Source organism: Sediminibacterium soli (assembly GCF_009939225.1).
Taxonomy (GTDB): domain Bacteria; phylum Bacteroidota; class Bacteroidia; order Chitinophagales; family Chitinophagaceae; genus Sediminibacterium; species Sediminibacterium soli.
On sequence record NZ_JAACJR010000006.1, the window covers coordinates 401,939 to 459,609 of the forward strand.

The 57,671-nt window shown below is 49.4% G+C and carries 53 protein-coding genes, 1 tRNA gene and 1 other RNA gene (2 of these 55 running past the window's edge); 32 read left to right on the plus strand and 23 right to left on the minus strand.

All coding sequences use genetic code 11. From position 1 onward, the window contains the following. From GWC94_RS05730 to GWC94_RS05740, 3 genes are all read left to right on the plus strand, one after another. On the plus strand, positions 1–54 hold the end of the coding sequence (locus GWC94_RS05730) for a carboxylesterase/lipase family protein (RefSeq protein WP_202628647.1). Its footprint begins 1,551 nt before the window's first position; only the last 54 of its 1,605 coding nucleotides appear in the window; the start codon falls outside the window, past its left edge; it ends in the stop codon at positions 52–54. A 137-nt stretch (positions 55–191) separates the two neighbouring features. After that, positions 192–1,148, plus strand: a complete 957-nt coding sequence (locus tag GWC94_RS05735) for a YihY/virulence factor BrkB family protein (protein WP_161834072.1) — start codon at positions 192–194, stop codon at positions 1,146–1,148. 177 nt (positions 1,149–1,325) lie between these two features. Next, positions 1,326–1,409 (plus strand) — tRNA-Leu (locus GWC94_RS05740). 579 nt (positions 1,410–1,988) lie between these two features. Here GWC94_RS05740 and GWC94_RS05745 read toward each other — a convergent pair. The 8 genes from GWC94_RS05745 to GWC94_RS05780 all read right to left on the minus strand — a co-directional run bounded on the left by GWC94_RS05745 (position 1,989) and on the right by GWC94_RS05780 (position 8,917). Then, positions 1,989–2,168 (minus strand): hypothetical protein, encoded by a 180-nt coding sequence (locus tag GWC94_RS05745; protein ID WP_161834073.1) that lies wholly within the window; start codon positions 2,166–2,168, stop codon positions 1,989–1,991. A gap of 84 nt (positions 2,169–2,252) precedes the next feature. Then, entirely contained in the window at positions 2,253–3,122 is an 870-nt protein-coding gene (locus GWC94_RS05750; protein ID WP_161834074.1) for a DNA adenine methylase, read from the minus strand. Then, on the minus strand, positions 3,103–4,509 hold the full coding sequence (locus GWC94_RS05755) for a hypothetical protein (RefSeq protein ID WP_161834075.1): 1,407 nt from the start codon (positions 4,507–4,509) through the stop codon (positions 3,103–3,105). The genes GWC94_RS05750 and GWC94_RS05755 overlap by 20 nt, the downstream gene beginning before the upstream one ends. A 28-nt stretch (positions 4,510–4,537) precedes the next feature. Continuing rightward, positions 4,538–5,473: a hypothetical protein gene (locus tag GWC94_RS05760; RefSeq protein ID WP_161834076.1), complete on the minus strand. Its 936-nt coding sequence runs from the start codon at positions 5,471–5,473 to the stop codon at positions 4,538–4,540. 3 nt (positions 5,474–5,476) lie between these two features. Continuing rightward, positions 5,477–6,589: a ParB N-terminal domain-containing protein gene (locus tag GWC94_RS05765; protein WP_161834077.1), complete on the minus strand. Its 1,113-nt coding sequence runs from the start codon at positions 6,587–6,589 to the stop codon at positions 5,477–5,479. Positions 6,590–7,250: 661 nt separating this feature from the next. After that, positions 7,251–7,553 (minus strand): HigA family addiction module antitoxin, encoded by a 303-nt coding sequence (locus GWC94_RS05770; protein ID WP_161834078.1) that lies wholly within the window; start codon positions 7,551–7,553, stop codon positions 7,251–7,253. A 65-nt stretch (positions 7,554–7,618) separates the two neighbouring features. Continuing rightward, positions 7,619–7,933: a type II toxin-antitoxin system RelE/ParE family toxin gene (locus GWC94_RS05775; RefSeq protein WP_161834079.1), complete on the minus strand. Its 315-nt coding sequence runs from the start codon at positions 7,931–7,933 to the stop codon at positions 7,619–7,621. A 477-nt stretch (positions 7,934–8,410) separates the two neighbouring features. Then, positions 8,411–8,917 carry an iron-sulfur cluster co-chaperone HscB C-terminal domain-containing protein gene (locus GWC94_RS05780; RefSeq protein WP_161834080.1) on the minus strand — a complete coding sequence of 169 codons (507 nt, stop codon included), beginning with the start codon at positions 8,915–8,917 and terminating at the stop codon, positions 8,411–8,413. Positions 8,918–9,274: 357 nt separating this feature from the next. On the opposite strand from GWC94_RS05780, the gene GWC94_RS05785 reads away from it, so the two are divergent. After that, positions 9,275–10,252: a c-type cytochrome gene (locus GWC94_RS05785; protein WP_161834081.1), complete on the plus strand. Its 978-nt coding sequence runs from the start codon at positions 9,275–9,277 to the stop codon at positions 10,250–10,252. Between the two features lie 108 nt (positions 10,253–10,360). Further along, positions 10,361–11,557, plus strand: coding sequence for an NAD(P)-dependent oxidoreductase (locus tag GWC94_RS05790; protein ID WP_161834082.1), 1,197 nt, complete (start codon positions 10,361–10,363; stop codon positions 11,555–11,557). 9 nt (positions 11,558–11,566) lie between these two features. On the opposite strand, the gene GWC94_RS05795 is transcribed toward GWC94_RS05790, so the two are convergent. From GWC94_RS05795 to GWC94_RS05820, 6 genes are all read right to left on the minus strand, one after another. Beyond that, a complete protein-coding gene (locus GWC94_RS05795; protein ID WP_317163440.1) occupies positions 11,567–12,274 on the minus strand; it encodes a tRNA1(Val) (adenine(37)-N6)-methyltransferase in 708 nt (235 codons plus the stop codon). A 138-nt stretch (positions 12,275–12,412) separates the two neighbouring features. After that, the gene (locus GWC94_RS05800) at positions 12,413–12,901 is read right to left on the minus strand and encodes a VOC family protein (protein WP_161834084.1); all 489 of its coding nucleotides are present in this window, start codon (positions 12,899–12,901) and stop codon (positions 12,413–12,415) included. Positions 12,902–12,970: 69 nt separating this feature from the next. Then, complete coding sequence (locus GWC94_RS05805) at positions 12,971–13,735, minus strand: succinate dehydrogenase/fumarate reductase iron-sulfur subunit (protein ID WP_161834085.1); 765 nt, start codon at positions 13,733–13,735, stop codon at positions 12,971–12,973. Between the two features lie 44 nt (positions 13,736–13,779). Next, on the minus strand, positions 13,780–14,136 hold the full coding sequence (locus GWC94_RS05810) for a four helix bundle protein (protein WP_161834086.1): 357 nt from the start codon (positions 14,134–14,136) through the stop codon (positions 13,780–13,782). Between the two features lie 81 nt (positions 14,137–14,217). Continuing rightward, complete coding sequence (locus GWC94_RS05815; RefSeq protein WP_161834087.1) at positions 14,218–16,191, minus strand: fumarate reductase/succinate dehydrogenase flavoprotein subunit; 1,974 nt, start codon at positions 16,189–16,191, stop codon at positions 14,218–14,220. 99 nt (positions 16,192–16,290) lie between these two features. Continuing rightward, positions 16,291–16,962, minus strand: coding sequence for a succinate dehydrogenase cytochrome b subunit (locus tag GWC94_RS05820; RefSeq protein ID WP_161834088.1), 672 nt, complete (start codon positions 16,960–16,962; stop codon positions 16,291–16,293). Between the two features lie 301 nt (positions 16,963–17,263). Here GWC94_RS05820 and GWC94_RS05825 point away from each other — a divergent pair, with 301 nt between their 5' ends. The 3 genes from GWC94_RS05825 to GWC94_RS16665 all read left to right on the plus strand — a co-directional run bounded on the left by GWC94_RS05825 (position 17,264) and on the right by GWC94_RS16665 (position 20,231). Next, complete coding sequence (locus tag GWC94_RS05825) at positions 17,264–18,517, plus strand: ABC transporter permease (protein ID WP_161834089.1); 1,254 nt, start codon at positions 17,264–17,266, stop codon at positions 18,515–18,517. 189 nt (positions 18,518–18,706) lie between these two features. Then, positions 18,707–19,720: a tRNA (adenosine(37)-N6)-threonylcarbamoyltransferase complex transferase subunit TsaD gene (tsaD, locus tag GWC94_RS05830; protein ID WP_161834090.1), complete on the plus strand. Its 1,014-nt coding sequence runs from the start codon at positions 18,707–18,709 to the stop codon at positions 19,718–19,720. Between the two features lie 43 nt (positions 19,721–19,763). Continuing rightward, a complete protein-coding gene (locus GWC94_RS16665) occupies positions 19,764–20,231 on the plus strand; it encodes a hypothetical protein (protein ID WP_202628648.1) in 468 nt (155 codons plus the stop codon). 101 nt (positions 20,232–20,332) lie between these two features. Here GWC94_RS16665 and GWC94_RS05835 read toward each other — a convergent pair whose 3' ends face one another. Further along, on the minus strand, positions 20,333–21,172 hold the full coding sequence (locus GWC94_RS05835) for a metallophosphoesterase family protein (protein ID WP_161834091.1): 840 nt from the start codon (positions 21,170–21,172) through the stop codon (positions 20,333–20,335). 249 nt (positions 21,173–21,421) lie between these two features. On the opposite strand from GWC94_RS05835, the gene GWC94_RS05840 reads away from it, so the two are divergent. The 6 genes from GWC94_RS05840 (at position 21,422) to ftsY (ending at position 25,658) form a co-directional block, all read left to right on the plus strand. Further along, positions 21,422–23,047 (plus strand): ABC-F family ATP-binding cassette domain-containing protein, encoded by a 1,626-nt coding sequence (locus tag GWC94_RS05840; RefSeq protein WP_161834092.1) that lies wholly within the window; start codon positions 21,422–21,424, stop codon positions 23,045–23,047. Between the two features lie 165 nt (positions 23,048–23,212). Continuing rightward, a complete protein-coding gene (locus GWC94_RS05845; protein WP_161834093.1) occupies positions 23,213–23,590 on the plus strand; it encodes a pepsin/retropepsin-like aspartic protease family protein in 378 nt (125 codons plus the stop codon). Between the two features lie 288 nt (positions 23,591–23,878). Next, a complete protein-coding gene (rpmB, locus tag GWC94_RS05850; protein WP_161834094.1) occupies positions 23,879–24,115 on the plus strand; it encodes a 50S ribosomal protein L28 in 237 nt (78 codons plus the stop codon). 24 nt (positions 24,116–24,139) lie between these two features. Then, positions 24,140–24,322 (plus strand): 50S ribosomal protein L33, encoded by a 183-nt coding sequence (gene rpmG / locus GWC94_RS05855; RefSeq protein ID WP_026763708.1) that lies wholly within the window; start codon positions 24,140–24,142, stop codon positions 24,320–24,322. Between the two features lie 2 nt (positions 24,323–24,324). After that, on the plus strand, positions 24,325–24,498 hold the full coding sequence (locus GWC94_RS05860) for a DUF4295 family protein (RefSeq protein ID WP_161834095.1): 174 nt from the start codon (positions 24,325–24,327) through the stop codon (positions 24,496–24,498). 197 nt (positions 24,499–24,695) lie between these two features. Further along, positions 24,696–25,658 (plus strand): signal recognition particle-docking protein FtsY, encoded by a 963-nt coding sequence (ftsY, locus tag GWC94_RS05865; RefSeq protein WP_161834096.1) that lies wholly within the window; start codon positions 24,696–24,698, stop codon positions 25,656–25,658. Positions 25,659–25,836: 178 nt separating this feature from the next. Here the strand turns inward: ftsY and GWC94_RS05870 are convergent, their stop codons facing one another. Further along, entirely contained in the window at positions 25,837–26,316 is a 480-nt protein-coding gene (locus GWC94_RS05870; protein ID WP_161834097.1) for a hypothetical protein, read from the minus strand. Positions 26,317–26,423: 107 nt separating this feature from the next. On the opposite strand from GWC94_RS05870, the gene GWC94_RS05875 reads away from it, so the two are divergent. The 5 genes from GWC94_RS05875 (at position 26,424) to prfB (ending at position 32,077) form a co-directional block, all read left to right on the plus strand. Further along, positions 26,424–27,389, plus strand: a complete 966-nt coding sequence (locus tag GWC94_RS05875; protein ID WP_161834098.1) for a polyprenyl synthetase family protein — start codon at positions 26,424–26,426, stop codon at positions 27,387–27,389. A gap of 88 nt (positions 27,390–27,477) precedes the next feature. Beyond that, the gene (locus tag GWC94_RS05880) at positions 27,478–29,172 is read left to right on the plus strand and encodes an amino acid permease (RefSeq protein ID WP_161834099.1); all 1,695 of its coding nucleotides are present in this window, start codon (positions 27,478–27,480) and stop codon (positions 29,170–29,172) included. A gap of 153 nt (positions 29,173–29,325) precedes the next feature. Continuing rightward, positions 29,326–30,360, plus strand: a complete 1,035-nt coding sequence (locus tag GWC94_RS05885) for a Smr/MutS family protein (RefSeq protein ID WP_161834100.1) — start codon at positions 29,326–29,328, stop codon at positions 30,358–30,360. A 179-nt stretch (positions 30,361–30,539) separates the two neighbouring features. Then, an RNA gene (rnpB, locus tag GWC94_RS05890) (RNase P RNA component class A) lies at positions 30,540–30,894 on the plus strand. 93 nt (positions 30,895–30,987) lie between these two features. Continuing rightward, positions 30,988–32,077 (plus strand): peptide chain release factor 2 gene (prfB, locus tag GWC94_RS05895; RefSeq protein WP_394367110.1). Its coding sequence is split into 2 segments (ribosomal slippage): positions 30,988–31,047 and positions 31,049–32,077, totalling 1,089 coding nucleotides; the frame shifts between segments, so codons are not numbered across the junction. A gap of 159 nt (positions 32,078–32,236) precedes the next feature. Here prfB and GWC94_RS05900 read toward each other — a convergent pair. The 3 genes from GWC94_RS05900 to GWC94_RS05910 all read right to left on the minus strand — a co-directional run bounded on the left by GWC94_RS05900 (position 32,237) and on the right by GWC94_RS05910 (position 35,998). Then, positions 32,237–32,956, minus strand: a complete 720-nt coding sequence (locus tag GWC94_RS05900; protein ID WP_161834102.1) for a hypothetical protein — start codon at positions 32,954–32,956, stop codon at positions 32,237–32,239. A gap of 149 nt (positions 32,957–33,105) precedes the next feature. Further along, on the minus strand, positions 33,106–34,605 hold the full coding sequence (locus tag GWC94_RS05905) for a dihydrolipoamide acetyltransferase family protein (protein ID WP_161834103.1): 1,500 nt from the start codon (positions 34,603–34,605) through the stop codon (positions 33,106–33,108). A gap of 118 nt (positions 34,606–34,723) precedes the next feature. Further along, the gene (locus GWC94_RS05910) at positions 34,724–35,998 is read right to left on the minus strand and encodes a competence/damage-inducible protein A (RefSeq protein ID WP_161834104.1); all 1,275 of its coding nucleotides are present in this window, start codon (positions 35,996–35,998) and stop codon (positions 34,724–34,726) included. Between the two features lie 162 nt (positions 35,999–36,160). Between GWC94_RS05910 and dacB the strand changes: the two genes are divergently transcribed. After that, complete coding sequence (gene dacB / locus GWC94_RS05915; protein WP_161834105.1) at positions 36,161–37,552, plus strand: D-alanyl-D-alanine carboxypeptidase/D-alanyl-D-alanine endopeptidase; 1,392 nt, start codon at positions 36,161–36,163, stop codon at positions 37,550–37,552. 87 nt (positions 37,553–37,639) lie between these two features. Here the strand turns inward: dacB and GWC94_RS05920 are convergent, their stop codons facing one another. Next, entirely contained in the window at positions 37,640–38,050 is a 411-nt protein-coding gene (locus tag GWC94_RS05920; protein WP_161834106.1) for an acyl-CoA thioesterase, read from the minus strand. Positions 38,051–38,210: 160 nt separating this feature from the next. Here GWC94_RS05920 and GWC94_RS05925 point away from each other — a divergent pair, with 160 nt between their 5' ends. Genes GWC94_RS05925 through GWC94_RS05940 form a run of 4 tightly spaced genes read left to right on the plus strand, consistent with a single transcriptional unit; the run spans position 38,211 to position 44,544 of the window. After that, positions 38,211–41,252 carry a tetratricopeptide repeat protein gene (locus GWC94_RS05925; protein WP_161834107.1) on the plus strand — a complete coding sequence of 1,014 codons (3,042 nt, stop codon included), beginning with the start codon at positions 38,211–38,213 and terminating at the stop codon, positions 41,250–41,252. Between the two features lie 13 nt (positions 41,253–41,265). Further along, positions 41,266–42,984, plus strand: coding sequence for a TonB-dependent receptor (locus GWC94_RS05930; protein ID WP_161834108.1), 1,719 nt, complete (start codon positions 41,266–41,268; stop codon positions 42,982–42,984). Positions 42,985–42,994: 10 nt separating this feature from the next. Further along, positions 42,995–43,624 carry a hypothetical protein gene (locus tag GWC94_RS05935; protein ID WP_161834109.1) on the plus strand — a complete coding sequence of 210 codons (630 nt, stop codon included), beginning with the start codon at positions 42,995–42,997 and terminating at the stop codon, positions 43,622–43,624. 14 nt (positions 43,625–43,638) lie between these two features. Then, positions 43,639–44,544, plus strand: coding sequence for a class I SAM-dependent methyltransferase (locus tag GWC94_RS05940; RefSeq protein WP_161834110.1), 906 nt, complete (start codon positions 43,639–43,641; stop codon positions 44,542–44,544). Between the two features lie 18 nt (positions 44,545–44,562). On the opposite strand, the gene GWC94_RS05945 is transcribed toward GWC94_RS05940, so the two are convergent. After that, positions 44,563–45,369 (minus strand): glutaminyl-peptide cyclotransferase, encoded by an 807-nt coding sequence (locus GWC94_RS05945; protein ID WP_161834111.1) that lies wholly within the window; start codon positions 45,367–45,369, stop codon positions 44,563–44,565. A 168-nt stretch (positions 45,370–45,537) separates the two neighbouring features. Continuing rightward, positions 45,538–46,641: a redox-regulated ATPase YchF gene (gene ychF / locus GWC94_RS05950; RefSeq protein WP_161834112.1), complete on the minus strand. Its 1,104-nt coding sequence runs from the start codon at positions 46,639–46,641 to the stop codon at positions 45,538–45,540. Positions 46,642–46,807: 166 nt separating this feature from the next. Between ychF and GWC94_RS05955 the strand changes: the two genes are divergently transcribed. Next, the gene (locus tag GWC94_RS05955; RefSeq protein WP_161834113.1) at positions 46,808–47,929 is read left to right on the plus strand and encodes a formylglycine-generating enzyme family protein; all 1,122 of its coding nucleotides are present in this window, start codon (positions 46,808–46,810) and stop codon (positions 47,927–47,929) included. Positions 47,930–48,012: 83 nt separating this feature from the next. Here the strand turns inward: GWC94_RS05955 and GWC94_RS05960 are convergent, their stop codons facing one another. After that, complete coding sequence (locus tag GWC94_RS05960; RefSeq protein WP_161834114.1) at positions 48,013–48,627, minus strand: bactofilin family protein; 615 nt, start codon at positions 48,625–48,627, stop codon at positions 48,013–48,015. Positions 48,628–48,809: 182 nt separating this feature from the next. On the opposite strand from GWC94_RS05960, the gene GWC94_RS05965 reads away from it, so the two are divergent. The 7 genes from GWC94_RS05965 to GWC94_RS05995 form a co-directional block, all read left to right on the plus strand. After that, a complete protein-coding gene (locus GWC94_RS05965) occupies positions 48,810–49,274 on the plus strand; it encodes a bactofilin family protein (RefSeq protein WP_161834115.1) in 465 nt (154 codons plus the stop codon). Between the two features lie 73 nt (positions 49,275–49,347). Then, positions 49,348–51,015, plus strand: a complete 1,668-nt coding sequence (locus tag GWC94_RS05970) for a gliding motility-associated C-terminal domain-containing protein (RefSeq protein WP_161834116.1) — start codon at positions 49,348–49,350, stop codon at positions 51,013–51,015. Between the two features lie 59 nt (positions 51,016–51,074). Beyond that, the gene (locus tag GWC94_RS05975; RefSeq protein WP_161834117.1) at positions 51,075–53,987 is read left to right on the plus strand and encodes an FAD-binding and (Fe-S)-binding domain-containing protein; all 2,913 of its coding nucleotides are present in this window, start codon (positions 51,075–51,077) and stop codon (positions 53,985–53,987) included. A gap of 121 nt (positions 53,988–54,108) precedes the next feature. Then, positions 54,109–54,681, plus strand: a complete 573-nt coding sequence (locus GWC94_RS05980; RefSeq protein WP_161834118.1) for a TetR/AcrR family transcriptional regulator — start codon at positions 54,109–54,111, stop codon at positions 54,679–54,681. Between the two features lie 20 nt (positions 54,682–54,701). Next, positions 54,702–56,030 (plus strand): TolC family protein, encoded by a 1,329-nt coding sequence (locus GWC94_RS05985; RefSeq protein ID WP_235918468.1) that lies wholly within the window; start codon positions 54,702–54,704, stop codon positions 56,028–56,030. A 21-nt stretch (positions 56,031–56,051) separates the two neighbouring features. After that, on the plus strand, positions 56,052–57,176 hold the full coding sequence (locus tag GWC94_RS05990; protein WP_161834119.1) for an efflux RND transporter periplasmic adaptor subunit: 1,125 nt from the start codon (positions 56,052–56,054) through the stop codon (positions 57,174–57,176). A 9-nt stretch (positions 57,177–57,185) separates the two neighbouring features. Then, a protein-coding gene (locus tag GWC94_RS05995) for an efflux RND transporter permease subunit (protein ID WP_161834120.1) crosses the window boundary here: on the plus strand, positions 57,186–57,671 show its 5' portion. 2,682 nt of this gene lie beyond the right edge of the window; only the first 486 of its 3,168 coding nucleotides appear in the window; it begins with the start codon at positions 57,186–57,188; its stop codon lies beyond the right edge, outside the window.

Sequence of the window (57,671 nt, forward strand, 5' to 3'; positions counted from 1 at the left end):
GAGATCAGGCATAACCCCGACCTGGAACTGATGAAGATCGCCGGTTCTTTGTAAACGAGGCAAACCTAAGCGAGGCCCCGCGCTTTCCTTAGGTCTGTTTGCCTACAGACCGGACCTTTTGTTTTCCCGGAATTCTTTCCGTGTAAAAATCTTTGCGGCGGAACAGAAAAACCGTGTTTATTTTACACCGGATGACGAAACCCAATAACAACAGGCTGCAAGCTTTCGGCCGCTCCCTGCGCGGCGCGCTGCAGGTACTGGTGTCGAACGACCCGCTGCGTTTGGCGGGGGCCACGGCTTTTTTTACCACGTTTGCCCTGCCTTTTATACTGATCATACTGATACAATTGCTCAGCCTGCTGTTTAACAGGGGAGACATCAGCACGGAAATGTTTGACCGGATGTCTTCGGTGCTGGGAGAGGAGAGTATGCGCCAGGTGGTGGTTACCATCAGGGGTTTTCGCGGCCTGGTGGAGAGCTGGTGGGCCGTTACGGCGGGATCGCTGTTCATGCTGTTCGTGGTCACCACTTTGTTCCGTGTTATCCGCAATTCCGTGAACCAGTTGTGGATGATACGGGTAGACCCCGACCATGCCTTCCGTATTTCAATGATAGGGAGGCTCTATTCCCTGCTGCTGGTGCTGGTGATAGCGGTACTGTTTCTTGCGGGCGGTGTGCTGGAAGGGCTGCAGGTGGTGCTGGGTAAGTACATCAATGAGTTGTTGCCGGGCTCGGGTATTTTCCTGAGCGGGCTGCTCTCTTACCTGATATCGGTGTTTATAACGGCAATATGGTTTGCGCTGCTGTTCCGTTTTGTGCCCGATGGCCGTGTTTCCTGGCCGGCTTGCATCACGGGCGCGCTGCTGACCAGTTTTCTTTTTTCGATAGGGAAGCTATTGCTCAAGCACCTGCTGGTGGACAGTCATCTCGAGATCGTATTCGGCAGGTCGGCGCCCTATGTGCTGGTGCTGCTGTTTGTGTTCTATTCGGCGATGATATTGTATTTCGGCGCCTCGTTCACCAAGGTATGGGCGACTGAAACCCGCAGTCACATCGGTCTGCTGCCGCATTCGGAATTCTATATATACGGCAAAAAAGTGGCCGAGATCGAAACCGAAAATTTCGGCGACGAGGCAATGGCCAATTAAGCGTCAGTTGCTCCAGCAGTAATCAGTCTATTCCCGGCAAACGGTTTCCCATGCCGGCAGCTACAGTTTTTTTGGCCGGTATACCGTCATACAGTAATATTGCAGCCCGGCGTGTGTAAGGCTGTATGAGCATGCAGCGGCAGGCGCGCGAGGACCCAAACCAACGGCATTTTTCAGGCCCAGATGGCGGAACTGGTAGACGCGCTAGACTCAAAATCTGGTTATCGCAAGGTAGTGCAGGTTCGATTCCTGTTCTGGGCACAAAAGCTGAAAAACAGCTTTTATAAACCGTTTAAAATCAATGTTTAAGCGGTTTTTTTGTTTGGAAGAGGTGTCAAAAAAGGTGTCAAAATGTTCCTCCCACAAGGTAAAGAATATTTGGTAGCATTCAATTTAGTTGTGCAGGGTAGGCGATTAAAAAGCCTTAACCACTCGATGTAATCCCATATTTCTTATCATAGTACGCCTTTATATCAGCTTTACGAGTATGATAGTCGAAGAGACAAATCAACTGTGAGTTATCCTCCCTAAGACCTCTCGAATGCATACAATTGTGGCAATCACGATTTATATCTGCATAAAATCGCCCTTAAAGTTAATTGAGGTTTAATGTCATTCATTCTCGAAGAAACCGATTACACCCAAAGCATTTGTCTTTATCCCTCGAATCTCCAGTTTTCTTCTCTATCAGTGACTCTGCTGTTAGCCAACTTTGTAAAAATGCTAATTCCAGATATTGTCATGCCGTGTGAAATATTCTTTGAAAAACGGGTTCAAGTGCCGCTCCCAAAACATATCCCAAAATGCCTGCAATCAATAATAACCATGGAGTTTCTTTGACTATTCCTCTTCATCCAGATGGCCTTCCAGTTCGCCTTCAAGCATAGAATTGAGCAACTCCTCCAGCAAGGGGGCAAAGGCGCCGCCTTTACTGAACAATGATTTACCCGTCCGGAACTGCTCTTTGAGCTTTTGCTTCATTGCCTCATAATCGAGGCTTCCAGGATTGTTCTTTTCCATTTTCTGTGTTTTAAAGTTAATTACTTAACTCCTGACACAGTTTATTTTACACTCTCGGCAGGTAAGAAATCAAAATGAATTTGGTTAGTTTAGATTATCTGGATATGTAAGTGGCATTGTAAGATTGTCTGATAATACAAGTAGTTCTTCGCCCTTTTTTGCTTTGTTAGCATGATAATTTAACGAAAACTCGTAACACGATCGATCAGCATATAACGATGAAATTTCAGATACATTATCATAAGTCAATATCCAATTCATGTCAGCATTTTCGTTTAAGATTTTTGCCAGCTTTTGATGATCGTTGTGCCTATAATGGTTAAGATATAGTGAACTTCCTTTAACGTAATATGGAGGATCTAAATAAGCGAAAATTTTCGACTTGTTTTTTAACTGCTTAATCAGACTGATCCCGTCTTTGTTAGTTACTTTAATTCGGTTTCGGTATTGTCCTATTTTTTCGATTCGTTCAACAAGATGCTCTCTGTGAAATCTTGCATCAATTCCCCACTGACCCAATTGTTCGTTACCCCCGATCACACCGCCTTCTATGATACCAGATCGGTTTGTTCTGTTTAAATAGAATGTAGCAAACCCCAACTTAAATGAGTCTGTTGTTTTGCTTGAATATATTTTTTTTTGTTTACTCCACTCGTCCATTGTAAGCGGAACAGTCTTTATTTTTTTAATAAATCGATCCGTTTCATCAACCACAGATTTCCAAAAAGAATATATCGCAGGGTCAAAATCATTAATAATTATCTGCTCTATTTTTTCAAGCATTAACAGCGTGAGGGCAGCTCCAGCGCCTCCCGCGTAAGGCTCGACATAAGTACAATCAGATAAATCGTTTTCTACAATCAGATCAGCCAAAAACTCAGATAGGCAAGCTTTTCCGCCTGGATACCTCAAAGGGCTGTAAAATTTTTTCGATTTATTTGCTATGGACACCATTGGTTATTGGATTTAAAATGATTTTAAAAAGGCCTTCGATTTTACCCCAGGCCACCCGTACATCTTTTTCTGACGAATTCCAGTTCTCATTATGATTACTCATATTCATCCGTTCAAGTGAATAAGGACTATCGTAATCCGATTTTATTTGTTTTACGACTTCTATGATGTTACTATCAATGATGAACTTACTTTTTCGATTAATTATATGTGTCAGCATTTCACCTAATTTGGGATTGTGCTGATCGGTTTTTGCGATGGCACTATATTCTCCCACTTGTTTAAAAAATACTATCAAAGCGCATTCCAGAAAACTTCTCAAAAGATCATGAGCTGCGTTGGGGAATTTTTTTACATTAATATCTTTAAGTTCGTCATAAAGGAAGCGCAGCGCTGTACTCTTTAATTTATAAGGCAGATGGGAAGAAAGAAACAAGCCATCTGGCAAAGGCGTACTTCGATAATTCCCAGATTCTTTACTATGCTTATTTTCCTTAAAGTCTTTAGCGCTAAATTTTCCTTTCTTTTTAAGATTGGGTTTACAATCATCGGGTAGCGCCTCAACATATTTTTGTATTTGCGTGGCTGTGTTTGTTTTACGGGAGTCAACAGCCCCGGTAGCAACATCTTCCACAAGTCTTGTATAACCCTTATTAAACTCTTTTTGATCAATGTGACCTTTCAGTTTACCATTGGCATCGAATTCATAGCCGAATGCTTCCTGCACATGTGGACTATCATACAATCTTTCTAGATTGGTGATTGGAAATTTTCGTTCATCGTGAATTTTATCCAAAACACGAACGTCAGAAAATGGCAAAGATTTAGCCAAATGATGCATTTCAATCATCTTAATAAACTTGGGTATATCGTGCTCTGGATAATCCTCTTTGAGCATTTGAATTGTCCTTCCGTTATCTATCTGGCTTTTGTAAAAATAGGCTTGGCGCAAAGGCTTCCAAGGGCGTCTATAATTGATTGTATGCTTATTGGCAATATGCTTTAAAGCCGATTCACGGTTTGGAGCAATAACTACCTTTATCGTTGTGATATTTGGATTGGTAAGTGATTTTATTTTGTCCTTAAACGCGGGAACCAGGTCAGGTTGATTCATGGCTTTGAGTGCGGCCAATCTTCTGTTGCCTTCAATAATTACAAGCTTCCCTTTTTCTTTAACGGCAATGGGAAACTCATCGGGGAAGAGTCTATTCTGAACAAAACTTTTTACTAAATCAAAAGCATCTTCATTGGAAAATAAATCCTGTATTAATGCGTTTTGTGTATTTGCGGAAATTGGAAGTCGTATATTTTTCTGATCGAGAAAAAGGTCAATAACAGAATGATCCTCTTGTGGCCAATAATAGTTTATTTGTTTTTTTGTCGGCATGTTAGTTTTGTTGCGCCAAATTCTGGCCTTAATTAAGTTTGTCGGTTGTTACCTTCACAGCTTCTAAGGTCCAGGTAATTATATTCGACATCAGTTCTTCAGAGAATAGTTTGGGGGCCTTATCCACAATTCTCAACCGGTCAAACAAAATTCCTGACAACACAACTTTTTTATACCATCTTTCATCAACGAGTATATCTGAAATGAAAAACATTTTAATCGGCGTAAAAGCAGGTTGTCGGTACAACCATGATTTACAGAAGGCAGTAGGATCTAAATCAGATAGTTTGTCTTCCCATGTTGTACCAGTTTTACATTGACCGAAGGCTACCAATTTAGCCGCTTTTTTATCACTAAAATTGATCCATGCTAAAACGTCAAGCCCCCCATCATTTTCATCAACAGGTCCACCAGAGTGGTTTACGAACTCTATTCCCTCGCCGGTCAACTCACAAAGGTTATTTACTTTCGACTCGAAGCTTCCTGGTACAGCAGTACCAAACACGATTGCTTCACTAAGTGGGCCAAGATAATTTCTTGTCACTTCTGCAGAAATGAACTCTAGAAGTCCTGCGCCATTCACCTCCTTAAAAATTCTATTGTCATTCATATTGAGTCGTGTGGACATCAATAGATAAACGTAGGTATATGCTGATGGGTCAGCAAACCCGTTAAACTTCAGTAATTCTCCCTCGAACTGCAACTCAAAAGGATACTGTCCACCACAGGCTAATTTCCTGCGATCACATTCACCGGAAACCATTTCAATCTTTTCACGCATTTTATCTGCATAGTCGTCGATGCCATCATCACTTTCTTCATCAGCCGGTCCTAAAAATTCTTTAAGAATGTCATTCAATGACGCTTCATAGTCTTTTGAGATTAGCGTTTTTACTTCTAGGTAGTCACATATTTCAACGATATGATCCTCACCGGTCGGACTTTGGGTAAATAGCTTAAACATGGATTATTTTTCGGTGAGTCTTTGTTTTTTTGAATTACCTGCTTGGGTGCTATAAATACTCTCCATCGTAGAGTATAACTGATCGCTCATATCAGCTATAGTTCCAGACATTCTTAGTTTTTCTTCATCACCCTTATAACCAGTAGCAACATATTGCAATGCTTTATACAACGCTAATTTGGAGTCATTCAGGCTTTGGAAAAATTTGCTATCATCAGGTTGGCTGTTCTCATATGCAACCGACAAGTCACCTTTGCTTCTTAATGTTTCGATTGCAGCAGGCACCTTTAACACACTATCAAGATTACGTAAATCTGGGTTTTGTGATTGGATGATCGGTTTGGTATCTTCCATTTTATTTCCATACATCCAGGTAAGCAATTCGCCAAGCTCATTTACTTTTTGAACAGGATCTTTCACCTCTTCGGAAACGTCTTTCAACCCGATGAAATCTTTTACACCTTCATATTGAAGTCCTGTATATAAATGTGAAAAATATAGACGTGTTGGATAAATATTTGCTCTATTGAATACTTTAGTGTCTTCTGCCTGGGTTAAAACCATAAGTGCCTGATACAATCTTTGCGCAATTTTATTTGAATCGCCAATCTGCAAAGCAATTGCGTTGAGTGGCACACCAAAGTCATTATGCACATGGGCAATATATTGAGCTTTGGCAAAACTCGTCCACTTCAGTGCTCCATTAACATGCTTGAATCCTATAAATTGCCAAGATTTTTCCCTGGATTCTTCCACCATTACTGGCAAAAGTTGCAGGCTTTTTATTAGCGCTTCTGAAGGAGGGGGTATTTGTGAAGGATAATATTCTGTATACTTAGCATACTCAGTAATTACCTTAATCGCCGCTAATCTTCGGTTCCCTTCTATAACCGTAAAGCTATCTTCATTATCATTTTTTACGGCGACCAATGGCTCATTTTCAAAAAAGCCGGAGTTATAAATAGACAAAACAATCTCTTTCACAGACATTATTTTACATAATACCCCAATCATGTCTTCTTCACTAGATGCCTCATTAATACCAAATTCAAATAAACGCGGGTTTTTGGTATCAAACCGAAGCTTTGCGAGTTCTATTTGTTCTATTTTGGTCATGTCTAAAATTTAAACACCGGCATAATACCGGTGGGTAACAAACAAATTGTCTGAAACAGGGCGAACTTACGCCTCTATATTAAGCATTTTGGCTTAAATCTGCAAATATAGATACTTTATAGTACGTTTTAGATATTGAATTTTAGCGGATTAACTCTTAAAATATATAGACCGTCTAGGGTTAATTAGTCTAATATCATTAACCCTGAACCGATGTGGTAAGTATTTCCGGTTGCCATTTTACGATTCGGTGGAGTCATAATCAAAGCGGTATTCGAATGATAATATTTAGCTATAAAATCGAATGACAATCTAACATCATTGCCTAACTTTGAGCTGTATTTAGAAAGTTCTTTATTCATTAACCAAGTCCGAAAAAGTGACCTGATTTTGTGCAGGTTCGATTCCGTGTTACGGAACATCTGGAAAATCCGGCGCGTACTTGGCACACAATACCTATAAGGTATTGAATATCATAAGAGATCGTGTTCCTGTTCTGGGCACAAATTTAAATGAAGCAATTACACATGGGGTAATTGCTTTTTTTGTGCCTGGAATTCGAACCTTGCACTGAAAGTTGCAAAAATCGACAAACAGCAATAATTTTTAATGCTCCGTATTCTATCTACCCCCAGGAAATTCTAAGAGGCGTTTCAATGCGTCAAGCTGCATTCTCCTGCCGGTTTCTTTCTTCAACAAGATCATAATATACCTGTAGCCGCATCCAGTATTCAGCCGATATCTTCAGCAGTTTCTCCAATTTCAGGGCGAGCGCAGCACCCACATGACGCCTGCCATGCAGCAAATCGCTGAAATGACTGGGTCTCATATCGAGCTGGCAGGCAAAATCCTGTTTACTGATATTGCGGGCGGTTAGCTCGTCGGCGAGAACTTCGCCGGGGTGCAGTGAAATATCTGTAAATATCTCTTTCCCGTTCTTTCCTATGATTTTATAATCGGACATACTTTCTTTTTGTAAGGGTAGCGGCTCCTCTCCGCTACCCTGATAAACCTGACAATTCTATACAATTACCGGTAATGATTGGTCAGTTCCTCAATTACCAGAATTTCGCTGATCCCGATAGTGCCTCCGGCCTCAACACTCAGTATGAGACGGTACTTCTGATCAACGCGGACCGAATAAAACCCTTTGTAATCTCCTTTCAGGGCTTCCAGGTTCAGTTCTTTCAGATTATATAATTCTTTGAGGCTGCCTGCAGACCTGAGTTTCAGTATAGTCTTCTTGAAAGCAAGAATGACCTCCGTATTGAATCTCGGTTTGCCAGGGAGTCTCTGACTTCTGAATACCTTTTCCAGATACTCGTTGTTAAATCTGATGTTCATCAGCAAAAATTAAAAGAGCGATCGTAAACAGCAATAACTGCATTACTTCCCAAAAATAGGTAATTTTATTGAATTACCAAAAAGTGGGAAGTTGATTAGATATATCATCCACAGCAGGTATATTCGACAGATACATTATATGTGCCGTGGAAGGGTTATTTTTCTTTGTATAATTTGACAAAGAATACATATGATACGCTTGGTAATCGAATAGGACGATTGCCTGACCAGTTTGCCCGCGTTGTAAGAAGAAAACTCAACACTCAAATCAAAACGGTAGCATTTCCAGGTGGCGGGAATTCATACCGCTTTCGGGCAACACTTATTCGGGAACCGCATAGCCCGCTGCGGGAGACTATCCGGAGAAACTTGTTTTTATCCGACCGGTCAATGGCCCTGCAACAATGAAACAATATAACCCTATAGCCATTTAACAACCCCACCCGCCAATACACTCATTTTCAAATCCCCTGATTCTCAAATTTTCAAATTACCCTCCAACACCCTATCCAAATATTTCTTCCGGTAATAATATTCTTTTACTTGCAGCAGTTCTTTTTCGGAAGTAATACCTTCCTGATAATCTGCCACAGTCTTTTCCACAGGTTCATATAGCGCTTGTTTAATGTTATCGATGGTTGCAGCGAGTTGCTGTTTTGCCTCGGGTGTATCCGCTTCCAGGGCCTGGTCGTTCAACTCCAGCATTTCCATCAGGAAATCGGGCGGGAGCTGGTATTTCTCTTCTTCTTCCAGCAGTCCCTTCAGCTGCAGCACATATTTGATGGTTGCATCGGGATTGCGGAATATTTTATACGCCATGTTCACCTGCGATGCTTTTTCGAGCATGGCATCCTGTTCCTCCTCGCTGGCCTGCCCGTGAAAATCCGGGTGGAATTGCCTGCTGAGTTCATAAAACCGGGTCTTTACCAGGGCAGGATCGGGGCGCAGTGAAACAGGGATATGGTATAATTCGAAATGGTTCATCTGTCTGGTTGCTGTTAGTCTGTTGCTTTATTGAGTCATTGGTTTACGGTTGCCTGCGATCGAAGGGACGGTTATTTCCGGTTGATGTTTGAACAGGAAATTTGGTCAGCCTATCGACCCATAAAATCAATCAACCCATAAACCGCCCGACAATTCCGCAAAATTACGAAATGATAGACACTCTTTTTTCCTGAGTATCAGGCACTCATCAGCTAGCCAGGGAAAAAGATCTGCAGTGCCGGTTTTTTCACGCGCTGAAACGCGGGAATGGCGTGCAAAATTAACTTGAGCCGGTAGCGGTATTCACTATGAGAATCCAATTCCGCTTTCTATCTTACCCGCACCAAAAAACCAGCCATGAAAAAAGCATTGCGTTATACGCTACTGACCTTTACCGTCATTGTGGTGATCGTGGGTGTGGCAGCCGCCTATATCAAATTCGGATTACCCGATACCGGCGACCCCGAAAACATTACCATCCATTATACGCCTGAACGTGTGCAGCGAGGCGAGTACCTCGCTAACCATGTAACGCTTTGCGTGGACTGTCATTCTACGCGCGACTGGTCCCTGTTCTCAGCACCGCCAACAGCCGGCACATTGGGTAAAGGCGGGGAGGCATTTACGCCGCAGATGGGATTTCCCGGCAGTTTTTATTCCGCCAATATTACACCCGCTGCGGTATCGGGTTATACAGACGGCGAATTGTTCCGTGCCATCACCACCGGGGTAAAGAAAAACGGTAAGGCGATGTTCCCGGTAATGCCTTATTTAAACTATGGCAAAATGGACAGGGAAGATATTTATGATATCATTGCCTATATCCGTACGCTGCAGCCGCTCGATAACAAAATACCTGAATCGGAGGCGGATTTCCCGGTAAATTTCCTGATCAATACCATGCCGACGAAAGCCGCGCTGGTAACCAAACCCCCGGTGAGCGATACGATCGCCTACGGTGGTTACCTGGTTAAAGCGGGCGCGTGCGGTGAATGCCATACACCATTCGACAGAGGTAAATTCGATGAAGCATTCCGTCTTGCCGGCGGCCGCATATTTGAACTGCCGGGCGGTACGCTGCGATCCGCCAATATCACGCCCGCGGCCTCTGGCATCGGTAAATTATCCAAATCGGATTTTATAACCCTGTTCAAACAGTATGCGGACAGTAATTACCGCTCACCAAAGATCGACTTCACCAAAGAATACAACACCATCATGCCCTGGACCATGTACGCCGGTATGAAAGAAGAAGACCTCGGCGCCATCTATGTCTACCTGCGTACCCTGCAACCTGTTGACCACGAGGTAGTGAAGTTCACCGGTAGAAAATAGGCTGATTGGTTTGTTGGTACAGTGTGAAGTACCGTGCTCGTTATTGGCAGACCAATAAACGAACGAACTAATCAACCGATAAACCGCGGGACTTCCTTAAATTACCGGATGCTTACCATCGGCCTGATCCGGGAAGGGAAAATTCCCGCTGATAATCGTGTTGCCTTATCGCCTGCGCAGTGCAGGTGGTTATCGGATAACAGGGATGTAGCGATCCTTGTGCAGCGTTCACCGAACCGGTGTTATACGGATGAAGAATACCAGCAGGCAGGCGTGAAGCTGGTGGAGAAAATGGATGACTGCGACATACTGCTGGGGATCAAGGAAGTGCCGGTGGATCAGCTGATCAGTGGCAAGACCTATCTTTTCTTCTCCCATACCCGAAAAAAACAGGCGCATAACCGGCATATGCTGCAGGTGATGATGGACAAGAAGATCACCCTGATAGACTACGAATGCCTGGAGCACGAGGACGGGCAGCGGATCATCGGCTTTGGATTTTTTGCCGGTATCGTGGGGGCGCATAACGGTATCATGGCCTATGGTAACCGGACCGGTCTGTTTCATTTGGGCAGGGTACAAGATGTGCGCGATTACCGGGATCTTATCCATACGTATTTCGGTCTGAAATTACCACCGCTGAAAATAGCGGTTACCGGCAGCGGCCGCGTGGCGCATGGTATTCTCGAGATCATGAACCTGATGGACATACAGGAAGTTGAGCCGGAAGAATACTGCGCCAGGGATTTCCGCTACCCGGTATATGTGCAGCTGAAAGGCAGTTACCTGTACCGTCACCGGCAGCATGGCGGGTACAGCCGCGACGATTTTCATGCGCATCCCGAATCGTATACCTGTGTGTTTGCACAATATGGTTCATATACCGATATACTGATGAACGGGGTTTACTGGGATACCGGTATACCGCGGCTGTTTTCCATGAACGATGTACAGCAGCCGGCGTTTCGCATACAGACGATCGCGGATATTACCGATGATAAAAACGGAAGTATTCCCTGTAACCTGGGCGATGCCACGATCGATGATCCTGTTTACGGTATCGATAAGTTCACCGGCAGCAAAACAGCACCCTACCTCAGCAGCAGCATCGATATTATGGCCGTTGGCAACCTGCCCAATGAACTGCCAAGGGATGCCAGTCGTTTTTTTGGCGAGCAGCTGATCAAATACGTATTGCCCGACCTGCTAAGCGGCGGAAGCCAGGTGCTTGACCGCGCGATGATCCTGCGCGGGGGAGGACTTACACCCGCATTCGAATACCTGTCCGATTATGCGGCGCATTAAATACCCGCTTTATAAATAGAGGTAGTACGCTTTCAGCAAAGACACAAACCGTTCGCTGTATGCATTTTCTTCTTTGATCGTTATTGCATCCGTCTGTGTTGTTACAGCATAGGGAACAAACCAAAGCATCGTCCTGAAAAAACCATGCTTTTCTGTTTGTCTTACATCCACAACCCAGGATGCAGTCAAACCCTGTTGCCCGGCCAGCCGCATACTTTCTTCCTTTCGGTGATAGGGCAGTAGTAAGGCGATTGCGCCGCGGTCGCTGACCAGTTCCCTTGCGATCCGGAACAGTTCGTCCAGCCCAAGCGCCGCGCCATGCAATGCGAGGTTGCGTTTTGCGTCTGCGCTTTTCAGGTCGTTCGCAAAAAAAGGCGGGTTGGAAATAATCAGATCGTACCGCTCACCCGGCTGCCAGGACCTGATATCGCCGTTCACCAGCTGCAGCCGTTCCTTCCAGGGCGATGCCCCGAAATTTTCCGCGGCCTGGACTGCCGCTTCCGGGTCTATCTCAACCGCATCGATCATCGCCCCGTGTTGCTGTGCCAGCAATAAAGACAGCAGGCCTGTTCCTGTCCCGATATCCAGCACCCTGCCGCCGGTATGCTCCGCCGCAGCCATATCCGCAAGCCAGGCCCCGAATAAACAGGCATCCGTGCAAACCTTCATCGCACAGCGTTCCTGGTGTATGGTAAATTGTTTGAACTGAAAAGACACGGGATGGGATGTTGAGTGGTGAATATCGAATATCGAACAAGGAACAGATGAACAAGGAACAGATGATCGGATTTAAAATCTTATCTTATCTTATCCGATCCTCCGTTCCCTGCTCCTTGCTCCTTGTTCATCTGCTCATTACTCCGTTAGTTCCTTCAGCAGCCCCGCCAAATCCAGCCGCTCCGTCACCATCTGCAGGTTGCCTTGTTCGTCGAAGGGCCATTGGTCATGGGGCTTGTCCCAGTAGAGTTCTACGCCGTTGTGATCGGGATCATCGAGGTAAAGCGCTTCGGAGACGCCGTGATCGGATGCACCGGTAAGCGGGTAGCCGGCGTCGTTCAGTCTTTTCAGAACGGCAGCCAGGTCTTTGCGGGTAGGGTAGAGGATGGCTGTATGGAACAGACCGGGCGAATGTATGTTTGCCGGCGCGGCATCTTTGCTGTACCAGGTATTCAGACCGATATGGTGATGGTAGCCTCCTGCTGAAATAAAGGCGGCCTGTGTTCCGTATTTCTGCATCAGCTGAAACCCGAGCAGTCCCTGGTAAAAACCAAGTGCGCGGTCAAGATCGGCCACTTTGAGATGCACGTGCCCGATGCGTGTGTTGGGTGGTACGGTATATTCCATACCCAAAACTCCATAAAAAAAACCATCACGCAATGCGTAATGGTTTTTCAAAAATTATCGGGATCCGGATTATTTATTGCTGGTAAGGCTCGCCAGGAGGTATTCCTGGTTCAGGCGGGCTATATTGTCCAGTGAAATCTCTTTGGGACAGGTGGCTTCGCAGGCGCCGGTATTGGTGCAGGATCCGAATCCTTCCTTATCCATCTGTGCCACCATGTTCAGTACACGGCTGCTGCGTTCAGGATCGCCCTGCGGCAACAGCGCCAGGTGCGAAACCTTGGCAGATACAAACAGCATGGCGCTGCTGTTCTTACACGCCGCCACACAGGCGCCGCAGCCGATGCACATAGCCGCTGCAAAAGAGGCATCCGCATCGTCTTTCGGGATCGGGATGGCGTTGCCGTCTACGGCATTACCGGTATTCACACTGATATAACCGCCGGCCTGTATGATACGGTCGAACGCGGTACGATCCACCATCAGGTCTTTGATCACGGGAAATGCGTCGGCGCGCCAGGGCTCCACCACAATGGTATCTCCGTCCTGGAAAGCGCGCATATGCAGCTGACAGGTGGTGTTTGCCTGCCAGGGGCCATGCGGTTTACCGTTGATATACATGGAACAGGCGCCACAGATACCTTCCCGGCAATCGTGGTCAAAAACAATCGGCTCCTCGCCGGTCTGTACAAGCTGTTCATTCAAAACATCAAACATCTCCAGGAAACTCATTTCAGAAGAAATGTTTTCCACTCTGTACATTTTGAATGCCCCTTTTGCATTGGTGTCTTTTTGACGCCATACTTTGAGGTTCAGGTTCATGCTGTAATGTTCCATACAATAATTTGAAAATTTGATGATTTGAAAATTTGAGAATCTGATCAGACAGCAGTCTTCTTTGATGTGGCGATGATCCTCGACAGGATGCGGATGATATCATTCAGTTCATCCGACGCCTTTTTGTCGAAGGGGTATGACTCGCTTTTTTCGCATAGCAGTAACCAGTAATACGATTCACTCGCTTCCTTGGCGGCGATTTTCATTTTGTGGATGAAATCGTTCTTGCTCTCTGCATTCTGTGCTTCAAAGACGTTTGCGCCGATGGCCGTAGCCGAGCGCAGCAGTTGTCTGGCAATCACAAATTTTCTATCCTGTTCAAGAACTTCCGTATACTTTATGATCAGCAGTGAAAACGCTATGGTCTTCTCTATGATCAAATTCTTTTTGTCATTCCGCATCACTGAAAATTTGAAGTGCAATTGTCAAATTAGCACACTTTCAAATTTTCAAATCATGCCTGCATTAACTACCCGTCACAACTACTTATAATTCCGCTGCGTCGGTTTGATCACTTCGTAGTTGAGTGACTCTTTCCTGAGTTCCCAGTTACTGTCGCCGTTGTACGACCATGCGGCTACGTACATGTAGTTGGCATCGTCGCGGAGGGCTTCGCCTTCTTCGGTCTGGTACTCCTCGCGGAAATGGCCGCCGCAGCTTTCGTTGCGGTTGAGCGCGTCTTTGCACATCAGTTCTCCCAGCTCGATGAAATCGGCTACGCGATTGGCTTTGTCCAGTTCGGGGTTCATTTCGCCGATGGCGCCGGGAATACGCAGGTCGCTCCAGAATTCTTTTTTCAGGGTCTGTATCTCAACGATCGCTTCCTGCAGACCATTTGCATTGCGCGCCATCCCGCATTTGTCCCACATGATCTTGCCCAAACGCTTGTGAAAACTTTCCACGCTCTGTTTACCGTTGATGTTCATCAGCGTATGGATCCTGTCGGACACCGCTTTCTCGGCTTCTTCAAAAGCCGCATGCGAAATGTCCACCGCTTTGGTGTAGATCTCGTCTGCCAGGTAGTTACCGATGGTATAGGGTATCACAAAATAACCGTCGGCCAGGCCCTGCATCAATGCCGAGGCGCCGAGGCGGTTAGCACCGTGATCGCTGAAATTGGCTTCGCCGAGCGAATACAGTCCGGGTATATTGGTCTGCAGTTCATAATCCACCCACAGTCCGCCCATGGTATAGTGTACGGCAGGGTAGATACGCATCGGCACTTCATAGGGGTTTTCGCCGGTGATCTTTTCGTACATATCGAACAGGTTGCCGTATTTCTCTTTCACAACATCTTTGCCCATGGCAATGATCTCTTCCTGTGTGGCGTTGTCTTTGCCTTCCTTGCCCGCTTCGATCTTTCCATAACGAATGATCGCCGCGCCAAAATCGAGGTATACCGCCTGTCTGCTGGTGCCTACGCCATATCCTTCATCGCATCTTTCTTTGGCTGCACGGGAAGCCACGTCGCGCGGTACCAGGTTACCAAAGGCAGGATACCTTCTCTCGAGGTAATAGTCCCTTTCCTCTTCGGGAATATCGCTGGCTTTGCGGTTATCGCCTTTTTGTTTGGGCACCCAGATACGTCCGTCGTTACGCAGCGATTCGGACATCAGCGTAAGTTTAGACTGGTGGTCGCCGCTTACCGGTATGCAGGTGGGGTGAATCTGTGTAAAACAGGGATTGGCAAATGCCGCTCCTTTTTTATGTGCTTTCCATGCCGCGGTAACATTGCTGCCCATGGCATTGGTGGAAAGATAGAATACGTTGCCGTAGCCGCCGCTGCAAAGCAGTACGGCATGCCCGAAATGTCTTTCAAGTTTACCGGTGATCAGGTCACGGGCAATGATGCCCCTTGCCTTGCCATCGATTACCACCACATCCAGCATTTCGTGGCGACTGTACATTTTTACATTGCCCAGTGCCACCTGTCTTTCGAGCGCCTGGTAAGCGCCTATCAGCAGCTGCTGTCCTGTTTGGCCCGCTGCATAAAAGGTACGTTGCACCTGGGTGCCGCCGAATGAACGGTTGCTCAGCAAACCGCCGTATTCGCGTGCAAAAGGTACGCCCTGCGCCACGCACTGGTCGATGATATTGGCGCTCACTTCGGCCAGGCGGTGAACATTGGCCTCGCGTGAACGGTAATCGCCGCCTTTGATCGTATCGTAGAACAAACGGAAAACACTGTCGCCGTCGTTCTGGTAGTTCTTGGCGGCGTTGATGCCTCCCTGCGCGGCGATAGAGTGAGCGCGGCGGGGAGAATCCTGGAAACAGAATGCTTTTACCTTATAACCCAGTTCACCCAGCGAAGCCGCTGCGGAAGCGCCCGCAAGACCGGTACCGATCACGATCACTTCAAGCTTGCGTTTGTTGGCAGGGTTCACCAGTTTGCAATGTCCCTTATAGTCGGTCCATTTATCGTCTAAGCGACCGGAAGGAATTTTTGCATCTATCATATTGCGAGGTTTGTCGGTTTGAGAATGTTCGATGAATGGTGGATTGCAATCGTGTTTTCTTCGTTTCACGTCTCATGTCTGACGTTTCACGTCTCACGCTCATTCTATCCATCCAAAATAAAAGCTCAGCGGCATCAGCGCGAAGATCAGGGGAACGATTACCGCGAACGAGTACCCGATACCTTTGATCATACTGAAATAACGCTTATTGTGCACGCCGTAGGTACGGAATGCGCTTTTGAAACCGTGCGCCAGGTGGTAGCCCAGGGCGATGCATCCCAGTACGTAAGCGATCACCACCCACAAAACGCTGAACTCGGTCTTCATTTTTTCATAGAGGTTGATCTCTTCGCCCAGCAGCCATCCCTGGTTGGAACGATTGGGAACCCAGAAATTGGCCAGGTGCAGTATCAGGAACAGCAATACCAGGGTACCGAGCAGTCCCATACTGCGGCTGTACCATTTGCTGCCCTGGTTGCCATAATCCACCGCATAACCAACCGAACGTTTGCTTTTGTTCTGAACGGTGAGCAGGTAGCCCTGTACGATGTGCAGGATCAGTCCGGCAAACAGGCCGATTTCGAGGATACGCGGCACCCAGTTGCCACCCATAAAATGAGCGCCCTCGAGGAACATTTTACCATTGTCATTGGCCCAGATACAGGCATTGAGCCCTGCGTGAATGATAAGAAACAGAATCAGGAAAAGGCCGGTGAAACCCATCACCAATTTCTTTCCGATAGACGATGTGAAGACTTGTTTCCAGGTCATAATGCAGTTTTAGGTTTCAAATTCGGTGCAAATTTACTTAAGGAATGAATGCTGTACACAACTTTTTTCGGCAACGATTTCGTAGAGGGAGAATTAGCGGATTAGCGGATTTGTGGATGCCATTGGCTATCGCCGATGGCCGATTGCCAATGGCCGATTGGGGATACAGCAACCAATCTATCATCCGAGAATCCGCAATCCGCTAATCCCATCGGCCATCGGCAATCCCCCATCTCTCAATCTTCCTCCCCGTTCATATATTTTCTCTCCCCGATCTCAACCCATGCACTACATTTGGCGCATGTTCAAGCTTCTCAGCATATTATGGAACAGTTTCCGGATGGCGCTGCAGGAACTGCGGGTGAATAAGCTGCGTACTTTTCTCTCGTTATTCGGGATCACCATCGGTATTTTCTGTATCATCGGCGTACTGGCCACCGTGGACAGTCTTGAGAGAAAAGTGCAGAACGATATCAAGGCATTCGGTAATAACACCATCTATATCGACAAATGGAATTACGGCGGCGGTGATGGCGGGCAATACCCCTGGTGGAAATACATCAAACGCCCGCAGATGAAGATCGAGGAGATGTATTTTGTCAAAACCAAGAGCCAGCTTGCCGCCAATGCGGCTATGTTCGTATCCAGCAATGTAAGCCTGAACTTCCGCGACAATACGCTTACCAATGTAAACCTCTACGGTGTTTCGGAGGAGTTTACCTCCATACAGACGATCGATATCGAATGGGGGCGTTACCTGATCGAGACCGAATTCCAGCGTGGCACCACCACGGGTATCATAGGCTATGAAGTGGCCAGCCAGCTGTTTCCCGATCCGCAGAAAGCGGTGGGGCAGCAGGTATCGTATAACGGAAGACGCATCAACATCATTGGCGTGATCAAGAAACAGGGACAGAGTTTTGTGGGCGGTTTTGATTACGACCAGTGCGTGATCGTACCCTACCGTTATTTTGCCAGCGTATACAATCCCGACAACAGTAACCCGTTCATCATGGTACAGGGAAAACCCAATGTGCCATCGTCTGCGCTTCAGGATGAGCTGGTGGGTATTATGCGGCAGGCAAGAAGACTCAGTCCTACGGAGGAAGATAATTTTTCCTGCAACGATGTAGCCCAGTTCAGCGAACAGGTAAAAGGATTTTTCGGCCAGGTGAGTGCCGGCGGATGGGCCATTGCGGGTCTGAGCCTGATCGTAGGTGCATTCGGTGTGGCCAATATCATGTTCGTAACCGTACGCGAACGCACCAGCCAGATCGGTCTGAAAAAAGCGCTGGGAGCCAAACGCGGCACCATACTGACCGAGTTCCTCATCGAAAGCGCCTTTCTCTGTATCATCGGCGGGCTGGTTGGCCTGGGACTGGTATGGGTGCTGGCCCTGGTATTGAGTTCCGTACTTCCCTTCGCGATCGTTATCGCACCCAATATCATTGTGCTCGCATTATCGATCTGCATCATCCTCGGCATCATCTCCGGTATCATACCCGCCTCCATCGCAGCGAGAATGGATCCGGTTGTGGCGATAAGAACGAAATAAAATTTGAAAATTTGAGGATTTGAGAATTTGAAAATGGGGTGGTATTGTTGCATGGCTTTATTGTTGCATTGCTGGGTTGATCAGGTGGCCATTCAGCAATTAAGCAATTTAACCATGTAACCATTTCCCCCATCTCACTACCTTTGCCATCATTTTCAAATTTTCAAATCCTCAAATTTTCAAATTCCCTTGCCCACCATCCTCGCCATCGAATCTTCCTGTGACGAAACATCCGCTTCTGTATGTGTTGACGGGAGGATACTGTCGAATCATATTGCCAACCAGCTGGTGCACGAGAAGTATGGGGGAGTGGTGCCGGAACTGGCCAGCAGGGCGCATATGCAGAACATTGTACCGGTGGTGGATACCGCATTAAAAACGGCATTCCCCGAACTGGCTACCGCCCTGGCAAGACTGCAGACCCTGGACGCCATTGCCTTTACACAGGCGCCGGGACTGATCGGAAGCCTGCTGGTAGGCGCCCAGTTTGCAAAATCGCTGTCGCTTTCGCTGAACAAACCACTGATAGCCGTTCACCATATGCAGGCGCATGTACTGGCCAACCTGATACCGGAAGAACGCCCGGAATTCCCGTTTCTCTGTCTTACGGTAAGCGGCGGACATACACAGATCGTGCTGGCGCGCTCGCCGCTTGACCTGGAAGTGATCGGGGAGACCATCGACGATGCGGCCGGAGAGGCTTTTGACAAAAGCGCCAAACTGCTGGGATTGCCCTATCCCGGCGGACCGCTGATCGACAAATACGCGAAAGAAGGCAATGCCGCCGCTTTCACATTTGCAGAACCACAGGTGCCGGGACTGGATTTTTCGTTCAGCGGGCTGAAGACCTCCATTCTGTACTTTCTGCAGAAACAGGAACCGGGTTTTATCGAGGCCAATCTGGCCGATCTCTGCGCATCCATACAACATACCATCATACAGATCTTACTGAAGAAGCTGAAAAAAGCCGTTCAGCAGACAGGGGTGAAACAGGTATGCATAGCCGGTGGCGTAAGCGCCAACAGCGGGTTGCGGAACGCACTGGGAGAGACCGGCAAAAAACAGGGCTGGAAAACATTTATCCCCGCTTTTCAATATTGCACAGACAATGCAGCCATGATCGCCATTACGGCGCACTACAAGTACCAGGTTGGTGATTTTGTTCCCCTCTCGGTGAGTCCTACCGCAAGAGCCGAATGGTAAAAGGCTGGCATCGTTTTTTTGGGCCTTTGTCCAAAAGAAAGCTATGCCACAGGCAACAACAGATATCCGGGATAACAAGCGCGACCAGGAAAGGTTGCAGCCCGAGGAAACCACGCTCGATCTTCCTGAAGTAAAAGACATACCGGGACAGGAACACATCAGGGTACCCAGGATGAAAGAATTCCAGGATACGACGATTGCATCCGATGACGAAGAGGGTAAAAGGGTTTTTGAAGATGCAGAGCCCGATGAAGCCACCGATGTAAGCGAGGAGGAACGTGAATTACTGCAGCGTAGTGCAGACAGCATGTCTACCGAAGACGATGAAGACCGAAGGAAATTGTTGCTCGACAACACCGATTCCGACGGCGATCCGCTGAACGAAAGGGTGGAAGCATCGGGAAACGATCTCGATATACCCGGAGCAGAAGACGACGATGCAAATGAATCGCTGGGTGAGGAAGATGAGGAGAACAATGGGTACAGCCTGGGAGGGGACCGGAAGGATTAGGGAATGGTCAAATGGCTATATGGTTATATTGCTAAATGGCTATGGTCAAAAGCGATCTGACGGTGTAACCGTTCAGCCATTCAGCAATACGCCTCTTCTTCTCAAGCCCTCTCATACACCTGCTCCCCGCGTTTTACATCGGGGTCCATCATGTAGGTAACCAGCGTGCCATTGTTCAGCAGTTCCACTACGCGGAAACCTTTGTAGGGTGTGCCCCAGTTACCGCCCACATGCGAGTCGAAAAAGAAGGGTAATTGGTTTTCCATTTTAACGCCGTCCTGGTCGTGCTCATGACCATGGAAAACGGCCCGCACATTCGGGTATCGTTTCAATAAGGTAAAGAATGCCGGGGTGTCGATGGCGTTGGCCGTCCATTTTGCCTGAGGGATATGCACGAACAGGAATACCTGCTTCTGTTTTGCATGCCTGTCCAGTTTTTCCTCCAGCCATACAAGATCGGGAGAGAGGTATACGCCTTTTTCATTGGAGGTATCACACAGCAGCAGCGCCGAGTCTTTGATCACCACATCGTGGTTGAGCCCGTATTTCCATACCTGCAACCATTCTTCGGCAGTAACCATATCATGGTTGCCCCTGGTAACATAATAGGGCATGGAAAGTTTATCTGCCTGCGCTTTTACCAGCGGCATAAAGGATTTTTCGTTGTGAATCAGATCGCCGTTCAGCACCGTAAAATCGAGTGGGTAAGATGCATGGAACCGGTTGATCTTCCGGATCATTGATTCTGTGGTTTCCCCGAACGAAGTGTCCGGCTGGCCGTAGTGCATATCGGATGCCGCCACAAAACGGATATGAACCCTATTCTGTAACCGGGACAACTCCGCCGCGGAAAGCAATACGGTTTTGCCATTCAGCAATACGGCTGTTGCCAGCGAAATATTGCGTATAAAATTCCTCCTGGAGACCGGTTTCTCGGACATACGATGTTTTGGTACAAACTTATCAAAATAACGGTGAGGGAGTATTGTGTTTCCATGATCTTTACACATCCCGGTAAAAAGGTCATTGGCGGCGTAGGATCCGTTCGAAAAATATCGGGATAACGACCGCGTGGTCACTGCCTCTTTGCAATTTCAGACGGACCGCAAGAACCCGGATTGCCATCGGCAATCGAATTGGCAATTGGCCATGAAATCCCGTACTTTTGCCGCCGAAACGGAGCAAGCAACATGATCAGTGCAAGAAATATCACCCTTGCCTATGGCAAAAGGGTATTGTTTGATGAGGTTAATATCAACTTCATCAAAGGAAATTGTTATGGAGTGATCGGCGCCAACGGCGCAGGTAAATCCACTTTTTTAAAGATACTCAGCGGCGAGATCGAACCCAATAAGGGAACGGTGGAGATTACGCCCGGCGAGCGTATGGCCGTGCTGAAACAGAACCAGTTTGAGTTCGACGAAGTAAGTGTGCTGAATACGGTGATGATGGGTCATAAGCGTTTGTGGGAAGTGATGCACGAGCGGGATGCCATCTACGCCAAAGCGGATTTTACCGAGGAAGACGGTATGAAAGCCGGCGAGCTGGAAGCCGAATTCGGCGAAATGGGCGGCTACGAGGCAGAGAGCAATGCGGGCAGCCTGCTCAGCGATCTGGGTGTAAAAGAAGAGCTTCACCAGAGCCTGATGCGCGATATACCCGGTAATTACAAGGTAAGGGTATTGCTGGCCCAGGCATTGTTCGGCAATCCCGATATCCTGCTGCTGGACGAACCGACCAACGGTCTCGATATTGAAACCATCGGCTGGCTGGAGAACTTCCTGGCGGATTATGAGAACATCGTACTGGTGGTGAGCCACGACCGTCACTTCCTCGATACCATCTGTACGCATGTAGCGGATGTGGATCGCGCAAAAATCAAGGTATTCACGGGTAACTATACTTTCTGGTACGAATCATCGCAGCTGATGAGTCGCCAGATCAGCGACAAGAACAAAAAAGTGGAGGAAAAGCGCCAGGCATTGCTTGATTTCATCGCGCGTTTCTCTGCCAATGCGTCCAAGAGCAAACAGGCCACTTCGCGTAAGAAAGCGCTGGAGAAACTGACCATCGAAGAGATCGAACCATCCAACCGGAAATACCCGGGTATCATCTTCCAGCCCCTGCGTGAAGTGGGCAACCAGATACTGAACGTGGAAAACCTCAGCAAGCGTGTTGACGGAAGAACGCTTTTCGACAAAGTGAATTTCAGTGTCAACAAAGGAGAGAAGATCGCATTCCTCAGCCGCGATCCGCTGGCCGTAACCAATTTCTTCGAGATCATCAACGATAACGGCAAGGCCGACAGCGGTAAATTTGAATGGGGAACCACGATTACCAAAGCCTATCTTCCTTTCGAAAACAGCGAGTTCTTTACCCAGGGACTTACGCTGATGGAATGGCTTCGCCAGTTTGTGCCGGCGCATGTAACCGATGCCGATGAACCGTTTATCCGCGGTTTCCTGGGCAAGATGCTGTTCAGCGGCGATGACATACAGAAAAAGACCAATGTGCTCAGCGGTGGAGAGAAAGTGCGCTGCATGGTAAGCCGTATGATGCTGCAGAACCCCAACCTGGTGGTACTCGATCAGCCCACCAACCACCTCGACCTGGAAAGTATCCAGAGCTTCAACGAGGGCTGCCAGACCTTCCCGGGTATCGTACTCATTACTTCGCATGACCACACGTTTATGCAAACCGTAGCCAACCGCATCATCGAACTCACTCCCAGGGGTATCATCGACAGGCTGATGACTTTTGACGAGTACATGGACGATGCGCGTGTGAAGGAACTGAGGACGGAAATGTATCTGTAAGCATAGCCGACAGCGTTGAATGGCCAGGGTTTTACAGCCCTGGAAGACCAGGCTACGCGGTCATCCGGTGCCCGCGATGCTGAATAGCCGAGTATTTATACCCCGTATTTGTACGTACCCGTAATTCCGGCGGCTTTGTTTGGTAATTTGGCCTCAAAATCGGGTATGCCGGTGATCAGACTGCCCCTGCTGTATGCGGGCGATAAAGGAGAAAGGGTGTTGTATACGCTTTTTGACAGCGGGATAAATCTCTCCTGCATCAACCCGCTGTACATTGACACGATAGGGACCCGCTTAGGGCTCGGTCGCCCCAGGCGGACAGCCAGTGCAAAAACGGGACATATCATCGAAATAACCGAAGTGATCCGGCTTGATTTTTACCTGCACGATATATTGCTGAGCGACGAGTTCCTGGTGGTGCCGGGGCTAAGCGAAGAAGCCCTTATCGGTGCGGCCACCCTCCGTAAATGGCGGCTCACACCCGATTATGAACAGGATACGGTTCAGGCGGATGCGGAGGCAGCAAAACTGCAACGGGTTTGAGACTATGGATTAGTGGATTGTGGATTAGCAGATTAGTTATAATTAAATTGTAAAATATGTTACTCCCGGAAGTTTTCATCGCGGGTCATTCCGTCACCCAGTTATCCGCGAACCCATTATCCGCTGATCCGGAATCGATGTGAATAAGTTCTGCTAATTTCGCGTTCCAAATCGATTTATGCCGCCGGATGTGGGTAAAATCCCCAAAAAAAGCCAAAATAATATGGATAATTAATTGAGCTTCCTTACCTTTGCATCCCCGAAAAAATCGGAACAAAAACAAGCGTCATGGCAAGAGTATGTCAGGTTACTGGTAAAAAGCCCATTGTTGGAAACAGCGTTTCTCACTCCAACATTAAAACCAAACGTCGTTTCTTACCCAATTTGCAGAAAAAACGTTTCTTCTTTGCTGAAGAAGACCGTTGGGTTACGCTGAAAGTATCTACCGATGCCATCAGGACCATCAACAAAAACGGTCTGTCGACTGTGATCAAAGAAATGAGGGCGCAGGGAGCAAAGATCTAACCTATCACACGAAAATTATTTACAATGGCAAAGAAAGGAAACAGGGTACAGGTGATTCTGGAATGCACAGAGCACAAAACCAGCGGCCAGCCAGGTACCAGCCGTTATATCACTACCAAGAACAAAAAGAATACGCCCGAGCGTATCGAACTGAAGAAATTCAACCCGATTCTGAAAAAAGTAACCGTTCATAAAGAAATTAAATAACCATGGCAAAAGCAGCTTCTAAGAACGCGAAAGTAAAAGACCAGAAAGCCGCCGCTGAAGCGAAAAACTGGACCAAGGTGATCAAGGCTGTTCGCAGTCCCAAAACCGGTGCATATACTTTCAAAGAAACCATCGTTCACAAAGACAAAGTGAAAGAATTCCTGGCCGAGAAATAATCGACCGGTATCTGACTATAGTAAAAAAAGCTTTCCTGTTTTGGAAGGCTTTTTGTATTTAATATTAATTTGAAAATTTGGTGATTTGAACATTTGAAAATGATGAGACGCTCAATTTTTGCACGTTTCAAATATTTTCAACCGCTTCAATCCTCCTCCATTTTCAAATTGTCAAATCACCAAATTTTCAAATTATCATGAGTTTCTTAGGCAGGTTATTCGGAAAACAGGAGAAGGAAAGTCTGGACCAGGGATTGCAGAAGACCAAGGAAGGCTTTTTCTCCAAGATCACCCGCGCGGTGGCCGGTAAAAGCGAGGTGGATGAAGAAGTGCTCGACAATCTCGAGGAGGCGCTGGTGAGTGCAGACGTGGGTATCGAAACAACCGTTGCCATTATCGAACGCATCGAAGCCCGTGTAAAGCAGGATAAATACGTGGGCACTTCCGAGCTCAACCAGCTGCTGCAGCAGGAGATCGAATCGATACTGGTGGATGCCGCCGAAGCTTCGTACAAAGATTTCAGTCTGCCCGCCGGCAAAAAACCGTACGTGATCCTGGTGGTGGGCGTAAACGGCGTGGGCAAGACCACCACCATCGGCAAACTGGCACACAACTATAAAAAAGCGGGTAACCAGGTTATCCTGGGCGCGGCGGACACTTTTCGCGCTGCCGCGGTTGACCAGTTAACGATATGGGGCGAGCGGGTGGGCGTGCCCATCGTAAAACAGGCCATGGGCTCAGATCCCAGCGCCGTTGCATTCGATACCGTGTCAAGCGCGGTGGCAAGGCAGGCCGATATCGCTATCATCGATACCGCGGGACGCCTGCACAACAAGATCCACCTCATGGACGAACTCAGCAAGATCAAACGGGCGGTGCAGAAAGTGATACCCGATGCGCCGCATGAAGTCATGCTTGTTCTCGACGGATCAACCGGTCAGAATGCGGTGGAACAGGCAAGACAATTTACCGCAGCCACCGATGTATCCGCGATCAGCATCACCAAACTGGACGGCACAGCCAAAGGCGGCGTGGTACTGGCCATCGCCAATCAATTCAAGATCCCCGTAAAATACATTGGTGTAGGCGAAAAAATCGACGACCTGATCATCTTCGATAAACACGAATTCGTAGACAGTCTGTTTAAACTGGAAGGGTAGAAGAACAGAAGAGCAGATGAACAGAAGAACAAGGAACAGAAGAGCAGGGAATGATGCGTAATTTGAAAATTTGATAATTTGGCAATTTGAAAATGAATGGGTCGCTCAGACCGGCATTATTTACTCCATTGTCAAATCTTCAAATTATCAAATTTTCAAATTAATCAGTCCCTCTTCTCTAAAACGTATACCGCAGCCCCAGTCCGCCCCATCCGCCTTCAAAATAGCTGTAGCCGATGATGTTGAAGGAAGGCTGCCAGTCGAAGCTGATGTTCAGGGGTATGCCCTGTATTTTATAATCGAGACCCAGCACCCCGTCGATGCCCAGCGCCAGTCCGTCATTGCGGTAAGGGTATTTGGTTCTCCAGGAATCGCTCCACACACCCACATGCGCACCGCCGCCGAGATACCATTTCAGTCCGGCTACACCCCCGATATCATTGTGCAACTCATACAGACCGGTTAACCGGAATCCGTCGGAGGAGATATAACCCAGGCCTTCCAGCGCCACGGTGGGTTTGATAAAATGTTTCAGGGTAATGGCGCCGGGATAGACCTTTACGCCGATGGCTGTTTTGTAATCGGGGCCGTCGTTCGTTTGTGCATGAACACTTACTGCCGCGATCATTACTACTAAGAATGCCGATAATCGTTTCATAACTGTTTTTGGTTTCGGATTAGTGACAGAAAACTATGCCAATCTTGCAGCTGTTATGCGCAAAGAATAGTTAAGGTTGGATAGGGTTTATGCTTTAGGTTTGCGGTATGCACAGTTTTAAGGAATTGGTAACAGATTTCGGAGAAAAATTCTCCGCCCGTCATTTCCCATTGTCGCCCTCTTCGCTGTACGAACCGGCGGAGTATTTTCTTTCCTGGGGCGGCAAACGCATACGGCCCGTGATGTGTTTAATGGGTAACGAGTTGTTTGGTGATATCCAGGAAGACACTTACCAGATTGCCACTGCGATCGAACTGTTCCACAATTTTACGCTGATACACGACGATATCATGGACCAGGCGCCACTGCGCCGCGGCATGGAAACCGTACACATGAAATACGGCGCCAACACCGCCATCCTCAGCGGCGATGTGATGATGATCCGTGCCTATGAATACCTGAACAGGATACAGCCGGCCTGTCTTCAGCGCATCCTTACCCTGTTCAGCCGTACAGCAACCGAAGTGTGCGAGGGGCAGCAGATGGACATGGATTTTGAGACCATGCAGCAGGTGTCGATGGAGGAATACCTCCGGATGATCAGTCTTAAAACATCGGTGTTGCTTGCTGCAAGTCTTGAAATGGGCGCCATTATCGGTGGAGCAAGCGAGGGCAACTGCCGGCATATGTATGAGTTCGGCCGCAACCTGGGCATCGCCTTCCAGGTGCAGGATGATTACCTTGACGCCTTCGGTGACCCTGAGAAATTCGGCAAGGAAACCGGCGGCGACATCCGCCAGAACAAAAAAACCTTTTTGCTGCTGCATGCCCTGGAGTCGGCCGACGATACGCAGAAAGCACGCCTCGGCCAGCTGATGAAAAGCGATGCCCCCGATAAAGTACAGGAGGTACTGTCTGTCTTCAAAGCATGCAATGTGGATGACTGGGCAATCCGGCTAAAGGAGAAATACCTGCAGACATCGTTGCAGCACCTCGATTCCATCGCTGTTGTCTCTGCAAGGAAGAAGCCATTGAAAGAACTCGCCGAATTCCTGATCCAGCGCGAGTATTAAACAACACGCTGCGAACCGCGTTTCGCGGAAGGGACTGTTATTTATAAAGCTTTTCACTTAGCTTTAGACCTGTCAAAACCCATAGTTCATGCCGAATGCTCTTTTCCGAAAGAAATCGATCGATAAAATAGTAGCCGATGCACAGTCAGGTGTTAACGACGGGCATGGCGGGGGCTTGCGGAAAGTGCTGGGCGTTCGTGATCTTACATTTATGGGTATTGCTGCGGTGATAGGAGCAGGGATATTCTCGACCATCGGTACGGCAGCTTTTAACGGCGGGCCGGGTATCGTTTTTCTTTTTATCATCACCGCCATCACCTGCGGATTCAGCGCCCTGTGTTATGCAGAATTTGCCAGCCGCGTACCCATAGCAGGCAGCGCGTATACCTACGCGTATGTGTCGTTCGGCGAACTGGTTGCCTGGATCATGGGATGGGCATTGATACTTGAATATGCTATCGGCAATATCGTTGTGGCCATCAGCTGGAGCGGCTATTTCAACAACCTGCTTCAGGGATTTGGCATACACCTGCCCGGATGGCTGGCCACCAACAGCGGCAATGCCCAGGCCGGTTACGAAGAGGCGATGCAGGCGCTGGCAGGCGGACAGTCACTGGAATCGCTCAGCAAAAATGCACGTATGGGTTATGATGCCATTATGCATGCGCCCGTGATCGGCGGCTGGAAATGCATTCTGAACATACCCGCTTTTGTGATCGTATTCCTGATCACCGTACTGGCCTATATCGGGATACGTGAAAGTAAAAAGAGCACCAACTTTATGGTGATCTTCAAAATACTGGTGATCATCTTCGTGATCGTGATGGGCTTTTTTTATGTGAGTCCTGCTAACTGGGACCCGTTTCTTCCCAATGGTTTTGGCGGCGTGCTGGCCGGTGTGTCGGCGGTGTTCTATGCCTATATCGGGTTCGATGCCATATCCACCACGGCTGAAGAATGCAAGGATCCCCAGCGTGATATGCCAAGGGGTATGATCTACTCCCTGCTGATCTGTACGGTGCTGTACATACTCATTGCACTGGTGCTGACCGGTATGGTTAATTACAGCGAACTGAAAGTGGATGATCCGCTGGCGTATGTGTTCGAAAAACTGCAGCTGAAAAAGATCGGTTATGTTATTTCTGTCAGTGCGGTAGTGGCCACCACCAGCGTACTGCTGGTATTCCAGCTGGGCCAGCCGCGTATCTGGATGAGCATGAGCCGCGATGGATTGCTGCCGAAGAAGTTTTCCAAAGTGCATCCCAAATTCCATACACCTTCTTTTGCCACCGTCATCACCGGTCTGATGGTGGGAATACCCGCCATGTTCGTATCGAGCAGCCTGATGACCGAGCTGACGAGTATCGGTACCCTGTTTGCCTTTGTACTGGTTTGTTTTGGCGTACTGGTGCTACCCAAGCTGACCACTGAAAAAGGGAAGGGGCGTTTCCGCATCCCTTATGTAAACGGAAAATTCCTGATACCGGCTCTGGTAGCGGTATTCATCATCCTGATGCGGGGCCGGATCGGTGATGCGTTTTCCAATTTTTCCACCGAAGGATACCAGGAGGTATTGTTCCTGGTTTACATACTGATTGCAGCGGTTACGGCTGTTCTGGCATTCGTTAAGAATTTTTCATTGATACCCGTTATCGGTGCGCTGAGCAGTCTGTACCTGATGATCGAGATCCCCGCCATGAGCTGGCTCTGGTTCTTTACCTGGATGGTACTCGGCCTGGTCATTTATTTCCTCTACGGAAGGAGAAGAAGCAAACTGGCATAGGGCGTTGCTTTTACTACGATGGTAAAATCCGGGCCCCGACTGCTGAAGCCCTTCTCCGTTCCGCGGTCTCTGTGTTGAAATTTTCCGGATTGCCTGAGCCTAATTTAAACACAGGGACACGGCGGGAACGCAGGCAAGTCCTATTTTTGCACCATGAAGTACCAGGTTGGTGACGATATTATCGTGCTGCACAGCAACGAAGAAGGGAAAGTGGTGGAGATCATGAACGATAAGATGGTGATGGTCGAGATCAGGGGTGTGCGTTTCCCGGCGTATATGGACCAGATCGATTTTCCGTATTTCTACCGGTTTACCCAAAAGAAGACCGTACCCGAAAAGAAAACGGATGCGAAAGTGTATGTTGACAATCTTCCCAAAGAAAAACCCAAGCCCAATTCCATAGCCGTTGAAGACGGTGTATGGCTCTCCTTTATCCCTAAGTTTGCGCTGGACGATTTTAATGATGAAGTGGTGCAGTCATTGAAGATACACCTGGTGAACAAAACACCGCAGGCATATCAGTTCAGCTATACACAACAGTTCCTCGGCAGGACGGATTTTGAACTTGCCAACGAAGTGGCCCCGTTTCATGATTTCTACCTGCACGATATCCCATTTGAATCGGTGAACGACAGTCCCTTGTTTTCCTTTGATTTCTCCCTGGCAAAAGAAGACAAAAAGAAAGCGCCGCATTTTGAAACCAGTCTCAAACTCAAACCCAGGCAGGTATTTCAGAAGATAGAGGAGATGAAAGACAGCAATGCGCCAACGATTTCCTACCAGTTATTCAAAACCTATCCCGACAAAACCTATGACGACAGGGTAGAGCTGGGGCCGCTGGCTGCCAGGGGCTTTAAAGTATACGATGCCGGCAAGATCAGGCAGCACCTTCCGCCCGCGCGTTCGGTGGTAGACCTCCATATAGATAAGCTGACGGATAGCTGGAAGCATTTAAGCAACCTCGAAATACTGGGCATACAACTCTCCGAGTTCGAAAAATGGTACGACCTGGCCATCGCCCATAAACTACCCTCGCTGATCGTCATACACGGTGTGGGTGAAGGAGTGCTCCGCGAGGAGATCCATGAGACACTCAAAACCAAACGCGAGGTCAGGAACTTTATCAACCAGTACGACCCCCGCTTCGGCTACGGCGCCACCGAGATATTTTTTTCCTATAAGTATTAGCGGATTGGTGGATTCCGGATTAGTGGATTGGTAGGAAGTGCAGCAGCAGGTTTTTCTGCCAAGCAACGGATGCCACCGGAACCATCATCGTATTTTACCGGTCTCTCCCAGCGACCATCCTTTAATCCATAATCCACCAATCCGGAATCCACTAATCCATAATCTGTATCTTTGCCCGTCAAACCCGAACCATCGCGTCCCCTGTGGGGATGAGGAAAGTCCGGACAGCATAGGGTGATCCACCGGTGAACAGCCGGCTCCCCACAGCAGTGTGGGGACGAGAAAGTGCCACAGAAAATAACCGCCACCCCCGCAGCAATGCGGGGAGGTAAGGGTGAAAACGTGAGGTAAGTGCTCACGGCAGCGGTTGGTAACAATGGCTGCGGGTAAACCTTGGATGCTGTAATGCCATGTATAGGATCGTTCGAGGGCGACCCGTCCGAGATCCAGGGTAGGCAGCAGGATCCCGCCAGTAATGTCGGGGCAAGATAAATGATGGTGTAGAAACAGAATCCGGCTTACGAGGTTTGTATTTTTTAGCTGTTGGCCTTTGCAGCAGGTAGCGCGCTTTTCAAAAATGAACGGCCAAATGCCTGCTGCTAACCGCCAACAGCTTATTTTTGCCGCATGACACAAGAGCAGCTAAAATCTATAAGGGACCGCGTACTCGTCCTGAGGAGGTTTCTTTGACGTTGAGAACCGCACATACAAAGTAGACACCGACCGCCAACTCTCGCTTTCGCCTGGCTTCTGGGACGACAATATCCGCGCTACGGCCATCATGAAAGAGATCAAGGTAAACGAATACTGGCTTAAACTCTATAAGCAGGTGGATACTGCTGTAGAGGATTTTGCCGTACTGTTCGATTTCTGGAAAGCAGGCGATGCCACCGAAGAGGAGGCCCGCGAAGCATACGAAACCGCTTTGCAGCAGGTGGAAGAGGCAGAATTCAAAAGCACACTGAATAAGCCGGAAGATGAATTGCCGGCCGTGCTGCAGATCAACCCTGGCGCCGGCGGAACAGAAAGCCAGGACTGGGCCGAGATATTGCTGCGCATGTACCGCATGTATGGCGAAAAACAGGGCTGGAAAGTGACCGAGATCGATTACCAGGAAGGCGATGGCGCCGGTATCAAAAGCGCCACGATACAGTTCGACGGGGATTTTGCCTACGGATTCCTGAAAGCGGAAAGCGGCGTGCACCGTCTTGTACGCATTTCTCCTTTCGACAGCAATGCCCGCAGACACACTTCTTTTGCATCGGTTTACGTGTATCCGCTGATAGACGACAGCATCGAGATCACCGTTAACCCCGGCGATCTGGAATGGGCATTCTACCGCAGCGGCGGCAGCGGTGGCCAGAACGTGAACAAAGTGGAAACGGCGGTAAGGCTGAAACATATTCCCAGCGGTATCATTGTGGAATGCCAGCAGGCAAGAACACAGGGAGAGAACAGGGAACTGGCTTTGAAAATGCTGAGAAGCCGTTTATACGAAGAAGAACTCCGCAAACGCCAGGAAGCGATCGATGCCACCAATGCCAGCAAGAAAAAAATCGAATGGGGCAGCCAGATACGCAGCTATGTATTCCATCCCTATAAAATGATCAAAGACCACCGCACCGATTACGAAGTGGGCAATGTGGGCCCGGTTATGGACGGCGAACTGGATGGCTTTATCAAAGCCTACCTGATGATGGAGAAAGAAGTGCAGTAGGGATTGATGATTGCAGATTTGTTGATCGCCGATTGCCGATTGGGGTTGGCTGGCGGTAATAACAAACCGCAGATGCGCAGATTGTACCCTGATCTGCGAACCTGCGGCACTTCTATTCAATCGGCGATCAACAAATCGGCCATCGCACAATCCCTCTCTCTATCCGGCAATACTCGTAATATACCTCACCAGGCTTCTCTTGGCAACGGGAAGCAGGGTTTCTTCCATGGGGAAATTAAGGTCTGTCTGCACGGCGTATATCGCCGGATTGGGTAGGTCGGACCGGTTGCGGATCAGCTGCGATTTGATATTTTGGTAGGTGTTTACAAAATTCCGCTGCCATACGTCCACGAATTCGGTTTTGATGCTGCGGTATTTTTCGTCGTGTTTTTCAAAAATGCTGAGCCGGTACTGGTAAACCCAGGTATTGCGGCAGCTTCCTTCACAGAGCATAAAATAGCCTTCGTGGTGATCCAGCGGCATGATGCCAACGGGTTCAATACTCAGCTGGTTCTCCACGAACTCGTATATTTCGCTGCCGGTGGTGATGGTTTCCTTCATCGTGGCGCAGGAATACTGGATGATGTCTTCGAGCTCCTGCATCAGTTCATCGTCCTCAACCAGCGATTCGTACAGTAACTGCAGCTTCTCGATCTGGATGCCTGTGAGTTTTTTTGGAAATTGTTCCTGCAGGTATCTTTTGTTTTCCCGGAACGCCACCAGATTATTGTAATGAAAAACAAGATCGGCCAGTTGCGGGTATAGCCTGTGCTCGTCAAAATGTTTGCTGATCTCCTGGAGATAGGCGAGAAGGGTGTATTTCTTCAATTCAAAATCAATATACCCATCGGCAAACCAGGTCTGTGATAGGGTTTTCATAACACTTCTTTGTTTACTGAATGTACTTAGAAGACAGTAGCAAAGCCAGCATTGTTTACTAACACAATGTGAAAAAAATGATCGATCGCAGCCGGCCGGTCACAAACCGGCAGGCGGATCTGCGGGGAGAGATAAGCAACAGATGGTCATCACAGATACCTGAACCATTGTTTCTCTATGTCCCATTGTTCAAATTCTTTGGCAACTTCCGAGAGGAAGCCCGCACCAAGACTGCCATCCACGATACGGTGATCGTAGCTGAGCGAGAGGTACATCATATGACGGATGCCGATGGTATCGCCGTCTTTGGATTCGATCACCACCGGTTTTTTCTTGATGGCGCCCACAGCCAGTATCGCCACCTGCGGCTGGTTGATGATGGGGGTTCCCATCAGGCTGCCGAATGTGCCCACATTGGTAAGGGTGAAAGTGCCGCCCTGCGTATCTTCCGGTTTCAGCTTTCCGTTGCGCGCGGCATCGGCAAGCTGGTTAACAGATTTGCTGAGACCTACAATGTTCAGCTGGTCTGCGGCTTTGATAACCGGTACGATCAGGTTACCCGATGGCAGGGCAGTGGCCATGCCGATGTTGATGTCTTTTTTTACAATGATTTTATCTCCATCCACCGAGCTGTTGATCAGCGGATAACGTTTCATCACGTTCACAAGGCATTCGATAAACATGGGTGTGAAGGTGAGTTTGGCACCTTCGCGTTTTTCAAATTCGTCTTTCACCCGCTGGCGCCACTGAACCATATGCGTTACATCGGCCTCTGCAAAACTGGTTACGTGCGGACTGGTATGCACGCTGTCCACCATGTGTCTGGCGATCAGTTTACGCATGCGGTCCATTTCTATGATCTCGGTGATGCCGCTGGGTTTTACCGCAGCAGGGTCAGCAGATTTACCCGAAGCGGTCGGGATAAGTGATGGCACCGATGCTGTTTCTGTTTTTGGCGTAGCGAAACGTTTTTGTTCCTGTACGATGGGCTGTGCGGGTTGTATGGCGGGCGTCTGTATGCCACCGGTCTTCCGGTTTTCAACAAACTGCAGGATATCCTTTTTTGTTACACGGCCCTCATTGCCTGTGCCCGGTATCTTTTCAAGGTCACTTAGCGCAATGCCTTCGCTGTTGGCGATGTTGAGCACCAGCGGCGAGTAGAAACGGATGGCCGCCGGCTTCTCCGGCAGGGTGGCAGTGGCATTTGTTGCGTCCTCTGCGGTTTGCGGCAGGTAAGGTATTTCTTCGGCGATGGTTTCGACGGGTTGCTGGTGAAATTCCTGGGCCATATCCACCATAGTAACGGGTTCTTCGGCCATCGACAGCGGGGTCAGGGTTTCCTGCGGGATCGCTTCCTGCTGCTCAGGAACCGGAGCGGTGGCCACAGGCGTGGCGGCGGCAGCGGTATTCGCCGGACTGATCCTGGCGATAACGGTGCCGATGGGCACCACATCGTTCACATTGTAGAGTATTTCGGTAACCACGCCTTCTGCAGTGGATGGCACTTCGCTGTCTACTTTATCTGTGGCAATATCCAGTATGGTCTCGTCCTGTTTTACAGGATCGCCCACCTTTTTATGCCATTTCAGAATGGTTGCTTCCATTATGCTTTCGCCCAGTTTGGGCATCACCAGTTCAGCTACTGCCATAGTAAAAAGTCAAGAGTGAAAAGTCAAAACTAAGAAAAGCAAGGGCAAGCCTGAGATCAACCGTTTATTACCGTTTATCTGTGGCTAACAACCGTTTGCTTACGGGGCAAATGTATGGCTAAACCACCGATTTTCGGACAGGATTCTCTACAATAAACTTTCGCAACTGGTTCAGCGCAGTGTGCGCCGTCATTTCAATATTCCTGCGTCTGTCGTGCCGGAAATGGAACTGCCGGGCTTCCGTTTTTTCACTGCTTCCCACTGCGATCCATACCATACCCACCGGCTTTTCCGCAGTGCCGCCACCGGGCCCCATGATACCGCTTACCGCTATCACGTAGTCGGTTCTCAGCAAGGCAAGGGTGGTTGCTGCCATCCGGCGTACGGTTGCTTCGCTGACTGCGCCATCGGTCTGCAATGTTTCTTCCGGCACCTGCAGCAGGCTTGTCTTTATCTCGTTGGCATAAGAAACCACGCTGCCTTTGTAATATTCCGAAGCGCCTTCATGACTGGTTACGAGGTGCGCTATATAACCACCGGTGCAGCTTTCGGCAGTGGCCATGGTTGCCTGCGCTTTCTTCAGCAGCTTTCCCACCGCCAGTTCGAGCGGTATGTCTTCATCGATCACCAGGAATTCTCTGGTACGCTCGGTAAGCAGCCGGAAATGCTGGTCCAGCAGTGTTTCCAGTTGCGCGGCATCTGTGCCGAAAGCGCTAAGCCTGAGCCGTACCATGCCGTAATTAGGCAGGTACGCCAGCCTGATGTTGGCGGGAAGCGCTTCTTCGATATCCTGTATCTGATCGGCCAGATAGGATTCGCCGATACCTGCCGTAAGCAAGGTGCGGTGTCGAACAACACCTGTGTTGAAATATGCCGGGATAACCGGCAGCACTTTGTGTTCCATCAGCCATTTCATTTCGCTCGGAACACCCGGCAGCGATATAACTATTTTTCCATCCCGTTCAAATAACATACCCGGGGCCGTTCCCCTTTCGTTTTCCAGCACGGTGCATACATCCGGCACCTCGGCCTGCCTGGCATTGCGCTCGATCATCGGGCGTTTCAGCACGGTTTCAAACAGGCGGGTGATGCGTGCCAGCGTTGGCTTGTGCACGATCATGCTGCCGCCGAAATATGCGCACAGCAGTTGTTTGGTGATGTCATCGGCCGTTGGGCCAAGTCCGCCCGTAACCAGTATCAGCGAAGCGGTTTGGGTTTCCTGCTCCAGGGCCTGCCAGATATCTTCCCATACGTCACCCACGGCAATCCGGTGTTTGACCACGATACCGATCTTGTTCAGCTCCTGCGCCATCCATGCACTGTTGGTGTCGATCACCTGTCCGATCAGCAATTCATCACCGATCGTAATGATCGAAGCATATACTTTGTCCATGGTTCATTTTCTGAACGCAAGTTAGGTTATTGAATATTCAATCCATTGGTGAAGGATATGGTAGCCTATTGTGTATGTTTTGCCGCGCCATAAATGGCGGGGCAAAGGAAAAAGGAAATGATGCTGAAAAGGATATGCGTATTTTAGTGTCAAACAGATTGCATGAAAAAACTGGTCAGTGTTTTGAGTTTGGTAGGGTGTGCACTGTTAACCCGGGCGCAGGATCTTCCACAGCGGTTATCTTCCGCCGTCCAACAGTTACTTGCAGACCCGCAGATGAAACATGCGATACTCGATCTTGCAGTAGTCAAATCCGAAACAGGCGAAAAAATATATGATATAAATGCGCAAACAGGTTTAGTGCCAGCCAGTTGCCAGAAAATAATCACCGCCGCAACAGCCTTCGATATACTGGGTGCCGCTTACCGTTACCGCACCTGTATCGGCTACGATGGCAACCTGGAAAAAGGTGTTGTAAAAGGAAATCTGTACCTCTCCGGCAGCGGCGATCCCAGTCTGGGCAGCTGGCGGTACGCCGTCACCAATGAACAGTTGGTACGGAAAACATGGGCGGGCGCGCTCACCGCCAATGGCATCAAACGGATAGAAGGCAAACTGATAGGGTACAATGGCAGATGGGATGCCAATATACTGCCCGGCGGCTGGATATGGGACGATATGGGCAATTATTACGGCGCGGGTGTTGCGGCGCTGAACTGGCACGAGAACCAGTACGATCTTACGCTTCGTTCGGGCAAAGAAACGGGAACGGCCGTAACCATTGTTTCCGCGGTGCCCCGGCCCTACCAGGTTACGCTGAACAGTGAACTGACAGCGGCGGCAAAAGGAACGGGCGATAATGCCTATATCTACCTGCCGCCGGCAGGCAGCCGTGGCTATGTACGCGGTACCATACCGGTGGAAGAAAAAGCCTTCACCATTTCGGGCTCCTTTCCCGATCCGGCGATGCAGACGGTGCAGGTGCTTAAAAGTCTGCTCGATTCGCTGCGAATACCGGTAAGGGGCGTGCAGGTTTCCAATACTTCAGACACGCCGGCCATGCGGGTGCTGCATTGCCAGCTGTCGCCATCGCTCGACAGTCTTAACTACTGGTTCCTCCGGAAAAGCATCAACCTGTACGGAGAGGCGTTCCTGCGTACGATCGCGTATGAAAAAACCGGTTCCGGGTTGCCCGATAAAGGCCTGCAGCTGCTCAGGGAGTTCTGGCGCGAAAAGGGCATTGAACCCGCGGCATTGCACATGATCGATGGGAGCGGGCTTTCGCCGCAGAACCGCGTTACCACCGATGCGCTGGTAAAAGTATTGCAGTATGCCAGAACCCGCGACTGGTTCCGGTACTATTACGATGCCCTGCCAACCTATAACCAGATGAAACTGAAAAGCGGCACCATCGGCGGTGCCAAAAGTTTTGCAGGATACCATACGGCAAAAGACGGAACTGCGTACACCATGGCCATCATAGTTAACAACTACGACGGTTCTGCGGCGGAGATCGTTAAAAAACTGTTTGCCGTGCTGGATGTGTTGAAATGACTTTTTTTCTTACTTGCGTTGGCCCGTTTAACCGTCAGGGAATCATCTGCTTATTTATGTGCTACAGGTCTGCATTACGGCCGGATATTAACCGAAGAAAACTCCCAATGCATCCCGCAGTTCTGGCGGCATAACCGTTCTTTTACCGGTATGGCTGTCGATAAAATACAGCGTTACGTTTCCGGTGGTCAGCAGTTTGCCGGCTTCGTTGTACACTTCGTGGTGAAAACTGATCTCGTGACCGGCCGGCAGTTCCTTTAATAGGGTCTTTACCGAGATCAGGTCGTCGTAATGTGCCGGCCGCAGAAACCTGGCTTCCATATGCACCACGGGCATACGCACGCCCATTTCCTCCATCTTCTTATAGGTAAAACCCAGCTCGCGGATACATTCTGCACGGCCAACTTCAAAATACTGCGCGTAATTGCCGTAATACACAATATCCATCTGGTCTGTTTCTGCATAACGTACCCTTATCCTGCTGATGTGCTCGTACATGGATCTTAATTTGTTGACAAACTTACGGGCTCTTTATGTTTTTCCACAAATGATGGAATGATGTTTGCTAACGAAAGGCTAATACTAATTTTAAGACAGGTTTTTCGCTTTTTATTAAGAAACAAACAGAAAACTTTGGGCTTGTCGTAGCCAACTCTTTATGAAAAGACCCATTCACTACCTTTTACTGTTACCCACCATGGCAGTGTTTTCGCTGACCGTGAAGGCACAGCTCACAAAAGCGAATACGGACATTGACGCGGAATTCAAAACCGCCAAGGACCTTTACCAGAAAGAAGCATTCAGTCTCGCTTACCCGGTCTTCCGGAAATTGTATGCGAACGGCGTTGCCCAGAGCGAGATCCCCGAGAATGTCCGGCTCGAAAGTAAATATTACGCCATCGTATGCGGGCTGCAGCTGAACGATTCCACTGCGGAGCCGCTGGCACAGGAATTCATCGAGCTGGAGAACACACCGGCAAGAATACAGATGATGGCTTTTCATCTGGCAGAATATTATTACCGCAAAAGGGATTTTAACAGGGCGCAGAACTATTTCCGCGCTGCCGATATCGCCAACCTGAGCAATCGCGAGATTGCCGATATGAAATTCCACCAGGCTTACGGGTATTTTGCCATGCAGCAGTTTGATAAGGCAAACCCCCTGTTTAATGCCATCCGGCAGTTGCCAAAGGATCCGAATTATGTTGATGCGAATTATTATTACGGCTTTATCTCTTTTACCGAAAAAAACTACAGCCAGGCCCTGGAGAGTTTCCAGGTAGCCGAGAAATCGCCCGAATACCAGAACGTGGTGCCGTTCTATGTGGCGGAGATCTATTACTTCAACGGTGAAAAAGACAAAGCGCTGGAATATGGCGAGAAAGCGATACGCCAGTCGGGCAACTATTACGACCTGCAGCTGCACCAGCTGGTGGGACATATCTGGTTTGAGAAAAAAGAATTCGCGAAAGCCCTGCCTTACCTGGAGAAATTTGTGAACGCTAAAGAAAAAGTGAGGAGGGAGGACCTGTATGAATTATCCTATTGCTATTACGTGGCTAAGAACTGGAACAAATCCATCGAAGGGTTCAAACAGCTGGGCGGCGCGCAGGATTCGCTTGCGCAGAACAGCATGTACCTGCTGGCCGATGCGTACCTGAAAACCAACGACAAAGTAAATGCGCGCAGTGCTTTTCAGTTCTGTGCAGACAATAACAGCAACGCCGCACAGAAAGAAGTGTCGGTATTCAACTATGCAAAACTTTCTTATGAACTGGGATATCTGGATGTAGCCTTAAAGAATTTCCAGGCTTTTCTTGCCAGCTATCCCAAATCGACCTACCTGCAGGAGGCGAAGGAACTGCTGGTCAATACACTGGCCAATACCTCCAATTACCGGGAGGCGCTCCGGCTGTACGAGAGCCTGGGTGCCAAAAGCGATAACGCCGTTCGGTTATACCCCCGGTTGCTGTACGGTGCCTCGGTGGAAGCCATCAACGACCAGAATGTAAACCGCGCAGATTCCCTGCTGAGCAAACTGCTGCAGGTTCCTTACAATACTGCCTTATTACCGCTTACCTATTTCTGGAAAGGAGAGATCGCCTACCGCAACGAAAGCGTGGATCCCTCGATCGAGTTCATGCAGAATTACCTGAAGAATCCCGTGACGAACGGGGAGGTGAACCCGGTGAATGCAAAATATATCCTTGCCTACGGCTATTTCCGTAAAGAGAATTACGATGCCGCCAGGAATTATTTTGAACAGGTGGCCAAAGTGGTGACACCCGCATCCGCCGCCATAGAACAGGATGCCTTTCTGCGTGCCGCGGATTGTTATTTTATGCGAAAAGAGTTTGCACAGGCTTTGCGCATGTATGAGTCTGTGATCAGCCAGCAATTGCCTGCGGCCGATTATGCACTGTACCAGAAAGCGATCATTGCCGGGGCGATGAACCGGAACAGTGAAAAGATCAGCCTGCTGCAGTCGCTGGAGAGATCCTATCCCAAATCTTCGCTGGTTACCGATGCCAATATCGAGATCGCCAATACCTATATAGCCGACGAGAATTTCCAGGCAGCGATAGCGCCGTTGAAAAAAGTGACGGGTAACCCCAAAGCGGCATCGTATGGTCCGCAGGCCTACCTGAAACTGGGCGTGGCCTATTTCAACCTCGATAAGAACGACGATGCGCTGGAGAATTTCAAGAAACTGGTGGCCACGTATCCCAACAGCGAAGAAAGCAATGATGCGATAGAATATATCCGTAACATCTTTGTGGAAAAACAGCAGCCCGGTGATTTTGCGTCGTTCATGCGGCAGAACGGCAAGCCTATCTCGGAAAACGAAGAAGACTCGCTGACCTACCGTGCAGCCATGATGCGGTACGAGGCACGCGATCTGCCGGGCGCCCGTGCAGGGTTTGCCGCCTATCTCGCCAAATTCCCGCAGGGAAGGTTCCATATCGATGCCAATTACCAGATCGCCGAAATGCTGATCGCGGGTAAGATGAACCAGCAGGCGCTTCCTTATTACAAGGCGGTGGCCGATGAAGCACCGAATAAATACGCCGAGCGCAGCACACTGCAGACGGCCCGTATCTACTACTTTGACCTGAAGGATTACGCCAATGCGGAAAAATATTTCAGCCAGCTGAAGAATATTGCCAATGTGCAGGAGAACAAACTGGAAGCGATGCGCGGACTGCTCCGCTGTCAGTTCAAAACGCAGAAATGGAAAGAGGCTTCCGCCAATGCGCAGGATCTTTTACAGGAAAAAGGCATTGCATCCGACGACCGCATGATGGCCAATCTTGTGGTGGCCAAAAACCACCAGCTAAGCAACGAGCAGGAGGCTGCCATCGCAGCTTACAAACAGGTGATCGCTGCCGGCAAATCAGAATATGCCGCGGAATCGCAGTACCAGATCGCAGACATATTGCTGCAGCAGAATAAGCTGCCCGATGCCGAAAAAGCAGCATTTGAAATGATCAAAAAAATGGGATCCTATGATTACTGGGTAACCAGGAGCTATATACTGCTGGGGGATGTGTATACCCGCCAGAAAGATTATTTCAATGCGGAAGCCACCCTGAAAAGCGTTGTGGAGAATGCAACGATCACCGAGCTCAAAGAAGAAGCGCAGCGGAAACTGGCGATCGTACTGGAAGAAAAGAACAAAGCCAACAAAGTTGAACAGTAAAGAAATCATTCCTATGCAATATCTGCACAGAACAGGTTTAATGGTGTTGTTGATGGGTTGTGTATTGTTTGCCGATGCCCAGACAAGAAGGGTAAGCAAGTCAAAGCAACGCAGGATCGATCTCAACAAACAAAGAAAAGCACCCCAGCCGGCGGCCAAGGCCGATACAACGGCGCCCAAAACGGTAACGATCACTTCGGCTTTCAAGCCTTTTTTGAAGAATGCCGCCAAGCTGAATTTTACCGCGGCTTCGCCTGTGATCGATTCGTCGAAGATACCCGTGGCATACCAGGTGCCTTCGCAGAACCTGTTTTTTTCCTACCAGCCGGTGGCCATCAAACCCCTGGCGTTGCCGGTGGATTCGGGCTATACCTGGAACAACCACCAGTACATCAAACTCGGTGCGGGTAATTTCAGCAGCTATTACGTCGAAGCGGGTTTTTCGTTCGGCGATGGCAAGCATTCCATCACGAACCTGAAAGGTAATTTTCTTACCACCACGGGTCACCAGTTTGCCCAGCAGGCCAACCGGTGGGAGATAGATGCGCTGTCGATCATCAACAGCGGCGATAACCACGAATGGACGGCGCATGCTTTTTACAATACCAAAACCCAGTACCAGTACGGGTTTCAGCCAAATACCATCCCGTATACCAAAGACGACCTGTTACGCCAGTACAATACGGTGGGTATTAACGTGGGGCTGCGTAACAAGATCGAGAATGCGTTTGGCATCAGCTATCATCCGCAGATCAGTTTTGTACGCATTGAAGACAACAGAAAGGCCAACAATTACGATTTTGTGATCAAGGCGCCCATCAGCAAATCGTTTGGCAAGATCTATTCGTTTAACCTGGGTCTTACCGCCGATATGTCCAAAGCATCGATGCCGATGATCCCCAACCCGCTCGAGCTGACCAACAATCTCTACTACCTGAATCCTTCCATACGGTTCAAAACCCCCAATGTAAAGATCAATGCGGGGTTGCAGCCTTCCTGGGACAACAAACAGTTCAGCATGCTGCCCGATATCACCGCAGAAGCAAAGCTGACAGAGACCGGCCTGGTATTCGAAGCCGGCTGGATCGGTTCTTTCCGGAAGAACACGTTTGGTTCGCTGGTGGCTTTCAATCCATGGATCACTTCGATCAGTTCCATGAAGAACACCCGGATACGCGAGCAGTTCGCGGGCATCAAGGGTGCATTGGGCAGTCATTTTACGTTCCAGGGACGCGTATCGCTGCAAACACTCAACAACCAGCCGCTGTTTGTAAACGATATCGGCGATGGAAAGACCTTCCAGGTGCTGTATGAACCCGAAATGAAATCCATCCGTGTACACGGCGAAGCGGCTTATTCGGTGCAGGAAAAATTCAGTTTCCTGGGCGGTATCACTTTCAACCAGTATCATTCGCTCAGCGTACACCAGAAAGCATACGGCCTGCTGCCGCTTGAACTGACCGGCAGCGCCAAATGGAAACTGCTGAAAGACCTGCAGCTCCGTGCAGATGTGTTTCTGTGGGATGGCGCTCCTTACCGCGACAAAGCCATGAACAATTTCAAGAGCAGCGCGGTGGCGGATCTGAACTTCGGTGCCGAGTTTACCGTGATCCCCAAACTGAATCTCTGGCTGCAGATGAACAACCTGCTGAACACCACTTACCAGCGATGGAACCAGTATCCTGTTTTAGGCTTTAACGTATTGGGAGGTATCGTATATTCGTTCAAATAAACGGGTATACTTGCAGCAATACTTACAGAAATTCCTGATCCTGCACCGCAAGCTGAGCATTCCGCAGCTGGGCAGTTTCGTGATCGAAGACGAGCCCGCGCGTGTGGATGCAGAAAGCGGTTTGCTGTTTGCCCCGAGACCGGTGATCCGTTTCAGCGAAGGCGACAGACCTTCTTCAGACAAACATTTTTTCCGTTTCCTGGCCGAGGAGATGCAGATCGATGAACTGGCGGCCATCCGTGAATTCCATGAGTTCTGCTATGCATTCCGCAGCAGCATTCAGTCCAATTCCATGGCTTCGATACAGGGTATCGGCAGGGTGGTAAAACGCGAGGGCGATGTGCTGGGCTTTACACCCGAAACAAATTTACTGGAACTGCTGCCGCCGGTGCCCTGGCTCAGCAACCGGGAAGAAACGGATGAACAAACCGAAAAAGAAAGCAAAAAACGACGCCATAAAAAAACAGCATACGGACAGGAGCCCCCGGCAAACGAAACAGCCGGAGAGGGGGCCGCGGCCGGGGACGAAGCCTCCGAAACCGAGCCACGCGACCGCTGGTGGATCTATGCCATGATACTGGGTGGGATAGGCGTTTTGGCATTGTTGTATTATTACCGGTTATTTGCGTCCATTTTATAACCCGCGTTCCAGACATGCCCGAAAAAATCCATTACCATCACTGCCCCGCCTGCCAGTCGGCTGATATACAGTACAGCCTCGCGGCAAAAGACCATACGGTAAGCGGGGAAGATTTTACCATATGGGAATGCGGCAATTGCTCGCTTCGTTTTACACAGGACGTACCAGATCAGTCCGGGATCGGACGCTATTACGCCTCCGAAGAATATGTATCGCATACCGATACAAAAGAAGGGCTGGTGAACAGGCTGTATCACCTGGTGCGCAACCATACCTTACAGACAAAACAAAAACTTGTTCAGACCCGATCAGGGAAAAGGATGGGCGCCCTGCTTGATGTAGGCGCGGGAACAGGCGCTTTTTCCGATACCATGCAGCGGGCCGGCTGGTCTGTTACCGGTCTTGAACCCGATGCTACCGCACGTAAAAATGCCAGAGAGAAATACGGGCTGTCCCTGTTGTCTCCCGAAGAATTATACCATCTGCCTCCTTCACAATTCGATGCCATTACACTCTGGCATGTGCTTGAGCATGTACACGATCTGCAGGGTTACCTTGAAAAATTTCACCGGGTGCTCAAACCGGGCGGAAAACTGATCATCGCCGTACCGAATTATACAAGCTACGATGCCCGGGTATATGGTGAATACTGGGCGGCTTATGATGTGCCGCGGCACCTGTATCATTTCTCACCGCTGTCGATGAGAAAATTGTCGGCGGCAAAGGGATTTGCCATGGAATCCATACACCCGATGTGGTTCGACAGCTTCTATGTATCCATGCTGAGCGAGAAATACCGCAATGGCTCCGGCAACCTGATCGGCGCTGCATGGAACGGTCTTGTATCCAACCTCAGCGCTTTTTCCGGTACGGAGAAATGCAGCTCGCTGATCTATGTGCTGGGGAAACAGGGGGCGTGAGACCTGAGGAGAGAACTTTTACTGCAACCTTAATTCGAACATTACGGGCCACTGTTTGCCGGTAACGAAGAATGTTTTCGTTGTCTTGTTATAGGCGATGCCATTGAGTACAAAACCCTGATTCAGTTTCCGGGGATCGGGTGTCACATTATTCTGCGCAAGAATGGTAGAAAGATCCAGTTTGCCTTCCACTTTACCGGTGGCAGGATTGATCTTTACGATATCGTCCTTACCGTAAATATTTGCATATATCATCCCGTCCACATATTCGAGTTCGTTAATATCTCCCACATATCCGTTGTTGTCGGTTACTCCTAATGTTCTTTTGATCCTGAAGGTCTCGGGGTCAACGAAATACAGGTTGCTTTCACCGGTGGAAATGATCAGTGCCGTATCGTTATGGGTAAGTCCCCAGCCCTCGAAAGGCCATTCAAATTCTCTCAGTTTTTTGAATGTCTTCAGGTCATAAACAAATGCCTTATGGTTTTCCCATGTAAGCTGGTATATCTTGTCGTTCATTACGGTAATGCCTTCTCCAAAGAAACTTTTGTCGATGGCTATCCCCTTCGTTTGTTTGCCAGACTTATAATCGGTCTGTAGCAATTTACTTTTGCCAACCCAGCCTGTTCCCTCGTAAAGCACATTGTCGTTCCATTCCAATCCCTGTGTATACGAAGAAGTATCGTGCGGGTACATCCTGATCACGCTGTAACCGATAGAAGCAGGAGCGGGTGTTACCGGGATATCCGGGTTGGTTTCATCGGGTTTACTATTGTTGCAGGCAATCGCTGCAACAAGGACCAGCGGTAAGACGATCTTTTTCATGAAACAAAATTGGGACTAATATAAGCTATTAGCGGATTGCGGGATTTGGGCCGGTTGTTAAACTTTACAAGACAGTTGCCACAGATTTCACAGATTTTCACTGATTTATCTGTGCTGATCTGTGAAATCTGTGGCAAACTTCCCAACAATCATTTCCCTAATCACTCACTATACATTGAACCTGAAATGCATCACATCCCCATCCTGCACCACGTATTCCTTTCCTTCTATACGTAAACGTCCGTTATCGCGGGCAGCAGCTTCATTGCCGTATTTCACATAGTCATCGTAAGCGATCACTTCGGCTTTGATAAAGCCTTTTTCAAAATCGGTATGTATCACACCTGCGGCCTGCGGGGCTTTCCATCCCTTGTGTATCGTCCAGGCACGCACTTCCTGAACCCCTGCGGTGAAATAGGTGTCGAGGTTCAGCAGCTGGTAGGCAGACCTGATCAGTCGGTTCAGCGCAGGCTCGGTCATTTTGTATTCCTCCATGAACATCTGCTTGTCTTCAGGCGATTCCATTTCCGCGATCTGCGCCTCGATATTATTGCACATTACGATCATTTCAGCGCCCTCGGCCTTTGCCGCAACTGCCAGCGCCTCCGAAAATTTATTCCCGGTATGCATGCTCGCTTCATCTACGTTTGCAACGTACAGGATGGGCTTGTCTGTAAGCAGAAAAAGATCGGCGACAGCTGTCTTTTCTTCCTTACTGAGACCAAGGGTATGGATGTTCTTTCCTTTTTCAAGATGATCCTTGCAACGCGTCAGTGTTTCAAATTCGGCTTTTGCTTTGGTATCGGTTCCCACACGCGCCATTTTCTCCACGCGCTGTATTTTTTTATCCACGCTTTCCAGGTCTTTCAGCTGGAGTTCGGTTTCAATGATCTCTTTATCGCTGATGGGATTGATGGCGCCTTCTTCGCGCAGTACATTCTCGTCTTCAAAACAACGGATCACATGAATAATGGCGTCCACCTCACGGATATTGCCAAGAAACTTGTTGCCCAGGCCCTCGCCCTTGCTGGCGCCCTTCACCAGACCCGCTATGTCCACGATCTCCATCTGCGTGGGAACGATGCGGTTGGGCACCACCAGTTCCGCCAGTTTGCTCAGCCGGTAATCCGGCACATCCACCAGTCCCACATTGGGCTCGATGGTACAAAACCGGTAATTACTTGCCTGTGCTTTTGCACTGTTGCTGACCGCGTTGAAAAGTGTTGATTTACCCACGTTCGGTAATCCCACGATACCTGCCTGTAATGCCATAATTGCTGCTGTTTTTAAAGAACCGGTAAAGATTTTTTTATCTGGTCTGCACCGTTCTTTACCGTTCAAAATCGGGCGCAAATATAGTCCCATTTACCCGTGTGCGGAAATGTTCGTGTGGGCTAACCGTTACGGGTCTCAGCGCCCGAAAGAGTATATTTGACGGATGAAGTCCCGGCTTGTTCCCTGCATCCTGTTTTTTACCTGGATAGCCTGTAAAAATAGAAATCCCCAAACAGCGCTGGCCGCACAGCAGGATTCGGCGCGTTCCTGTATGCAGGTTCCTTCAAGATTTGGAACAGTGGCGGCAGACAGCTCCTTTCCCTACGGCGGCGATACCTCGCAGAAAGGAATGGTACTGGTGCCAGGCGGTATCTTTGATATGGGCGGCGATAACGACCAGGCCGATCCGGATGAACTGCCCAAACACAGGGTACGGGTGTCACCGTTTTACATCGATATCACCGAGGTAACCAATGCCCAGTTCGGGGCATTTGTAAAAGCCACCGGTTACCGCACCACCGCCGAAAAAAAGCCCGACTGGGAGCAACTGAAAACCACGCTGGCGCCGGGTACGCCCAGGCCGCCCGACAGTGTGTTGGTGGCGGCATCGCTGGTATTCAGGCCTTCGTCAGGGCCTGTTGACCTGAACGATTACAACCAGTGGTGGCGCTGGGTAAAAGGGGCAGACTGGCGGCATCCCGAAGGGCCTGGCAGCTCTGTCAGCGGAAGGGAACAGTATCCCGTGGTGCATATCAGCTGGGACGATGCCCTGGCCTATTGCAGGTGGGCCGGCAAACGCCTGCCTACCGAGGCAGAATGGGAATTTGCGGCAAGGGGCGGCAGGTTGAACAATGTCTATCCCTGGGGTAATGAGCATGTTAACAGCGGGCAGCCCAAAACCAATAGCTGGGAGGGCAGTTTTCCCTATTATAACCAGCAAAAAGACGGTTACCTGAGAATGGCGCCCGTGGGTTCCTACCAACCCAATGGTTACGGCCTGTACGATATGGCCGGCAATGTATGGGAATGGTGCAGCGACCTGTACCACCACGATTATTACCAACAGCTTGCCGGCAAACTCAGCATAGATCCGAAAGGACCTGCCCGTTCTTATGATCCGCAGGAACCCTATGCCCAGAAACGCAGTCTCCGGGGCGGCAGTTTTCTTTGCAACGAAGCTTATTGCAGCGGCTACCGGGTTGCGCGCAGGATGAAAAGCACGCACGACACCGGTCTCGAACACACGGGTTTCCGCTGTGTCAAAGATGTCGGGAAAAAAGCCTGACCGATAACGGCATTATTGTAAAAGACCGTAAACAAAAATGCGGCAATGAATCCATCGCCGCATTACTTCCGGAACAGAGCCGGTTAATTATCGTTGTTGCCATCATCAGTTTCTTCGGCAGCGGCCGGGGAAACAGGCGGCTCGTTTGACGGCGCCACGTAGATGGTCTGGTGATAGAATTTGGTGGAAGGTTTTACCTCGTTCAGTTTTTCGTTGAAAATGGAGAGGTAGTTATTGTCTTTGTTATTCTTGTTGAACACATCCTTAAGCTGCGCAAACAGTTCGCTGGAAGTGGATTCGAATACCGGTGTTTCCAGGCTGATCAGTTTGATATTGGCATCCACAAACTGGTTCATCTCGGTGTTGATGATGGTACAATGTACATTGCCTTTCAGTTTTGAATCCTTGCAGATATTCACGCGGAGACTGTATACCGACCCTTCAAATTCGCCTTCCACTTTGATATCGTTGCAGATAATTACGCCCTTGATCACGCCGGTAGGTGTGATATGGATCGTTTTCTTGCTGTACAGCACACCGGTGAAGTTACCATCGAGGATGATGTCGTTCTCCGAATCCAGTACACCCGAAATATTGGTGGAACTGGTGATGAACAATTGTTTTTCGTCCGACTGTGAAGACACGGATGAAAAAGAAGAATTGGGATCATGAAGCAGTTGTTCCCTGAATTTATTCATGGCGTTAATGATTGGTCAGTGACAATAATAACGAACTATCAGCCAGAAAATTAGGTATTTCATTGGAAAATCATGTAGTTGGCATCCGTTTTTTTTGTGGTTCATAAAACAATCATCCTGAATTTCCTGAAAAACGTTCATTATTGGCTATCTTGACAGCCCCAAGTAAGAAATCCAGTATAATGTTCAACAAGAAAACAGAACCTGCTTCCGACATGCGCCCTGCCGTGCAGGTTGTATCGGGCGGCGTGTATTTTGGTATTATTAAAACTGCTTCACCGATACGTATCGAAGGCGATTTCAAGGGTATTATCTTCTGCACCAACAAAGTGATCATCGACAAAAAAGCATCCGTAAACGGCGATATACTCTGTCATGAGATCGTGATCGGCGGTGTTATCGAAGGCAACGTGATCTGCAAAAGCAAATGCGTGCTGAGTGAAGATGCGATCGTGAACGGCGTGGTGCGTACCTGTAAGTTCGAAAACGGCGAAAACAGTTCGGTTACCGGCCCCGTGTATGTGAACAAGGAAAACATGAATATCGATGTGGAAGAGTATTACGAACTGTTTAATAAAAAAGAAACCCTCGAAAAGATCAAATCCGAGTATTTCTCTCTCCCGCAGAAACTGATCCTGATCAACTGATCCGCCCCGGCCGGCGATTGTTTTGAGGACTGATGCATCGGATTTCGATGCGTGCGTGTCAGATGAACATCGTATGACCAGGATTTTGCTGATAGGGATCGTTTGCTTTGCCGCTTTGCGTATGCCGGCCCAGTGCCCGGCCAATCTTGGTTTTGAGACAGGTGATTTCACCAACTGGAAATGTTATTCAGGACGCATCAATTCGGCGCTGGTATATACGGGTACCGGTATCGATACGCCGCTCCGCAGCCGGCACACCATTTTCACCCGGTCGGCCACGGCATTGAAAGATCCTTACGGCGGTTTTCCCGTGGTTTGCCCCAATGGCAGCAACCATTCGATCCGCCTCGGCAACGATTCCATCGGCGGGCAGGTAGACGGGGTAAGCTATACCTTTACGGTTCCTTCGGATAAGGATGTATTCAGTATTATTTACAACTATGCCGTTGTACTCCAGAACCCCTCGCATTTTCCAGAACAGCAGCCCCGGTTCACCGCCAAGGTGCTTGACGAAACCACCGGCCAATACCTCAACTGCTCGTCCTTCGATTTTTCCGCTTCCTCCAGTCTTCCGGGTTTTAAGCAGTCCGGCATCGGCGCCAGGGGGGCGGATGTATACTATAAGCCATGGTCGCCTGTTACCATCAAGCTGGTCGGTTATGCCGGTAAGAAACTGACGATCGAGTTCCGCGCTCAGGACTGTACCCAGGGCGGTCATTTCGGATACGCGTACCTGGATATCAACGAAGACTGCACCGCACCCATCAGCGGTAATATTGTTTGCGAGGGCGCGCAGTCTACGGTACTGATCGCACCGTTTGGTTTCAGAGAGTACCGCTGGTATACCACGGATTTTTCCAGACAACTGGGCACGGGCAATACGCTGCGTCTGCAGCCGGTGCCACCGGTGAACACCGCTTTCGCCGTAGAGGTATTGCCCTATCCCGGATCCGGCTGCGTGGATACCCTGTATACCACCCTGCAGAAAGCGTCGGCGCCTTTTTCGTTCCTGCTGCAGGATACAGCCGGCGCCTGTCTGCCGCAACGCATCGATCTTACGGCACCCGCTCTCACAAAAGGCAGCACCCGCGGTCTGGCCTATACCTATTTCCTGGATTCGTTTTTCAACTATATGGAACAGCCCGAGTCCGTGGATGAATCGGGCACTTATTATATCAAAGCTTCCAATGCCGTGGGCTGTATAGACCTGAAACCCATCGTGGTGGTTTATGATACCGTTCCCCGGTTGAAAATGACCGATCCGCCCCCTTATACCTACCCCAATACCGGCAACCTAACCGATGCCGGCCTGTACGATGGCGCCCTCACCGGGTTGACACGCAGTTACTGGCGGGATGCCGCACGCAGCATACCTGTATCCAATCCGTTGAAGATAGAAGAAAGCGGCCGGTATTATGTGTATGCCACAACACGTTATGGCTGCGCGGTGATGAATTCGGTTCAGCTGCTGCTGCAGATAGCGCCGCCGCCAAACGCGTTCTCGCCCAATAGCGACGGTATAAACGATACCTGGCGCATTGCGGGCATCCAGGGATTTCCGCAGGCGGTGATCGATGTATTCGACAGGTATGGCCGCTCGGTGTTTCATTCCGTAGGCTACGATAAAGTCTGGGATGGCACCCTGAAGGGCAAACCCCTGGCCATCGGCACCTATTATTATGTGATCTGGCTCTCCGACAAACTGAAACGCGTTACCGGAAGCGTTACCATTTTACGTTAGACGAAGAATGCTGGCGTCAATCAGTTATTTTTGCAGCCAACCGTAAGACAGGCTTTCCCATGAACCGCGAACTGAAGCAGCTTTCCGGGCAACTGGAAGGATCGTTATTTTTTGATACCACCGTGCGTACGCTGTATGCCACGGATGCATCCGCTTACCGCGAAATGCCGCTGGCAGTGGCGATACCGAAATCGGAAAACGATATCAGACAACTCATCCGTTTTGCCGGCGAGCACCATACCTCGCTGATTCCGCGTACGGCAGGCACTTCGCTGGCGGGGCAGGTGGTGGGCAAAGGCATCGTGGTGGATGTTTCGAAGCATTTTACTTCCATCATCGAACTGAACGAAAAAGAACATTGGGTAAGGGTGCAGCCGGGTGTGATACGTGACGAGCTGAACATGTTCCTGAAACCTTACGGGCTTTTCTTCGGACCCGAAACATCCACCGCCAACCGCGCCATGATCGGCGGCATGGTGGGGAACAATTCATGCGGATCCAATTCGGTGATCTACCGGAGCACCAGAGAGCATTTACTCGAAGTGAAAGCCATACTGAGCGATGGCAGCGATGCCTGTTTCAAAGAACTCAGCATCGATGAATTTCATGCGAAATGCGATACCGGCAGCCTGGAGGGCAGCCTGTACCGGCAGACCCGCAAACTGCTGAGTGATTACGAAACACAGCAGGAGATAAAAAAAGAATTCCCGAAGAAATCCGTTGAAAGACGCAATACGGGTTATGCGGTTGACCTGCTGGTTGACACGGCGCCGTTCACCGCCGGCGGCGATGATTTTAATTTCTGTTCACTGATCGCCGGTTCGGAAGGAACACTGGCTTTTATTACCGAGATCAAACTGCACCTGGTACCGCTGCCGCCAAAAGAAACCGGGCTGCTGTGCGTGCATTTTCACAGCATCGACGAATCGCTGCGCGCCAACCTGGTGGGGCTTAAATACAAACCCAGCGCCAGCGAACTGATCGATCATTACATACTCGAATGCACCAAGGAAAATATCGAACAGCGCAAGAACCGCTTTTTTGTGGAAGGTGATCCCGGCGCCATACTGGTGATCGAATTCCAGCGCAACTCGAGAGATGAAATATTGGCTATCACCAGCCAGGTGGAGGCGGAAATGCGGCAGGCCGGACTGGGTTATCATTTCCCCGTTTTATTCGGTGACGATACCAAAAAAATATGGACGCTCCGCAAAGCCGGGCTCGGTCTGCTTGCCAACCTGCCGGGCGATGAAAAAGCGGTTCCCGTTATCGAAGACACCGCGGTATCGGTGCGCGATCTGCCCGCCTACATACGCGATTTCAACGAAATACTGAAGAAGCACGGACTGTATTCGGTGCATTATGCCCATGCCGGTTCCGGCGAACTGCACCTGCGCCCCATCATCAACCTCAAAACAGAAGAGGGCAACCGGCTGTTCCGCACCATTGCCGAGGAAGTGGCCACGCTGGTAAAAAAATACAGGGGATCGCTCAGCGGTGAACACGGCGACGGCAGGTTACGGGGCGAATTCATACGCCAGATGGTGGGAGAGAAGAACTATGCCTTGCTGAAAGAGATCAAACAGCTGTGGGATCCGAATAATATTTTCAACCCCAACAAGATCGTGGATACGCCATCCATGAACAGTATGCTGCGGTACGAACCGGGGCAGCAGCCACCTGCGTTTCATACTACGTTCCGTTTTTACCGGCAGGACATACTGCAGCATGCCGAACAATGCAACGGATCGGGCGATTGCCGTAAAACGCATCTGTCGGGCGGAACCATGTGCCCATCCTATATGGCTACCCGCAACGAAAAAGACACCACCAGGGCAAGGGCCAACATACTGAGGGAGTTCCTGACGCATTCACACAAAGAGAACCGCTTTGACCATAAGGAGATCTACGAGGTGATGGATCTCTGCCTGAGTTGCAAAGCCTGTAAATCGGAATGCCCCTCCAATGTGGATATGGCCAAGCTGAAAGCCGAATTCCTGCAGCAGTATTACGATGCCAACGGGGTGCCGTTCCGCTCAAAGCTGATCGCCAATTTTTCCGCATCGGCCAGGCTGGGGTCGCGCGCGCCGGCCCTGTATAATTTTTTTGCCGGCAACGCACTCACGGGAAGCCTGATCAAAAAGATATCGGGTTTTGCACAGAAAAGATCGATCCCTTCGTTATCACCGCAGACGCTGCGGCAATGGTATGAGAAACGCAGCGGGCAAACAACTGCTGCAGCCCGCCGGGTGTACCTGTTCTGCGACGAGTTCACCAATTACAACGATGCGCATATCGGCATCAGCGCCATCCTGCTGCTGGAGCGGCTGGGATACGAAGTGATCATACCGGCGCATAAGGAAAGCGGCCGCACCTGGTTGTCCAAGGGCCTGCTCCGCAAGGCACAGTCCATCGCCAATGAAAATATTTCCCTGCTGCACCCGCTGGTATCTGCAGATACGCCGCTGATCGGAATCGAACCCTCGGCCATACTTACGTTCCGCGACGAATACCCCGACCTGGCATCAGACGAGAACCTGGAGCCGGCCAAACAGCTGGCGAAAAATGTATTCCAAGTAGACGAGTTCCTGGCAAACGAAATGAAGAACGGCCATATCCGCAAGGAACAGTTCACCGCAGAAAAAAAGTTGGTAAAACTGCATGGCCATTGCCAGCAGAAAGCGGTGGGTTCGCTGGCATCTTCGGTGCAACTGCTTTCCTTTCCCGAGAATTATACCGTGCAAACCATACCCTCGGGCTGTTGCGGCATGGCCGGTTCTTTTGGTTATGAAAAAGAACACTACGATATATCGATGCAGATAGGAGAGTTGGTGCTGTTTCCTGAACTGCGTAAACAAACGGAAGACACATTGATAGCCGCACCCGGTACCAGTTGCCGTCACCAGATTTACGACGGCACCCGGCGCAAAGCGATGCATCCCGTTGAAATACTGTACGCTGCGCTTGCCTGAACAGCTGCGTCAAAATGAACCGCCGGTAAAAAACTAACGCCCATTCATTTTCATTGGCGCCGCTTATCAAAATTTTTCAGGATTGTTTAAAAATGAATATTTATTCATTTATGTTTGCGGCTTGAAGTTACGCGACGATAAAAAAACGCAGCAGATATTTGATGCTGTACTTTCTCTGGTAAAAGAAAAAGGCCTGGCAGGCGTTACCATGGGCGAGATAGCCAGGCATGCGGGTATGGCCACCGGTACCCTGTATATTTATTTCACGAATAAAGAAGAGCTGATCAGCACACTTTTTTCCGAATGCCGCAAAGCATCCCTGGAAAGTTATTTCCGTGACTACAACGAAGACCTGCCGTTCAAATCGGGCTTCAGGATCGTATGGAACAATATCCTTCAGTTCAGGATACAGAATTTTGAAGATGTGGTGTTTCTTGACCAGTGCTATCATTCCCCCTTTATCAACGAGTGCACCATGAAGCTGACAAAGCAGATGAAGAAGCCGTTGTACAAGCTGATAGAGAAAGGAAAGGAGGAGAACATCTTCAAGGACATGGACACGGTCTCGCTGCTCACTTTCCTGTTCGGCGTAATTCACGAAGCAGCAAAGAACGCGCATTACCAGCGCAGGCCGATGACGCAGTCAGATATCGATGCCCTGTTCCGGCTGTGCTGGGACGGCATGAAAAGATAACCGTTAACCAAAGAAGCAACATGAGTATGAGAAGATTCCTGCGGTATCCGCTGATCATCATTATGATATGGGCGTGCACCGAAGCAAGAGCGCAATCGCTGACCGATACCACGCTCCGGGACGCCACGCTGGAACGGGTGGTTCAGTTTGCCATCGCCCACCAGCCCCTGATACGACAGTCTTTGCTGGATGAAGCCATCACCGAACGGCAGATTCAATCCAAGCTCGCCGACTGGTTTCCGCAGCTGAATTTCAACTACAGCCTGCAGCACAATTTTGACCTGCCGGTCTCTTTCTTCTCGGGAAACTATGTACGCAACGGCACGTTTAATTCCTCCGCTTTCGGGTTGAATGCCACGCAGGCCATTTTCAACCGCGATGTACTGCTGGCAAAACGCTCCGCGGAAGACATCAGGCTCTTGTCGAAACAGAACACCGGCGCCGGCAAGATCGATGTGGCGGTGAATGTAAGCAAGGCGTTTTACGATATCCTGTTATCGCAGCAGCAGGTATCGGTACTGAGCCAGGCGATCACCAGGCTGGAGCGCAGCCTGAAAGACGCGGTAAGCCAGTACAACAGCGGTATTGCCGATAAAACGGATTATAAACGCGCCACCATTGCACTCAACAACGCCAGGGCACAGAAAAAACAGGCATCGGATCTTGTTACGGCAAAATACACGTACCTGAAACAGCTGATGGGTCTTTCAGACAGTTCTTCCCTGCAGATCAGCTACGACACATCGCTGATGGAAAAGGACGCAGTGGCCGACACAAACCTTGCGGTGAGTTACCAGAACCGTATCGAATACAGACAGCTGCAGACACAGCAACGGCTGCAGCAGCTGAACAGAAAATATTATAAAAATGCATTCCTGCCGGTAGTGGGTGCTTTTGGCAACTACAATATGGCCTATCTCGGCAACGATTTTGCAAAAGTGTACAACAACGGTTTTGTCAACTCCAATATCGGCTTGCAACTGGCGCTGCCGATATTCCAGGGTAACAAAAGGATCCACCTGATACGGCAGGCCGAGCTGCAGGCAAAGCGGGTGGATTGGGATATGGCCCTGCTGAAAAGTCGTGTCAACACCCAGTACCAGCAGGCGCTGGCGGTGTACAAAGGCAATCTGGCCGGCTATTATGCGCTGAAGGACAATGTGGCCATGGCCGATGAGGTGTACCGTACGCTTGACCTGCAGTACCGTTCGGGTATCAAAACTTACCTGGACGTGATCATTGCAGAAGCCGATCTGCGCACCACCCAACTCAATTATTACCATGCACTGTTCCAGCTGCTGCAGAGCAAGCTGGACATACAGCGTGCCTTGGGAACCATTCAATACTAACACCAGCAAATTGAGAATAGTATGCAACAATCAATGGTAAGAAACGGTTTATACATCGGCAGCCTGTTATTTCTTGCTGCCTGCGGAGGCGCCAAACAGGAAACGCCGAAAGCCCCGCCGCCAACACCGGTAACGGTTTACGAAGTCAGAAAGGAACGGGCGGTTTACTTTGATGAATACCCCGCCACCATCGCCGCCCTGAACCAGGTAGACCTGAAAGCACAGGTTACCGGTTATGTTACCGGCGTATATTTCACAGACGGACAGCATGTGCGGAAAGGGCAGAAGCTGTACGATATCGACAGACAGCAGTACCAGGCCAGTTACGACCAGGCCGTGGCCAATCTGAATGTGGCAAAATCCAATCTTGCCAAGATACAGCAGGATGCGGATCGGTATACCGACCTGCTGAAGCAGGATGCGATCGCGAAACAGCGTGTTGACTATGCACTGGCCGATCTGCAGAGCGCAAAGATGCAGGTGGCTGCGGCGCAGGCCAATGTGTCGCGTTTGTCGAACGATATACGTTTTGCCGCTATTTACGCACCATTCGATGGTACGATCGGTATTTCGCAGGCAAAGGCGGGAACGCTGGTAACCGCCAACCAGAACGTGTTGAATACGGTTTCCACAGACAACCCGATGGCCGTGGACATTTTTGTTGACCAGAAAGAAATACCGCGGTTCACGCAACTGTTCCGCAACCCCGGTGGCGCAGGCGACAGCACATTCACCCTGCTGCTGCCCGGCAATATACCGTACCGGTCGACCGGACACATCAGTCTGCTCGACAGGGCCGTTGATCCGCAGACAGGAACGATCCGCACCAGGCTGGTGTTCCCGAATAACGGGCAGCTAAAACCCGGCATGAGCACCAGTGTGCAGGTAAGGAATAACCAGGCGGGCGAATTTTTGCTGACGCCGAACAAGGCGCTGGTGGAACAGATGGGAGAGTTCTTCGTGTTTGTGCTGACCGACAGCAGCAAGGTGACGCAGAAGAAGGTGACAACTGGCGCCCGTATAGGCGACAAGGTGATCGTTAAAGACGGTCTGCAGCCGGGTGAGAAAGTGGTTACCGAAGGTGTGCAGAAATTAAAAGAAGGAACCGTTGTTACAACAGGCACACAGCCTGCAAAAAAACCTTAAGCAAGTAGTATGATCGCAAATACATTTATCAAACGCCCGGTAACGGCTATCGTAGTGTCGATAGTGATTGTATTGCTGGGTGTGCTGGCCATCATGAACCTGCCCATCAGCCAGTACCCGGAGATCACGCCGCCAACGGTGCAGATCACGGGTAATTTTACCGGTGCGGATGCGCAGGCGGTGGAACAGTCTGTGACCACCCCTGTTGAAACCCAGGTAAACGGCACACCGGGTATGGCGTACCTGCAGAGCAGCAGTACCAGCGACGGCCGCACCACCATTACAGCAACGCTGAAAGTGGGCACCAATGCGGATATTGCCGCACTGGATATCCAGAACCGTGTGGGCATTGCCACGCCGCAGTTGCCCGACGATGTAAAACGCCTGGGACTTACCACGCGCAAACGCAATCCCAGCATCCTGATGCTTGTGGCCATGTTTTCGCCGGGTGGTACCCATAGCGTGCCATTTGTAGACAACTATACCAACCTGTTT

Excerpts from the sequence above, each read along its gene's own strand:
- GWC94_RS05735 (WP_161834072.1), top strand. The coding sequence starts at position 192 with ATGACGAAACCCAATAACAACAGGCTGCAAGCTTTCGGCCGCTCCCTG.
- GWC94_RS05745 (WP_161834073.1), bottom strand. The coding sequence starts at position 2,168 with ATGGAAAAGAACAATCCTGGAAGCCTCGATTATGAGGCAATGAAGCAA.
- GWC94_RS05750 (WP_161834074.1), bottom strand. The coding sequence starts at position 3,122 with ATGGTGTCCATAGCAAATAAATCGAAAAAATTTTACAGCCCTTTGAGG.
- GWC94_RS05755 (WP_161834075.1), bottom strand. The coding sequence starts at position 4,509 with ATGCCGACAAAAAAACAAATAAACTATTATTGGCCACAAGAGGATCAT.
- GWC94_RS05760 (WP_161834076.1), bottom strand. The coding sequence starts at position 5,473 with ATGTTTAAGCTATTTACCCAAAGTCCGACCGGTGAGGATCATATCGTT.
- GWC94_RS05765 (WP_161834077.1), bottom strand. The coding sequence starts at position 6,589 with ATGACCAAAATAGAACAAATAGAACTCGCAAAGCTTCGGTTTGATACC.
- GWC94_RS05770 (WP_161834078.1), bottom strand. The coding sequence starts at position 7,553 with ATGTCCGATTATAAAATCATAGGAAAGAACGGGAAAGAGATATTTACA.
- GWC94_RS05775 (WP_161834079.1), bottom strand. The coding sequence starts at position 7,933 with ATGAACATCAGATTTAACAACGAGTATCTGGAAAAGGTATTCAGAAGT.
- GWC94_RS05780 (WP_161834080.1), bottom strand. The coding sequence starts at position 8,917 with ATGAACCATTTCGAATTATACCATATCCCTGTTTCACTGCGCCCCGAT.
- GWC94_RS05785 (WP_161834081.1), top strand. The coding sequence starts at position 9,275 with ATGAAAAAAGCATTGCGTTATACGCTACTGACCTTTACCGTCATTGTG.
- GWC94_RS05790 (WP_161834082.1), top strand. The coding sequence starts at position 10,361 with ATGCTTACCATCGGCCTGATCCGGGAAGGGAAAATTCCCGCTGATAAT.
- GWC94_RS05800 (WP_161834084.1), bottom strand. The coding sequence starts at position 12,901 with ATGGAATATACCGTACCACCCAACACACGCATCGGGCACGTGCATCTC.
- GWC94_RS05805 (WP_161834085.1), bottom strand. The coding sequence starts at position 13,735 with ATGGAACATTACAGCATGAACCTGAACCTCAAAGTATGGCGTCAAAAA.
- GWC94_RS05810 (WP_161834086.1), bottom strand. The coding sequence starts at position 14,136 with ATGCGGAATGACAAAAAGAATTTGATCATAGAGAAGACCATAGCGTTT.
- GWC94_RS05815 (WP_161834087.1), bottom strand. The coding sequence starts at position 16,191 with ATGATAGATGCAAAAATTCCTTCCGGTCGCTTAGACGATAAATGGACC.
- GWC94_RS05820 (WP_161834088.1), bottom strand. The coding sequence starts at position 16,962 with ATGACCTGGAAACAAGTCTTCACATCGTCTATCGGAAAGAAATTGGTG.
- GWC94_RS05825 (WP_161834089.1), top strand. The coding sequence starts at position 17,264 with ATGTTCAAGCTTCTCAGCATATTATGGAACAGTTTCCGGATGGCGCTG.
- GWC94_RS16665 (WP_202628648.1), top strand. The coding sequence starts at position 19,764 with ATGCCACAGGCAACAACAGATATCCGGGATAACAAGCGCGACCAGGAA.
- GWC94_RS05835 (WP_161834091.1), bottom strand. The coding sequence starts at position 21,172 with ATGTCCGAGAAACCGGTCTCCAGGAGGAATTTTATACGCAATATTTCG.
- GWC94_RS05840 (WP_161834092.1), top strand. The coding sequence starts at position 21,422 with ATGATCAGTGCAAGAAATATCACCCTTGCCTATGGCAAAAGGGTATTG.
- GWC94_RS05845 (WP_161834093.1), top strand. The coding sequence starts at position 23,213 with ATGCCGGTGATCAGACTGCCCCTGCTGTATGCGGGCGATAAAGGAGAA.
- rpmB (WP_161834094.1), top strand. The coding sequence starts at position 23,879 with ATGGCAAGAGTATGTCAGGTTACTGGTAAAAAGCCCATTGTTGGAAAC.
- rpmG (WP_026763708.1), top strand. The coding sequence starts at position 24,140 with ATGGCAAAGAAAGGAAACAGGGTACAGGTGATTCTGGAATGCACAGAG.
- GWC94_RS05860 (WP_161834095.1), top strand. The coding sequence starts at position 24,325 with ATGGCAAAAGCAGCTTCTAAGAACGCGAAAGTAAAAGACCAGAAAGCC.
- ftsY (WP_161834096.1), top strand. The coding sequence starts at position 24,696 with ATGAGTTTCTTAGGCAGGTTATTCGGAAAACAGGAGAAGGAAAGTCTG.
- GWC94_RS05870 (WP_161834097.1), bottom strand. The coding sequence starts at position 26,316 with ATGAAACGATTATCGGCATTCTTAGTAGTAATGATCGCGGCAGTAAGT.
- GWC94_RS05875 (WP_161834098.1), top strand. The coding sequence starts at position 26,424 with ATGCACAGTTTTAAGGAATTGGTAACAGATTTCGGAGAAAAATTCTCC.
- GWC94_RS05880 (WP_161834099.1), top strand. The coding sequence starts at position 27,478 with ATGCCGAATGCTCTTTTCCGAAAGAAATCGATCGATAAAATAGTAGCC.
- GWC94_RS05885 (WP_161834100.1), top strand. The coding sequence starts at position 29,326 with ATGAAGTACCAGGTTGGTGACGATATTATCGTGCTGCACAGCAACGAA.
- GWC94_RS05900 (WP_161834102.1), bottom strand. The coding sequence starts at position 32,956 with ATGAAAACCCTATCACAGACCTGGTTTGCCGATGGGTATATTGATTTT.
- GWC94_RS05905 (WP_161834103.1), bottom strand. The coding sequence starts at position 34,605 with ATGGCAGTAGCTGAACTGGTGATGCCCAAACTGGGCGAAAGCATAATG.
- GWC94_RS05910 (WP_161834104.1), bottom strand. The coding sequence starts at position 35,998 with ATGGACAAAGTATATGCTTCGATCATTACGATCGGTGATGAATTGCTG.
- dacB (WP_161834105.1), top strand. The coding sequence starts at position 36,161 with ATGAAAAAACTGGTCAGTGTTTTGAGTTTGGTAGGGTGTGCACTGTTA.
- GWC94_RS05920 (WP_161834106.1), bottom strand. The coding sequence starts at position 38,050 with ATGTACGAGCACATCAGCAGGATAAGGGTACGTTATGCAGAAACAGAC.
- GWC94_RS05925 (WP_161834107.1), top strand. The coding sequence starts at position 38,211 with ATGAAAAGACCCATTCACTACCTTTTACTGTTACCCACCATGGCAGTG.
- GWC94_RS05930 (WP_161834108.1), top strand. The coding sequence starts at position 41,266 with ATGCAATATCTGCACAGAACAGGTTTAATGGTGTTGTTGATGGGTTGT.
- GWC94_RS05940 (WP_161834110.1), top strand. The coding sequence starts at position 43,639 with ATGCCCGAAAAAATCCATTACCATCACTGCCCCGCCTGCCAGTCGGCT.
- GWC94_RS05945 (WP_161834111.1), bottom strand. The coding sequence starts at position 45,369 with ATGAAAAAGATCGTCTTACCGCTGGTCCTTGTTGCAGCGATTGCCTGC.
- ychF (WP_161834112.1), bottom strand. The coding sequence starts at position 46,641 with ATGGCATTACAGGCAGGTATCGTGGGATTACCGAACGTGGGTAAATCA.
- GWC94_RS05955 (WP_161834113.1), top strand. The coding sequence starts at position 46,808 with ATGAAGTCCCGGCTTGTTCCCTGCATCCTGTTTTTTACCTGGATAGCC.
- GWC94_RS05960 (WP_161834114.1), bottom strand. The coding sequence starts at position 48,627 with ATGAATAAATTCAGGGAACAACTGCTTCATGATCCCAATTCTTCTTTT.
- GWC94_RS05965 (WP_161834115.1), top strand. The coding sequence starts at position 48,810 with ATGTTCAACAAGAAAACAGAACCTGCTTCCGACATGCGCCCTGCCGTG.
- GWC94_RS05970 (WP_161834116.1), top strand. The coding sequence starts at position 49,348 with ATGACCAGGATTTTGCTGATAGGGATCGTTTGCTTTGCCGCTTTGCGT.
- GWC94_RS05975 (WP_161834117.1), top strand. The coding sequence starts at position 51,075 with ATGAACCGCGAACTGAAGCAGCTTTCCGGGCAACTGGAAGGATCGTTA.
- GWC94_RS05985 (WP_235918468.1), top strand. The coding sequence starts at position 54,702 with ATGAGTATGAGAAGATTCCTGCGGTATCCGCTGATCATCATTATGATA.
- GWC94_RS05990 (WP_161834119.1), top strand. The coding sequence starts at position 56,052 with ATGCAACAATCAATGGTAAGAAACGGTTTATACATCGGCAGCCTGTTA.